The organism is Psychromicrobium xiongbiense, assembly GCF_030271165.1.
Classification (GTDB): domain Bacteria; phylum Actinomycetota; class Actinomycetes; order Actinomycetales; family Micrococcaceae; genus Renibacterium; species Renibacterium xiongbiense.
Genome location: NZ_JASSZH010000009.1, coordinates 342003 through 399673 on the forward strand (window position 1 = coordinate 342003; position 57671 = coordinate 399673).

At 64.3% G+C, this 57671-nt stretch carries 52 protein-coding genes, 1 tRNA gene and 1 riboswitch (2 of these 54 cut by a window edge); of the genes, 18 read left to right on the forward strand and 35 right to left on the reverse strand.

Going from position 1 to position 57671, the window contains the following annotated elements:
- The 9 genes from atpA to QQM37_RS04355 form a co-directional block, all read right to left on the reverse strand.
- On the reverse strand, positions 1-367 hold the 5' end (the start) of the coding sequence (gene atpA, locus QQM37_RS04315; RefSeq protein WP_285725308.1) for a F0F1 ATP synthase subunit alpha. The gene continues 1271 nt to the left of window position 1, outside the view; only the first 367 of its 1638 coding nucleotides appear in the window; it begins with the start codon at positions 365-367; its stop codon lies off the left edge, out of view.
- Positions 368-430: 63 nt separating this feature from the next.
- Complete coding sequence (locus tag QQM37_RS04320; RefSeq protein ID WP_285725309.1) at positions 431-1243, reverse strand: F0F1 ATP synthase subunit delta; 813 nt, start codon at positions 1241-1243, stop codon at positions 431-433.
- A complete protein-coding gene (locus QQM37_RS04325) occupies positions 1243-1803 on the reverse strand; it encodes a F0F1 ATP synthase subunit B (RefSeq protein WP_285725310.1) in 561 nt (186 codons plus the stop codon). The genes QQM37_RS04320 and QQM37_RS04325 overlap by 1 nt, the downstream gene beginning before the upstream one ends.
- A 44-nt stretch (positions 1804-1847) precedes the next feature.
- Positions 1848-2054 carry an ATP synthase F0 subunit C gene (locus QQM37_RS04330; protein WP_285725312.1) on the reverse strand — a complete coding sequence of 69 codons (207 nt, stop codon included), beginning with the start codon at positions 2052-2054 and terminating at the stop codon, positions 1848-1850.
- 91 nt (positions 2055-2145) lie between these two features.
- On the reverse strand, positions 2146-2949 hold the full coding sequence (gene atpB / locus QQM37_RS04335) for a F0F1 ATP synthase subunit A (protein WP_285725313.1): 804 nt from the start codon (positions 2947-2949) through the stop codon (positions 2146-2148).
- Between the two features lie 100 nt (positions 2950-3049).
- Positions 3050-3394 carry a hypothetical protein gene (locus QQM37_RS04340; RefSeq protein ID WP_285725314.1) on the reverse strand — a complete coding sequence of 115 codons (345 nt, stop codon included), beginning with the start codon at positions 3392-3394 and terminating at the stop codon, positions 3050-3052.
- On the reverse strand, positions 3387-3893 hold the full coding sequence (locus tag QQM37_RS04345; RefSeq protein ID WP_285725315.1) for a hypothetical protein: 507 nt from the start codon (positions 3891-3893) through the stop codon (positions 3387-3389). The genes QQM37_RS04340 and QQM37_RS04345 overlap by 8 nt, the downstream gene beginning before the upstream one ends.
- A gap of 166 nt (positions 3894-4059) precedes the next feature.
- Entirely contained in the window at positions 4060-5091 is a 1032-nt protein-coding gene (locus QQM37_RS04350) for an MraY family glycosyltransferase (RefSeq protein WP_285725316.1), read from the reverse strand.
- Positions 5088-6917, reverse strand: coding sequence for a polysaccharide biosynthesis protein (locus QQM37_RS04355; protein WP_285725317.1), 1830 nt, complete (start codon positions 6915-6917; stop codon positions 5088-5090). Before QQM37_RS04355 ends, QQM37_RS04350 begins: the two co-directional genes overlap by 4 nt.
- 181 nt (positions 6918-7098) lie before the next feature.
- Here QQM37_RS04355 and QQM37_RS04360 point away from each other — a divergent pair, with 181 nt between their 5' ends.
- Complete coding sequence (locus tag QQM37_RS04360; protein WP_285725318.1) at positions 7099-8067, forward strand: NAD-dependent epimerase/dehydratase family protein; 969 nt, start codon at positions 7099-7101, stop codon at positions 8065-8067.
- Here QQM37_RS04360 and QQM37_RS04365 read toward each other — a convergent pair.
- From QQM37_RS04365 to QQM37_RS04420, 12 genes are all read right to left on the reverse strand, one after another.
- A complete protein-coding gene (locus QQM37_RS04365) occupies positions 8048-9862 on the reverse strand; it encodes a glycosyltransferase (RefSeq protein WP_285725320.1) in 1815 nt (604 codons plus the stop codon). The two genes, QQM37_RS04360 and QQM37_RS04365, sit on opposite strands and share 20 nt — an antisense overlap.
- Positions 9859-10710 carry an L-threonylcarbamoyladenylate synthase gene (locus QQM37_RS04370; RefSeq protein ID WP_285725321.1) on the reverse strand — a complete coding sequence of 284 codons (852 nt, stop codon included), beginning with the start codon at positions 10708-10710 and terminating at the stop codon, positions 9859-9861. Before QQM37_RS04370 ends, QQM37_RS04365 begins: the two co-directional genes overlap by 4 nt.
- 4 nt (positions 10711-10714) lie before the next feature.
- Complete coding sequence (gene prmC, locus QQM37_RS04375; protein WP_285725322.1) at positions 10715-11617, reverse strand: peptide chain release factor N(5)-glutamine methyltransferase; 903 nt, start codon at positions 11615-11617, stop codon at positions 10715-10717.
- Positions 11618-11645: 28 nt separating this feature from the next.
- Positions 11646-12719 carry a peptide chain release factor 1 gene (gene prfA, locus QQM37_RS04380; protein WP_285725323.1) on the reverse strand — a complete coding sequence of 358 codons (1074 nt, stop codon included), beginning with the start codon at positions 12717-12719 and terminating at the stop codon, positions 11646-11648.
- 288 nt (positions 12720-13007) lie between these two features.
- Positions 13008-15143, reverse strand: coding sequence for a transcription termination factor Rho (gene rho, locus QQM37_RS04385; RefSeq protein WP_285725324.1), 2136 nt, complete (start codon positions 15141-15143; stop codon positions 13008-13010).
- Positions 15144-15461: 318 nt separating this feature from the next.
- Positions 15462-16475 carry a homoserine kinase gene (thrB, locus tag QQM37_RS04390; RefSeq protein WP_285725325.1) on the reverse strand — a complete coding sequence of 338 codons (1014 nt, stop codon included), beginning with the start codon at positions 16473-16475 and terminating at the stop codon, positions 15462-15464.
- 2 nt (positions 16476-16477) lie between these two features.
- A complete protein-coding gene (thrC, locus tag QQM37_RS04395; protein ID WP_285725327.1) occupies positions 16478-17566 on the reverse strand; it encodes a threonine synthase in 1089 nt (362 codons plus the stop codon).
- Between the two features lie 2 nt (positions 17567-17568).
- Positions 17569-18942: a homoserine dehydrogenase gene (locus QQM37_RS04400; RefSeq protein WP_420030118.1), complete on the reverse strand. Its 1374-nt coding sequence runs from the start codon at positions 18940-18942 to the stop codon at positions 17569-17571.
- Entirely contained in the window at positions 18908-20404 is a 1497-nt protein-coding gene (gene lysA, locus QQM37_RS04405; protein WP_285725329.1) for a diaminopimelate decarboxylase, read from the reverse strand. The genes QQM37_RS04400 and lysA overlap by 35 nt, the downstream gene beginning before the upstream one ends.
- A 4-nt stretch (positions 20405-20408) precedes the next feature.
- Positions 20409-22064: an arginine--tRNA ligase gene (argS, locus tag QQM37_RS04410; RefSeq protein ID WP_285725330.1), complete on the reverse strand. Its 1656-nt coding sequence runs from the start codon at positions 22062-22064 to the stop codon at positions 20409-20411.
- A 79-nt stretch (positions 22065-22143) separates the two neighbouring features.
- Positions 22144-22404 carry a hypothetical protein gene (locus QQM37_RS04415; protein WP_285725331.1) on the reverse strand — a complete coding sequence of 87 codons (261 nt, stop codon included), beginning with the start codon at positions 22402-22404 and terminating at the stop codon, positions 22144-22146.
- Between the two features lie 151 nt (positions 22405-22555).
- Positions 22556-23851: a CynX/NimT family MFS transporter gene (locus QQM37_RS04420; protein ID WP_285725332.1), complete on the reverse strand. Its 1296-nt coding sequence runs from the start codon at positions 23849-23851 to the stop codon at positions 22556-22558.
- Between the two features lie 151 nt (positions 23852-24002).
- Between QQM37_RS04420 and QQM37_RS04425 the strand changes: the two genes are divergently transcribed.
- A tRNA-Arg gene (locus QQM37_RS04425) sits at positions 24003-24075 on the forward strand.
- Between the two features lie 155 nt (positions 24076-24230).
- Here QQM37_RS04425 and QQM37_RS04430 read toward each other — a convergent pair.
- On the reverse strand, positions 24231-25544 hold the full coding sequence (locus QQM37_RS04430; RefSeq protein WP_285725333.1) for an MFS transporter: 1314 nt from the start codon (positions 25542-25544) through the stop codon (positions 24231-24233).
- Positions 25545-25674: 130 nt separating this feature from the next.
- Positions 25675-26604: an EamA family transporter gene (locus tag QQM37_RS04435; RefSeq protein ID WP_285725335.1), complete on the reverse strand. Its 930-nt coding sequence runs from the start codon at positions 26602-26604 to the stop codon at positions 25675-25677.
- Between the two features lie 87 nt (positions 26605-26691).
- Here QQM37_RS04435 and QQM37_RS04440 point away from each other — a divergent pair, with 87 nt between their 5' ends.
- Entirely contained in the window at positions 26692-27186 is a 495-nt protein-coding gene (locus QQM37_RS04440; RefSeq protein WP_285725336.1) for a MarR family winged helix-turn-helix transcriptional regulator, read from the forward strand.
- 25 nt (positions 27187-27211) lie between these two features.
- On the opposite strand, the gene QQM37_RS04445 is transcribed toward QQM37_RS04440, so the two are convergent.
- Positions 27212-27574, reverse strand: a complete 363-nt coding sequence (locus tag QQM37_RS04445) for an ArsR/SmtB family transcription factor (protein ID WP_285725337.1) — start codon at positions 27572-27574, stop codon at positions 27212-27214.
- Between the two features lie 85 nt (positions 27575-27659).
- On the opposite strand from QQM37_RS04445, the gene QQM37_RS04450 reads away from it, so the two are divergent.
- The 3 genes from QQM37_RS04450 (at position 27660) to QQM37_RS04460 (ending at position 34124) form a co-directional block, all read left to right on the forward strand.
- Positions 27660-28877 carry an MFS transporter gene (locus QQM37_RS04450; protein WP_285725338.1) on the forward strand — a complete coding sequence of 406 codons (1218 nt, stop codon included), beginning with the start codon at positions 27660-27662 and terminating at the stop codon, positions 28875-28877.
- A 68-nt stretch (positions 28878-28945) separates the two neighbouring features.
- Positions 28946-33043, forward strand: coding sequence for an ATP-dependent RNA helicase HrpA (gene hrpA, locus QQM37_RS04455; protein WP_285725339.1), 4098 nt, complete (start codon positions 28946-28948; stop codon positions 33041-33043).
- 103 nt (positions 33044-33146) lie between these two features.
- The gene (locus tag QQM37_RS04460; protein WP_285725340.1) at positions 33147-34124 is read left to right on the forward strand and encodes a beta-ketoacyl-ACP synthase III; all 978 of its coding nucleotides are present in this window, start codon (positions 33147-33149) and stop codon (positions 34122-34124) included.
- A 41-nt stretch (positions 34125-34165) separates the two neighbouring features.
- On the opposite strand, the gene QQM37_RS04465 is transcribed toward QQM37_RS04460, so the two are convergent.
- Positions 34166-34594 (reverse strand): HIT family protein, encoded by a 429-nt coding sequence (locus QQM37_RS04465; RefSeq protein WP_285725341.1) that lies wholly within the window; start codon positions 34592-34594, stop codon positions 34166-34168.
- 4 nt (positions 34595-34598) lie between these two features.
- Positions 34599-35498, reverse strand: coding sequence for a sulfurtransferase (locus QQM37_RS04470; protein WP_285725342.1), 900 nt, complete (start codon positions 35496-35498; stop codon positions 34599-34601).
- A 61-nt stretch (positions 35499-35559) separates the two neighbouring features.
- Here QQM37_RS04470 and cds1 point away from each other — a divergent pair, with 61 nt between their 5' ends.
- On the forward strand, positions 35560-36645 hold the full coding sequence (gene cds1, locus QQM37_RS04475; RefSeq protein ID WP_285725344.1) for an L-cysteine desulfhydrase Cds1: 1086 nt from the start codon (positions 35560-35562) through the stop codon (positions 36643-36645).
- A gap of 13 nt (positions 36646-36658) precedes the next feature.
- Here cds1 and QQM37_RS04480 read toward each other — a convergent pair whose 3' ends face one another.
- A complete protein-coding gene (locus QQM37_RS04480) occupies positions 36659-37327 on the reverse strand; it encodes an MBL fold metallo-hydrolase (RefSeq protein ID WP_285725345.1) in 669 nt (222 codons plus the stop codon).
- 157 nt (positions 37328-37484) lie between these two features.
- On the opposite strand from QQM37_RS04480, the gene QQM37_RS04485 reads away from it, so the two are divergent.
- Positions 37485-37928 (forward strand): Fur family transcriptional regulator, encoded by a 444-nt coding sequence (locus QQM37_RS04485; RefSeq protein ID WP_285725346.1) that lies wholly within the window; start codon positions 37485-37487, stop codon positions 37926-37928.
- Between the two features lie 20 nt (positions 37929-37948).
- Here QQM37_RS04485 and QQM37_RS04490 read toward each other — a convergent pair whose 3' ends face one another.
- The 6 genes from QQM37_RS04490 to guaB1 all read right to left on the reverse strand — a co-directional run bounded on the left by QQM37_RS04490 (position 37949) and on the right by guaB1 (position 45144).
- Complete coding sequence (locus QQM37_RS04490) at positions 37949-38809, reverse strand: metal ABC transporter permease (protein ID WP_285725347.1); 861 nt, start codon at positions 38807-38809, stop codon at positions 37949-37951.
- On the reverse strand, positions 38806-39657 hold the full coding sequence (locus QQM37_RS04495) for a metal ABC transporter ATP-binding protein (protein ID WP_285725348.1): 852 nt from the start codon (positions 39655-39657) through the stop codon (positions 38806-38808). The genes QQM37_RS04490 and QQM37_RS04495 overlap by 4 nt, the downstream gene beginning before the upstream one ends.
- Entirely contained in the window at positions 39657-40622 is a 966-nt protein-coding gene (locus QQM37_RS04500) for a metal ABC transporter solute-binding protein, Zn/Mn family (protein WP_285725349.1), read from the reverse strand. The genes QQM37_RS04495 and QQM37_RS04500 overlap by 1 nt, the downstream gene beginning before the upstream one ends.
- A 174-nt stretch (positions 40623-40796) precedes the next feature.
- Positions 40797-41918 (reverse strand): hemolysin family protein, encoded by a 1122-nt coding sequence (locus tag QQM37_RS04505; protein WP_285725351.1) that lies wholly within the window; start codon positions 41916-41918, stop codon positions 40797-40799.
- A complete protein-coding gene (locus tag QQM37_RS04510) occupies positions 41911-43254 on the reverse strand; it encodes a hemolysin family protein (protein ID WP_285725352.1) in 1344 nt (447 codons plus the stop codon). The genes QQM37_RS04505 and QQM37_RS04510 overlap by 8 nt, the downstream gene beginning before the upstream one ends.
- A gap of 342 nt (positions 43255-43596) precedes the next feature.
- Positions 43597-45144, reverse strand: a complete 1548-nt coding sequence (guaB1, locus tag QQM37_RS04515) for a GMP reductase (RefSeq protein WP_285725353.1) — start codon at positions 45142-45144, stop codon at positions 43597-43599.
- Positions 45145-45395: 251 nt separating this feature from the next.
- On the opposite strand from guaB1, the gene QQM37_RS04520 reads away from it, so the two are divergent.
- The 6 genes from QQM37_RS04520 to QQM37_RS14500 all read left to right on the forward strand — a co-directional run bounded on the left by QQM37_RS04520 (position 45396) and on the right by QQM37_RS14500 (position 52456).
- The gene (locus tag QQM37_RS04520; RefSeq protein ID WP_285725354.1) at positions 45396-49232 is read left to right on the forward strand and encodes a multifunctional oxoglutarate decarboxylase/oxoglutarate dehydrogenase thiamine pyrophosphate-binding subunit/dihydrolipoyllysine-residue succinyltransferase subunit; all 3837 of its coding nucleotides are present in this window, start codon (positions 45396-45398) and stop codon (positions 49230-49232) included.
- Between the two features lie 29 nt (positions 49233-49261).
- Positions 49262-49867 (forward strand): GDSL-type esterase/lipase family protein, encoded by a 606-nt coding sequence (locus tag QQM37_RS04525; protein WP_285725355.1) that lies wholly within the window; start codon positions 49262-49264, stop codon positions 49865-49867.
- A 156-nt stretch (positions 49868-50023) separates the two neighbouring features.
- Positions 50024-50830, forward strand: coding sequence for a DUF4097 family beta strand repeat-containing protein (locus QQM37_RS04530; RefSeq protein ID WP_285725356.1), 807 nt, complete (start codon positions 50024-50026; stop codon positions 50828-50830).
- Positions 50827-51648, forward strand: a complete 822-nt coding sequence (locus tag QQM37_RS04535; protein WP_285725357.1) for a DUF4097 family beta strand repeat-containing protein — start codon at positions 50827-50829, stop codon at positions 51646-51648. Before QQM37_RS04530 ends, QQM37_RS04535 begins: the two co-directional genes overlap by 4 nt.
- Position 51649: 1 nt before the next feature.
- Positions 51650-52255, forward strand: a complete 606-nt coding sequence (locus QQM37_RS04540; RefSeq protein ID WP_285725358.1) for a PadR family transcriptional regulator — start codon at positions 51650-51652, stop codon at positions 52253-52255.
- A gap of 126 nt (positions 52256-52381) precedes the next feature.
- Positions 52382-52456, forward strand: a complete 75-nt coding sequence (locus QQM37_RS14500; protein WP_369299106.1) for a 50S ribosomal protein bL37 — start codon at positions 52382-52384, stop codon at positions 52454-52456.
- 112 nt (positions 52457-52568) lie between these two features.
- Here the strand turns inward: QQM37_RS14500 and rsrA are convergent, their stop codons facing one another.
- Both rsrA and QQM37_RS04550 read right to left on the reverse strand, forming a co-directional pair.
- Positions 52569-52829: a mycothiol system anti-sigma-R factor gene (gene rsrA / locus QQM37_RS04545; RefSeq protein WP_285725360.1), complete on the reverse strand. Its 261-nt coding sequence runs from the start codon at positions 52827-52829 to the stop codon at positions 52569-52571.
- Positions 52826-53524 (reverse strand): sigma-70 family RNA polymerase sigma factor, encoded by a 699-nt coding sequence (locus QQM37_RS04550; RefSeq protein ID WP_285725361.1) that lies wholly within the window; start codon positions 53522-53524, stop codon positions 52826-52828. Before QQM37_RS04550 ends, rsrA begins: the two co-directional genes overlap by 4 nt.
- A gap of 195 nt (positions 53525-53719) precedes the next feature.
- On the opposite strand from QQM37_RS04550, the gene QQM37_RS04555 reads away from it, so the two are divergent.
- From QQM37_RS04555 to hisN, 4 genes are all read left to right on the forward strand, one after another.
- Positions 53720-54190, forward strand: a complete 471-nt coding sequence (locus tag QQM37_RS04555) for a DoxX family protein (protein WP_285725362.1) — start codon at positions 53720-53722, stop codon at positions 54188-54190.
- Positions 54187-55572, forward strand: a complete 1386-nt coding sequence (gene aroA / locus QQM37_RS04560; protein WP_285725363.1) for a 3-phosphoshikimate 1-carboxyvinyltransferase — start codon at positions 54187-54189, stop codon at positions 55570-55572. Before QQM37_RS04555 ends, aroA begins: the two co-directional genes overlap by 4 nt.
- Positions 55569-56633: a ribosome small subunit-dependent GTPase A gene (gene rsgA, locus QQM37_RS04565; protein ID WP_285725364.1), complete on the forward strand. Its 1065-nt coding sequence runs from the start codon at positions 55569-55571 to the stop codon at positions 56631-56633. Before aroA ends, rsgA begins: the two co-directional genes overlap by 4 nt.
- 62 nt (positions 56634-56695) lie before the next feature.
- Entirely contained in the window at positions 56696-57514 is an 819-nt protein-coding gene (gene hisN, locus QQM37_RS04570) for a histidinol-phosphatase (protein WP_285725365.1), read from the forward strand.
- Positions 57515-57618: 104 nt separating this feature from the next.
- Positions 57619-57671: riboswitch (SAM riboswitch) on the forward strand (it continues 61 nt past the right edge of the window).

The following is a 57671-nucleotide window of genomic DNA, read 5'->3' on the forward strand; positions in this document are numbered from 1 at the left end:
CCAGACCGTCGATCGGCTGGCCCAGCGGGTCAACCACGCGACCCAGGAAGCCATCACCGACCGGAACCGAGAGAATCTCGCCGGTACGGTGCACCTCCTGGCCCTCTTCGATTCCGGTGAAATCACCGAGAACGATGACGCCGATTTCACGCACGTCAAGGTTCTGGGCCAGGCCCAGGGTGCCGTCTTCGAAGCGCAGCAGCTCGCTGGCCATGACCGAGGGAAGCCCCTCGACCCGGGCAATGCCATCGCCAGCGGCGGTGACGCGGCCCACTTCGACACGCTCTGCGTTACCAGGCTCGTAGGATGCCGCGAACTCATTGAGCGCGCTGCGCACGTCCTCGGCGTTGATGGTCACATCGGCCATCTGCTGTCCCTGCTCTCCTCTATCATGATCGCCGCAGTTGCCGCGATGCTCGGTGTATAGCTATTAACCGACAAGCTGTCGGTGAAGTTCTCCCAGGCGGGTCACCAGGGACGCGTCGACCACTTCGTCGCCCACGCGTACCCGAATTCCGCCAATCAGCGAAGGATCCACGCTGGCGTTCAGATTCAGTTCCCGACCGTACAGACGATCCAGACCAGCTTTCAAGCGGGTCTGCTGTTCGGCACTGAGCGGGCGGCTCGTAGACACCGCTGCGATCCAGCGGTTCTGGCGAGCTGCGGCCAGAGCGGCAAAACGATCCACCAGTTTGGCCGGCTGCAGGCCTCTCGGGCTCGTCACGGCCTGGGAAATCAGCACGGTGGCCGCTTCTCCCGCACCGGGAACCAGCTTCAAGGCCAGGGTGCGTTTGGCCTCAGCAGTGGCCTCCGGTGAGGTCAGAGCACGCTGTACCTCATGGTTGCTGCCCACTACCTGCGAGAACTCAAAAAGCGTCCGTTCGAGCTCTTCGAGCCCCTTGCTCTGGGCTGCGTTCTCCGCCACAGCAATGGCGACGGTGGCAGCCACCCGCTCCAGGGCATCGCCCAGAGAACGAGCGTCAGACCAGCGTTCGGCCACTAGGGACGAGACGATCGACTCTGCCTCGGCGGAGACCTTGCCCTTCAGTAGCGAGGACAACAGACCAAGCTTGTCGGCAGCCGGCCGCGCCGGATCGGTCAAGGCGCGACGCAAACCTGCTGAACTGTCCAGCACCGAGAGGACCTCAAAGAGCTCCTGCGCAAGAGCCGGAGTTGCTCCGGTCAGACGCGGTTCGAGCTCAGCAAGGGCCGTGGCCAGCGAGTCGCTTGAGATGCCTGCCATTACTTGCTCGCGCCTTCGCTGGCTTCCAGATCAGCAAGGAACCGGTCAACCACACGGTTGGAACGAGCGTCGTCCTCCAGAGACTCCCCGACAATGCGTCCGGCGAGCGTGGTGGCCAGTGTGCCCACCTCGGACCGCAGGGAGGCAACGGCCGCCTGACGTTCGGCTGCAATCGCGGTGTGAGCCTGCTCGACGATCCGAGCGGATTCAGCCGCGGCCTTTTCCTTCAGGTCTGCCAAGATCTGAGCGCCCTCTGCACGAGCCTCTTCACGGATGCGGTTGGCTTCCGTGCGAGCATCGGTGAGCTGCTGCTTGTATTCATCGAGCGCAGCATTCGCCTCGGCCTGGGCCTTCTCGGCCTTGGCGATGCCACCTTCGATGGCCTCGGTGCGCTCGGCGAAGGTCTTCTCGAACATCGGAACGACGAACTTGAAGACAATGAAGAGCAGGATTGCAAACCCGAGGAGCACCAGTCCGGTATCCCACCAGTTCGGCACGATCGGATTCGGTTGCTCGCCCCCGCTGGTTTCGGAAGCGGCAAGAATCAAAGCGTTCTTCATACTTCACCTGTCCTATCTACTCGGTAAGTGGGTGTGGGCGTCCGTTAGGAAATAACGAAGGCGAACACCAAACCGAGGATCGCGAGAGCTTCGGTCAGGGCCAGGCCCAGGAAGGCGATGGGCTGCAGTACACGCTGAGCTTCGGGCTGACGGGCGACACCGTTGATGTAGGCGGCGAAGACCAGACCAACGCCGATACCACCGCCGATAGCGGAGAGGCCGTAACCAACAAGGTTCATTGAGCCGTGCATTTTGTTCCTTTCAAGATGCCAGGATGGCAGGTTGTTTGGGAGTATCCCGGGTTGGAATTCTTCAGTTGAGGGGTAAAGCTGTGGTCACACCTTAGTGCGAATCCGCGTGCAGCGCGCCTTCGATGTAGATGGCGGTCAACAGCGTGAACACGTAGGCCTGCAGGACCATGATCAGCGCCTCAAGCATGTACATCGCAGCGAAACCCGCAACCACCAGGATCGAGGTCCCCTTGACCAGTACGTTCTCCTGATCAATGAGGAAGTGCACCGAGTAGCCCGCGATGAGAACGATCAGGTGACCGGCCAGCATGGTGGCGAAAAGACGCAGAGAGTGAGTCATCGGGCGAACAATGAAGTTCGAGATGATTTCGATCGGCACCAGGAGGAACAGCAACGGCCACGGAACGCCCGAGGGCACGACGGCCAGCTTCAGGTAGCGGATGCCGTTGCGCTTGATGCCGACGGCGATCCAGAGAATGTAGACCAGCGCAGCGAGCGCATACGCCCCGCCCACATGGGAGAAGGTGGGAAGCTCGAAGAAGGGAATGGCCCCGTAGATGTTGTTGATCAGGATGAAGAAGAACAACGTGAACAACACGGGAACGAACTTGATGAAGTCCTTGCCGCCGATCACATCTTTGGCGATCGAGTTACGGACAAAGCCATACGCAGCTTCACCGGCAAACTGCAGTCGACCGGGAACCAGCTTGCCCTTCCGGGCGGCCAGCAGGAAAAACACCGCAATGATCACTACGGAGAGAACCACCAGCACTTGGTAGCGGGTGATGCCATCCCAATGGAACCAGGCACCGGGAAGACCGGCCTCTCCGATTCCTGGCGGGGTGAATCCGCCACCATCTGTGGGGCCTTCGGCCGGGAGCACAAGCGCGTTCAACGCGTTTCCTCTCTGCTGTGTCCTTCATCGGGCAATGCCTAAAATTCACGGGGACTTCTAGACAACTAACGTGTTCAAAACTTCATCTATCCCGGAAACGTCATTCCTGACCGTCTCCGGTCTGACTGGAGCCCGTACCCGAGTGCACGTCCCCCTTGACGTGCCCCTGACGGAATCTCGGTGCAAACGAAAGATACAAACCACCCAGAGCTCCGGCGAGTGCACCTATAAGCACAATCCAGTGGGTTTTGAACAAACTGTCCAGCCCCCAGCCTATCAAACTCCACACCAGGATTCCGCCAGTTATATAGCTGAAAACGGTGATGCCGGCGTTGTAACCGGCGCTCTCGCCAGGCCGGTCTGCACCCTTTGCGGCAGCAGAAAATCTCGCCTCCTGCGCCGTCACCTGAGGTCTGTCCGCACCACCGGCTGAAGCTTTAGCCATGATGACTCACCGCGGCATCTTCCTCGCCACCAAAGACCAGGCGGCGGGTCCGGGAGAACACCACAACTTCGGTTCCCTGCCAGAGAAGTACGGCGACCAGCGCGGCCACCATGAACCAGGTGCGGTCCAGCCAGACCGGCACATCAATCAACATCAGTGCGGCCCCACAGCCGATGACTTTGACTGCATAGCCGACCACAAAGACCCCCAGCGCTGTTGAAGATTCATTCCTGCCGAAGAAATGACCGACCAGCAATGAGAGTGCGAAGAAAACCAGAACGACCGCCCCGCCCAGCAGGGCGCTCAGTGCACCCCAGCCCGAGGCGAGCAGCGCGGCGATCCCGATGACGATCACCAGCGGAACAGCTGTCACCACCAGGCAGCGAAGGAGAATGCGCAACCACAGGGACTGATGTGGACCCGAGGCAACCACAGACCCAACACCTGACGCAGCATGCGACGCCAAAGCGTCGTTGCCGGTGCGGCGGAATGCAGTCATCGGGAGCCAATCTTGATCAGGCTTTGGTCTGGAAGCCAGCGAAACAGCACAGAACACAACGACTCAGGTGCTCCGAGTCGTGTTCTAAATTCTACACGAGATAGAACTGAGATTGTGCGTCTACTGTGATTTGAACCGACTATGACGCGCGATGCCGAAGAGGCTGTTACAGCACCAGCCTTCGCCGCCGCGCGAGAAACCGCTGGAAGATCGTCGGCGTCCTCAGGTAGGCCAGGACGACGAGCAGGCAGCCCAGGGCGGAGACAAAGACCATCAGTCCACCGAGACGGCCGGCAAGTAGCCCCAGTGCGCTGGTGAGCACGGACGCCACTGTCACCACCAGGCTTGCCTGGACGTGGCTCAGGCCAACGATGACGAGCCTCTGGTAGGCATGCTGGCGATGTGAGGTGTACCAGCGCTCCCCTGCGGCGATGCGACGCATCAGGGTGACAAAGGTGTCTGCCAGATAGATCAGCACCGGGGCAAAAACATATTCCACCGGTACTCCGGACAGGAAGGCCGCCACCGCAGTGATCGCGATGGTGGATCCCAGCAGGTACGAGCCGACATCCCCCATGAAGACGGGCCGACGGGAGAGATTCCAGGGCAGAAAACCGGCGAAAGCCGCCGCAAGTACCAGGCCGATCACCACCAGCCAGGCAGTCCCGGACAAGGCCCCCGCAGCAGCATAGGCCAGTCCCACCACTACGCCGTGCAGACCGGAGATGCCGTTGATGCCGTCCATGAAATTGGCGACGTTGATATAGGCCGCGACCGCAACGGCCCCGGCCGGTGCCCACCAGTAACCGGTTCCCCCGGTCAGGGCTGCCAAGGCGACGGTACCGGCCGCGCCGATGAACAGGTGGCACAAGGCCCTGGTGCGGACGCTCAGCCCGCGCAGATCTTCAATCCAACCCACGCAGGAGGCCGCCAGAACCACCACCAGAATGGTCAGCACCACACCATGCCCCGGATGGGGCAACGGCAACAGTAGCGCCAGTAACAGTCCCAGCGCCATCGCCATCAGAATCGAGATGCCCATTCCCCGCAGCGTTGGCACGCTGTGCGAGGAGCGCTCTGAGGGCATATCCATCACAGCGAGTCGGCGCAGCCAGGGCCGGACCGCCCAGGGAACGGTCAGGCTCAGGAGTAGCGCCAGCACCGGGCACAGCAGCCAGGTCCACCCCAGGGCGCTCACGAGGCGGCACCCACCGAATCGCCGTCGTCCGCGGCCGCCCCTGGCTCGTGCTCATCACCGTGCTCATCAAGACAGCGCTGCAACCAGGCAGCGAAATCCAGAAGAGAAGGGTCCAGGGTCTTGGCCTTGGTGTGAGAAATTTTCGGGTGCAGTGGGCGCTGATCGGTTTCCTCGATCCCCAGCAGCTCCTCGTGAAGCTTCTCCCCCGGTCGCAGCCCCGTGTAAACGATCTCGATGTCCTTACCGGACATGGCAATCATCTGCCGTGCGACCTCCAGAATGCGCACCGGCTCTCCCATATCCAGCAGCATCACTTCGCCGCCGGTGCCAATGGCCCCGGCCTGGATCACCAGCTGGCAGGCCTCGGGGATGGTCATGAAGAACCGGGTAACCTCCGGATGCGTCACCGTCACCGGCCCGCCGGTGCGAATCTGCTCGCTGAAAAGCGGCAACATGGACCCACGGCTGCCGATCACATTACCAAAACGCACTGAGACATAGTTCTTGCCTGTCTGCTGTGCCATCCAGGCCGTGAGCTTCTCCGCCACCCGTTTGGAGTGGCCCAGGGCTGTGGTGGGATTGGCCGCTTTGTCGGTGGAGACGTTGACGAAATGGGAGACCCCGGCGAACTCGGCGGCTCGCAGCACGTTCAGCGTCCCCACGACGTTGGTCTTCCAGGCTTCCTGGGGATACTGCTGGAGTAACGGCGCATGTTTGAGGGCTGAGGCGTGAAAAACCACTTCCGGCTTGCGATCCAGGAAGATCTCGCGCAGGGCCTCAGCATCGCGGATGTCTGCCAGCACGGTGTCCCGGCCATTGAGCAGGCCCTGGCCGGTAATGCTCAGCTGGGTGCTCTGCAGACCGGTCTCATCGCGGTCCAGCATGATCAACTCGGCAGGAGCGAAGCCGGTCAACTGGCGGCACAGCTCCGAGCCGATGGAGCCACCTGCACCCGTGACCAGTACGCGCCTGCCCGCAATATACCCGGCGATCTTCTCCACCTCGATATTCACCGGACGGCGCCCGATGAGGTCTTCCACTGCGATCTCGCGGAAGTCCTGAATACCGCTGGAAAGCATGTCTTTCAAGGGTGGGAGAACCAGCACTCGCACGTGCAGCCCCGCGACGGCCTCCGAGATCTGGCGTACTTTGGCCGCCTCCACCTGGGCAAAGGCGATCACCAGCACCTGCGCGTGCGTGCGATGCACAATCTCCGGCAGGTCCTCGCCACGGCCCAGCACCGGGATCGAGGCCAGATGCAGGTGTTTCTTGGCCGGATCATCGTCGATCAGACCAACCGGCAGGAACGGCGACTGAGGGTCCTGAAGCATCCGTGAAACCAGCGAGTTCCCCAGATACCCCGCCCCGTAGATCAGCGTCGGCTGACCCTGATCCCCTTCCTGGGGACGGCCTTCCACATAGAGTCGCTTGAGGTAGCGGATGGCTGCCAGGAAAAGGGCGGCGAAGGGGAAGGCGATGGCGGCCGTGGACCGCGCGACGCCGCCCTGGTTGACCACGGCGAAAAGGTAGACCGACGTGGTCACTCCCACGATCAAGGTGACCACCACCAGCAGTCGTGCCTCCTGGAAGCTGCCGAAGCTGTACCGTCCGCGGTACAGGGAGAAGGCATAACCGGCAACCAGCTGGGTCACGAGCGCCACCAGAATGACCAGGCCGACGGCAACCCAGCTGACTCGTGAGACGTCGAGCTCATACCGGAGCAAAACGGCCAGCAGAATTGCCACGACCCAGCTCAGGGCATCCAAGGCGTACTGGGACCAGAGCCATAATGCTGGTTTCGGCTCGGTCGATTTCGCTTCAGACAAGGTGCCCTTCTCAAGGTCTCGTTCGCTGGCACCCCGGGACAGCCCAGGACGGGGCAACGGGGCGCTGCACCGTCCTTAGCTTAGCTTGGCTCCCTGGCTTTGCCCTGGTTAAGGTGTGATGTCGGGAAGGCGCGAGGCGCTCGGACTACGATGGCAGCGGGCCATGAAACGAGGAGGATCGATGCGCGTTGCGGTAACCGGAGCCACCGGCTTTGTGGGGCAACGCACGGTGGAGGCCCTCCGGCAGTCCGGCCACCAGGTCATCGCACTGGTCCGCCAGCCCTCCTCGAAGCTGAGCGGCGAGGTCGGCGAGGGCCTCCTCCAGCGCGTCTGCGGGGACCTGAGCACGGTCAGTGACTGGGAACCACTCCTCGAGGGGGCCGAAGCGGTCATCCATGCGGCCGCCCGCGTCCACCAGATGAAAGACCAGTCCGCTGATCCCCTGCAAGCCTTCCGGCGGGCCAACACGGCTCCCACCCTGGCGCTGGCCCGCGGCGCACAACAGGCCGGGGTGTCCAGGTTCATCTTTCTGAGCTCGATCAAGGTCAACGGCGAGTCAACCTCCAGCACCGCCTTCACGGTTCGGTCCCCCGCCCAGCCGCAGGATCCCTACGGACAGTCCAAATGGGAGGCGGAGCAGGGCCTCGCGGAACTGGCGGTCGGCGCCGGCACTGGCAACGACGCCAGCGAGCGCACCACTTTCGTCTCAGTACGCTCACCCATGGTCTACGGCCCGGGAGGCAAAGGAAACGTCCAGCGATTGCTGGGTCTGATCCGCCGCGGAATACCGGTCCCCTTCGGTTCCATCCACAACCACCGCACCATGATGGCCGTCGACAACCTGGCCGATCTGCTGGTGTATCTGTGTGAACACGGCAGCGCGCCGGCGGCCACGGTGCTGGCCGGCGATGCCGAAAGCCCCTCCACTGCGGAGCTCTACCGGGCGCTGGCCACCGCACAGGGCCGTTCCGCCAGGATACTGCCCTGCCCGGTGGCGCTGCTCGGGCTGGCTGGAAAAGTGACCGGGCGCAGCGCCGACATCGCGCGTCTGACCGAATCTCTTCAGGTGCAGACCGGATCGACCGATCCGAATTTTCAGTGGCAGCCGCCGCTGACCTTCCAGCAGGGAATCAGTCGGATTTCCGGGTGAACGCGCTGCGGTAACCCGCCTTGCGCACGGCGGTCGGGATCAGCCGGTAGCCGCAACGCACCGCGACATTGCGGATCCAGACCAGGGGGGAAATGTAGCCCGAGCGCAGCAGGCGCCCCTGCAACCGGAATTCGGCCTTGAGCAGATCCAGCCCGCCACGGCGTTCATAGGCGCCGGCGTTCACCCGATAACGCACCAGCGGTTGCGGCAGATTAGTGGCCCGGAACCGGCCATGCAACAGACGCATCCAGAGCCAGAAATCCTCGATCCGCAGCAGATCGCCATACCCACCAACTGCCTGAACCGCTGATTTCCGGTACACCACTGAGGGGTGGTGGAAGGGGCTCCGGAAGCCCATATTGGCGCTCAGCGCGCCCTCATTGGTAGGAATGGGCCGGTATGCCAGGGGCTTCGAATCATCCTCGCCGATCTCCTCGATCGCCGAGCCGACCAGGTCATAACCGGCTTCAAGATACGGGATCTGGCGCTCAAAGCGCTCCGGAAGTGAAATGTCGTCCGCATCCATCCGGGCCACGATGTCATAGTGGCAGGCCTCCAGCCCGGCATCCAGCGCGCCCGCCAGGCCCCGCGATTCGGGAAGCCGCACCACGGTGATCTCAGGATCGCCGGATTCCGCCGAGTGGGTGGCTTCGCGGAGAACACTCTCGATGGCGCCCGGCACCGCACCGTCCACCACGATGACGATCTGGGCGGGTTGACGCGTCTGCTCCCGCCCGACCGAGGCCAGGGCGCGGCGGAACAGCTCGGCGTCATCGCCCGCATACACCGGAAGGAGCACCGAGAAGTCGAGGGATTCCGGATGTTCCGGGGCCCCGCCCAGTTTCCAGGCCGGCAGTTCGTGAACCCCCGCCAGTGCGGCATCGGCCTCCCGCGGTACGGTGAACAAAGCTTCCCGCAACCCTCGCAGGCCTGCCTTAAGCACCGCGGACCGGTGTGATGAGCGTCCGATCATCAGCGCCCAGCGACGCAACGAGGCCGCAAAGTAGAGAACCTTCTCCCCCGCAGTCAGCGCCTGAGACCGGCTGAAGAGCCAGAGTTTATTGCGGACTTCAAACCGGAACCGCTCCCCCACGTCCAGCAGATTCGCGTCATACACCTTGGTGTGGTGGCTGACCGCCGATCGGTCGCTGGCCAGCCCCAGGCCTCGACGGGCCAGCCGTGCGGTGTATTCGAAATCGTCATTCCAGAGGAAGTAGTCGACCACCGGAAGTCCCTCGCGACGGGCGGCCTGGGCGGAGACGAAAAGAGAGACGAAAGATGCCGAACGGACCGGACGTGCGCCCAGGTCACGGGCCTGGCGGGTCCGCTGCACAGTGGTCTTCAAGGTGCGCGGGGTGTTCATCGGATGGTCGCGGCCGTCGGTCCACAGCACCCGGCTGGCAATGAACGCCGGACGGTGCGGCGCCGGGTAGCTCTCCCAGAGCGTCACGGCCTCGGCGAGCGTATCCTCGTGGGGCTCGGTGTCGTCATCCATCAGCCACACCAGATCAGGATCGTGATGCGCCAGAGCATGGGCCAGACCCACCGTGAACCCGCCGGCACCACCGGTGTTCTGTTCCAGAGCTACCAGCTCATAGCCCACGCCGTCAGGGATCTGCCCGGTCAGCTCGCGCAAATAATCAACGGCCCCATCGGTGGATCCGTTGTCCACCACGACCAGAGCCTGCGGGAGAACCTGTGCGTTGAGCAGGCTGTTGACGGCGCGGCGTAGCAACTCCAGGCGGTTGTAGCTGACCAGGACCGCCACGACGCGGGTTTCCGCGCCGGCACTCATGCCTGCGGTTTCCCTGCCGCAGGTGCCTCGGATGCAGTCTCCGCCGCTGGGCTTGCATCTTCTGTAGTTTCAGATTCTGTAGTTTCAGAGGTCTCAGCTTCGGTGGGCGCACGCTCAGAAACCTCCGTCTCAGCGCCTTCCGGCTCGGCGACCTCCGCGGGAGGTTCCTCCCCCAGGCCCAGCACGCTGGGCACCGCTTCACGCAGACGCGCCAGAGAAATGGCACCCGCACGGACCACCCGTAGCGGCGACACGGTGGCGTCGACAATGGTGGACGGCAGGCTCTGCACATCTCCCCCTGCATCTTCCTGACTTCTGGGCCTTTCGCCCTCGCCCAGATACACCTCGACCACGTCACCAAGCTGTTCCTTGGTGCCCTGCACGGTGGCGGGCGTCGGCTGTCCGGTCCGGTTCGCCGAGGACACGGCAAGTGGCCCGGTCAGGGTCAGCAGATCAAGCGCCAGTGCGTCATCGGGCATCCGCAGGGCTACTGTCCCCTTGGCATCGCCCAGATCCCAGTCGAGGCTCGGCTGGGCATGGAAAATCAGGGTCAGACCGCCGGGCCAGAAGGTATCCGCCAGTTTGCGCGCGTCATCGCTGATCTCGGTGGCCAGACCGTCCAGCGTCTGCAGGCGCTGGATGAGGACGGGCGGCGGCATCGATCGGCCCCGACCCTTCGCCGCCAGCAACGTCGCGACTGCCACAGGCGAGAACGCATCAGCGGCGATCCCGTACACGGTGTCGGTGGGCATAACGATGACTTGCTTGCTGTCGATTGCTTTTTTGGCGTGGGCCAGACCTTCACGGCGCTGGGACTCCACGGTGCAGTCGTAAACGATGGAACTCACCGGGCTATTCTTCCACGTTTCCCGGACGGCCCACGGCTGCGTCCTCAGTCAAGGCTTCATCCGGCCGTCGAGCGGTCAGCGCCCGATCCCGCCCGGTGAGGTCCTGATGGCTTGCCGCTGCCTCAAAACCCTGCTGCTGCGCCAGGCGCCGCAGGGCAGCTGCCTGAACCTCCGCGTGCTCCACCACCACCGAACCGCCAGGCACCAGCAGGCGACGCGCGGTCGCCAGAGCCGCCATCGGCAATTCCAGGCCGTCCTCGCCACCGCCGTAGAGCGCCATCTGCGGATCATGCTCAGCGACTTCTGGCTCCTGCGGCACCGCACCCGCCGGAATGTACGGCGGGTTGCTCACCACCAGATCGACCCGACCCTCCAGCTCCGGGAAAGCCTCACGCAGATCGCCGAGTCGCAAGGTGACCCGGTTGCCAAAAGGCGCGAGATTGCGGCTGGCCCAGGCGTAAGCCAACTCCGAGAGCTCGATGGCGTAGACCCGGGCATCCGGACGCTCATCGGCGATGGCGGCAGCCAGCGCACCGGAGCCTGTGCCAAGATCCACCACGACGGGGGCACCGATGCCCTGCAGCAGATCCAGAGCCAGCTGAGCCACGCTCTCCGTCTCCGGTCGCGGTACAAAAACACCCGGGCCCACAGCGAGTTCCAGACGACGGAAGGGTGCCTTACCGGTCAGATGCTGCACAGGAACCCTGCGGGCGCGCTCCCCAATGAGGTCATTCAGCCCCTCCGGTGCCGGTGCGCCGCGCAGGGCGGCCGCACGCAGCTCGCCCAGACCCAGGCCCAGTAGATGGGCGGCCAGAAGTTCGGCATCGACGCGCGGACTGGGCACGCCAGCCTCAGCCAGTTGTGCAGCGGCCTGACGCAGTGCGGAGGACAGCGAATCCTGATCCATGCTCAAGTCACCACTGACAGGAACGGGATCATTCGCCCAGGGCATCAAGTCGGGATTGCTCATCCACATCAATCGCCGACTGGATCACCGGGCCCAGTTCACCGTTCATCACCGTGTCCAGGTTGTAAGCCTTATATCCGGTGCGGTGGTCCGCAATGCGGTTTTCCGGGAAGTTATAGGTGCGGATCCGCTCCGAACGATCCATAGTGCGGATCTGCGACTTCCGTGCGGCGGAATTCTCTGCATCGATCTGCTCCTGCTGGTGCGCCAGGATCCGCGCCCGGAGCACCCGCATACCGGCTTCACGGTTCTGCAGCTGGGACTTCTCATTCTGCATGGCCACCACGATGCCCGTGGGCAGGTGGGTGATGCGCACAGCCGAGTCGGTCGTGTTCACCGACTGGCCACCAGGACCGGAAGAGCGATACACGTCGATTTTGAGGTCGTTCTGGTTGATCTCGACTTCCTCTGGCTCATCCACCTCAGGGAAGACCAGCACACCGGCCGCCGAGGTGTGAATGCGCCCCTGCGATTCGGTCACCGGAACGCGCTGCACGCGGTGTACGCCACCTTCGAATTTGAGAGAGGCGAAAACACCCTCTGCGGGGTCGTTCGACCGCCCCTTGATGGCGAGCTGGATGTCCTTGTAGCCGCCAAGATCCGATTCGGTGGACGAGATGACCTCGGTCTTCCAGCCACGGGATTCCGCATACCGGGTATACATGCGCACCAGGTCGGCAGCAAAAAGCGCCGACTCGTCCCCGCCTTCGCCAGCTTTGACCTCCAGGATCACATCCCGCGCATCGTCCGGATCACGCGGAATCAGCAGCCGCCGCAGTTTCTCCTCCGCAATGGCCAGCGCCGCTTCAAGTTCCGGCACCTCCTCAGCGAACTCCGGATCCTCCGCCGCCATCTCCCGTGCAGCCGACAGATCATCGCTGAGTTGCTGCACCCGGTGATGACCCTCCACAATGCCGCTGAGTTCGGCATAACGCCGCCCCAGCTTCCGGGCGAGCGACTGATCAGCATGCACGGCAGGATCGCTGAGCCTGAGCTGTAACTCAGCGTGCTCGTTCAGCAACCCCTGAATGGATTCGAACATCTCGACACTTCTTTCGACTCAAACGACCAACAACTGCACCCAACACCCCGTGGACGGTGCCTCCAGAGAGACGCTACGCCGGATGGACGGCTGTGCCCGCGCTTCGCGACGCCCACCACGCCGCAGCCATCCATCCGGCCTCCGCGTCAAGGCCACGTTCCCGCAGTCGCGCCGCAGTGATGATGGGGGTCAGGGCGTGGTCGGGCGCAGCGAAGCTGGGCCGGACCCCCATCATCACGAAGGCACCCCATCCGGCGAAGCGTCAACCCGGAGGGTCAACCAGCGGGGCTACTTGTCGTCGTCGGACTTTGAGCCGAGCGTGGTCTTCTGCACCTGCATGAGGAATTCCACGTTGCTCTGGGTTTCGCGGAGCTTGGAGGTGAGCAGTTCCAGCGACTGCTGCTGCTCCAGGCCGGAGAGCACACGGCGCAGACGCCACATGATGCGCACTTCCTCCGGCGAGAGCAGGTTCTCCTCACGACGCGTGCTCGAGGCGTTGACATCCACTGCGGGGAAGATGCGCTTATCGGCCAGGTTGCGCGAAAGACGCAGCTCCATGTTGCCGGTGCCCTTGAACTCCTCGAAGATGACCTCATCGGCCTTGGACCCGGTTTCCACCAGAGCCGTGGCCAGAATGGTCAGCGAGCCACCGTTTTCGATGTTGCGAGCAGCACCGAAGAAACGCTTGGGCGGGTACAGGGCTGCGGCATCCACACCACCGGAGAGGATACGACCGGAGGACGGCGCCGAGTTGTTGTAGGCACGGCCCAGACGGGTCATCGAGTCCAGGAGCACGACGACGTCCATGCCCATTTCGACGAGGCGCTTGGCCCGTTCGATCGAGAGTTCCGCCACCTGGGTGTGATCATCGGCGGGACGGTCGAAGGTCGAGGCAATGACCTCGCCGCGCACCGTGCGCTGCATATCGGTGACTTCTTCGGGGCGTTCGTCCACCAGGACCATCATGAGGTGAACCTCAGGGTTGTTGGTGGTGATCGCCTCAGCGATGGACTGCAGGATCAGCGTCTTACCGGCCTTGGGTGGGGAGACAATCAGGCCACGCTGGCCCTTACCGATCGGAGCAATCAGGTCGATGACGCGCGGGCCGATCTTCTTCGGCTCGGTCTCCAGGCGCAGCCGCTCGGAGGGGTAAAGCGGAACGAGCTTGTTGAACTCCACGCGATCCTTGAGATCCTCAGGGTTCTTGCCGTTGACGCTCGTGATGCGCACCAGCGCATTGAACTTCTGCCGCTGGCTGCTGTTGCGGTTATCCTCACCCTCGCGAGGGGCGCGGATCGCGCCCACCACGGCATCGCCCTTGCGCAGGTTGTACTTCTTAACCTGGGAGAGCGAAACGTACACATCGTTCGGACCGGCCAGGTAGCCGCTGGTGCGAACGAAAGCGTAGTTGTCCAGAATATCCAGGATGCCCGCGACAGGCAGCAGCACGTCGCTGTCGGTCAGCTCGACGTCGTCCACCTCGGGAGCCTGACCACGACGGCGGTCATTGCGCCGTTCATTGCGGTCACGGAAGCGGTCGTTACGGTCATTACGGTTGCTGCGATCGTTGTCCTGACGCTGACGGCCGTTGTTACGGTCGTTGGAGCGATCGTTCAAGCGCTCTGCGTTACGGTCGTTGCCGCCGGTGCGCTCGCCACCGCGCTGAGAATTGTTGTTCTCCTGATCGCCATCGCGGTCGTTGCGATTGCGATTACGGTTACGACGCTCATTACGCGAGCTGCGGCCGTCGCCATCGCCGGGCTGGCCGTCCCGCTGGCGGTCACGACGGTTGTCATTGCGATTCCCGGCCGACTCGTCGCGAGTCTCCGTGCCCTCAGCCGGTGTGGCTGCCGGTGCGCCAGAGGGCTCTTCGGTGGCCTCAGAAGCTGCTTCAGTGGTGCCGTTGCTCTCTGCGCGACGGTTGCGTCCGCGCTGACGGCGGTTGCCCTGCTGCCCTGCACCGGAATCGCTGGAATCAGCGGAATTCTCGGCGGCCTCGGAGGAAGAAGCGGCCGGCGCGGCAGCTTGGTTCGTGTTCTGGTCCTGGGCGGCCTGCTCCGTGGCACCAGCGCTCACAACACCGCTGGACGCCGCACGACGGCTACGACCGCGACGCGGGGCTGCTGCGCCATCGCTGGCGGCCTCGACCGGCGCTGCCTCGACAACGGGCGCGGCCTCGGCCTTACGGGCCGGTGCTGCGCTGCGATCAGCGACGGAGGAACCGCGCTGATGGGCGGAAATCACGGTGACGAGATCTCCCTTGCGCATCCGCGAACCGCCGGTGATTCCCAGCTGGCCTGCGAGCGCTTGCAGCTGAGCGAGTTTGAGGCCCGCCAGCGGCGACGATGAAGATTGAGTGCCGGCCGCAGATGCGGCAGATACGGCGTTGTCCACACCCGTTGCCGGGCTAGTGGTTTCTGTCACGAAGGATCCTTCCCCCTCGACGTCGACCCCGAACACTGCGGGATCGTGATGGTTATGGCCGTTCAGCTCCACCAGAGGGTGGGCCATACAGGCTCAGTGAGTACCGTTCCGCCCGCTGCATTCAGCTGGTGTGCACAGCGAGACTGGTCTGCTTCGATCAAGGTAGACCTTCCAGGTTCCACACAATGAAATATTGCTGGAGGGGATTGCCTGCACCTCGATGATGGCAGGGAACGCATCGGCGGATGATCCGCTGGATTGAAAAACCAACAGCCTATTGAAGGGAATTTCGCTGAAAAAGCAGCAAAACTCGTGCTGCTAGAACTGTCGATGCGCTACTACTTTAGCACCCTCGGTGGCAATTCCCACTTCGCTGACCTGCCAGGTCGCCCCAGGCGTGTCGGAGGAATCCGTCGCTGTAGCGAATTCTTCCGCGGAGCGAGCTACCTGCAAGGCCTCATCGCGCTGCGCTTCGCTACCGGTAAGCGCTAGCACCGTAGGACCGGCGCCCGAGATGACGGCGGGAATGCCGTGCTGACGCCAGAGCCGGAGCAGCCGTCCACTCGCGGGCATGGCCTCGAAGCGGTACTGCTGGTGCAGGAAGTCCTCGGTGCCCACAAAAAGCAACTCCGGGGCACGGCTTATCGCATGGATCAGTACCGCAGCGCGGGCGGTGTTGGCCGCAGCGCTCTGATGCGAGACCGAGGACGGCAGCATGGCCCGGGCGGTCTCAGTGGACAGCTCGACGGTGGGCACCGCGACGACCGGGCGGATGCGCGGATCGACCTCGATAGAAGTGGTGTAGGAGCGGCTGCCCTGCACCCAGGAGGCGGTCATGCCCCCGAAAACAGCCGGCGCGACGTTGTCCGGGTGGCCTTCGACCTCGCATCCCAGTTGGAAGACATCTTCCAGCGAGGGACGGTCGCTCTCTGGAAGCAGCATGGCTGCGGCCAGCAGGGCTGCCACGGCCGCGGCAGCCGAGGAGCCGAGGCCCCGCCCATGCGGAATGACGTTGTCCGCGGTGATCTTCAGCCCGGAGTACTGGAAGCCGAAGCGGTTCAGCAACAGTGCGATGCATCGCACGCTCAGATGGCTCTCATTTTTCGGCAGGTTCGCTGAGCCCTCGCCCCGCAGATCAAACTGCAGGCCAGGTGCCTCACTCGTCTCCACCGTCAGGGTGTCATAGAGTGCCACCGCGAGTCCCAGCGAATCGAAGCCCGGACCGAGGTTTGCACTGGTGGCAGGCACCTGAACGGTCACCGACTGCCCGGCGCTGACCGTGCGCAGCGGCACCGTCGCACCGGGTCCGGACGCAGGCGGAACGTAATTCAAGATCAGCCTTCCAGGCCCAGGGCACGCGCCACACTGACGACGTCGAATTCCACCTTCTCCGGCTGCACAGCAGTTCCGTCGAGGTTCTTCAAAGCCCATTCCGGGTCCTTGAGACCGTGCCCGGTCACCGTGATCACGATAGTCTGGCCCGGAGCCAGCTCCCCCGCACGGTGCTTCTTGAGGACGCCTGCCGCGCCCGCAGCAGAAGCGGGCTCGACGAAGACGCCCTCCTTGGCGGAGAGCCAGCGGTGCGCTTCGAGGATCTGCTCATCGGTGACCGCTTCGATCACACCACCGGACTCGTCCCTGGCGGCCACGGCCTGCTCCCAGGAGGCCGGGTTGCCGATCCGGATGGCGGTGGCGATGGTCTCCGGCTCGGTGACCGGATGTCCCTCGACGATCGGCGCGGAACCGGCAGCCTGGAACCCCCACATGGTGGGCAACTTCTGCGATACAGCAGGCTGATCGCCCCAGGGTGCCACATACTCCCTGTAGCCCTTCCAGTACGCCGTGATGTTGCCGGCATTACCGACCGGCAGCGCATGGATGTCCGGAGCATCGCCCAGGGCGTCCACCACCTCGAAGGCGCCGGTCTTCTGACCTTCGATGCGCGCCGGATTGACCGAGTTGACCAGGAATACCGGATAGGACTCAGCCAACTTGCGGGCCACTTCCAGGCAGTTGTCAAAGTTCCCGTCCACCTGCAGCAACGTCGCACCGTGTGCCACGGCCTGGCTCAACTTGCCCATCGCGATCTTGCCCGCGGGCACCAGCACCGCGCACGTCAGGCCTGCCGCTTTGGCATAGGCCGCGGCGGAGGCAGAGGTGTTTCCGGTGGAAGCGCACACCACGGCCTTGGCACCGGCCTCCACCGCGGCGGTCATCGCCATGGTCATACCGCGGTCCTTGAAGCTGCCGGTCGGATTCATGCCTTCGACCTTGAGGTAGACAGTGCAGCCGGTCTCCTCGGAGAGAGCACGCGCCGGGACGAGCGGGGTACCGCCTTCGCCCAGGGTGATCACCCGGGTCGCCTCGGTCACCGGAAGACGGTCAGCATATTCGCGGATAACCCCGCGCCACTGGTGGGCCATATCTAGATTCCTTCTACTCGCAGAACGGAGGTGACTGCTTTGACGACGGGAAGAGCACGAACTTCGGCCACGGTGGCGGCCAGCGCTGACTCGCTGGCGCGGTGGGTGACGATCCGCAGTTCTGCGGAGGGCTGAGTGTCGGAGGCCGGATCGCTGACCGGACGCAGCGTCTGGCGCAACGTCTCGATCGAGGCACCGTGATGGGCGAAGATTCCGGCGATCTGGGCGAGCACACCCGCCTCATCACTGACTTCCAGGCCAACGCTGTAGCTGGTGCGGACGGTCTTGATATCCGCGGCTGGAAGGTGGCCGGATGCAGTTTCGGTGCGCCCGGGGCCACCGAGCACTATGCGCCGGGCCGCGGAGACGACATCGCCCATCACAGCCGAGGCAGTGGGCCGGCCACCCGCACCCTGCCCGTAGAACATCAGCTCTCCGGCGTTTTCCGCCTCCACGAACACCGCGTTGAAGGCACCATGGACGGCGGCGAGCGGGTGGCTGCGCGGCAGGAGCGTCGGGTGAACGCGCACGTTGATGCGCTCACCCTCCTCGTCCTGCAGACGCTCGGCAATCGCCAGAAGCTTGATCACCAGACCGGATTCCCGGGCCGCTTCAATGTCTGCCGAGGTGATCTCCGCTATGCCTTCACAGTGCACCTGGTCCAGGGCAACGTCGGTGTGGAAGGACAGCGAGGCCAGAATAGCCGCTTTCGCTGCGGCATCGTGCCCCTGGACGTCCGCCGTCGGGTCCGCTTCCGCATAGCCGAGGCGCTGTGCCTCAGCCAGAGCGGCGGCAAAGTCCGCCCCGGTGGTGTCCATCTGGTCCAGGATGTAATTGGTGGTGCCATTGACGATGCCGAGCACCCGGGTGATGGTGTCCCCCGCGAGGCTGTCCCGGATGGGCCGCAGGATCGGGATGGCACCCGCCACGGCCGCCTCGTAGGAGAGCTGCACCGCGTTCTCACTGGCCAGCTGGTAGAGCTCAGGCCCATGCACTGCCAGCAGCGCCTTGTTGCCCGTCACCACACTGGCCCCCTGCGTGATCGCCTCACGGATCAGCGTCCGGGCCGGCTCAATGCCGCCCATCAGTTCGATCACCAGATCCGCCCGGGCAATCAGCCCGGAGGCGTCGGTGGTGAAGAGCTCTGCGGGCAATTCCACGGTGCGTGGAGCATCGACAGTGCGGACGGCGATGCCGATCAGTTCCAGATCGGTTCCGCTGCGCCGGGTCAGCATGGCGGCATCATCGAGCAGAATGCGGGCAACTTCAGCCCCCACATTGCCGCAGCCGAGCAGGGCAATCTTCAGGGAATTTTTTGCGATGTTGGCGGTACTCACTGGCTCAGGCTCCTGGGTCACGGGACAGCAGATCGTCATCGGTTTCGCCGCGGACAATAATGCGGGCGGCACCGTCTTTCACGGCGACCACGGGCGGGCGTGGAACGTAGTTGTAGTTGCTCGCCAGAGACCAGCAGTAGGCGCCGGTGGCCGGGACCGCGAGCAGATCACCGGCAGTGACGTCATCGGGCAGGTAGGCGTCACGGACCACGATGTCGCCCGATTCGCAGTGCTTGCCGACCACCCTGCTCAGCACCGGGGCTGCATGGCTGGCACGGTTGGCCAGGGTCACCGAGTAGTCCGCCTCGTACAGCACCTGGCGAGGGTTGTCGCTCATGCCGCCATCGACCGAGACATACCGCCGCGGCGCGGTGGCACCGTGGCCCTGTTCCAGGTCAACCTGGATCGTCTTGATGGTGCCGACTTCGTACAGCGTGAAGGTGCTCGGACCGACGATGGCGCGGCCCGGCTCGATCGAAATACGCGGCGGGACCAGGCCCAGGCTGGCGCATTCGCTGGCGACAACCTCGGCCATGGCCTGGGCGATTTCCGCGGTGGGTCGCGGCGTGTCAGCTTCGGTATAGGCGATGCCGTAGCCACCACCGAGATCCACCTCGGCCAGCTCGATCCCATGGACGTCACGCATCTGCGCACTGAAGGCGAGCAGCCGGCGCGCGGCCAGGGCGAAGCCTTCGGCGTCGAAAATATTGGACCCGATATGGCAGTGGATGCCAAGCAGCTCCAGATGTTCTGCGGCGTGCGCAGCGAGAACCGCCTGTTCGGCCGGGCTCGGTTCTGCGACGTTCTGGCCAGCAGGATTCCGGTCAGAGTTATTGCCCCCGGCCATCAGCGAGAGCCCGAACTTCTGGTCCTCATGCGCCGTCGCAATGAACTCGTGCGTGTGCGCATGGACCCCGGGGGTCAGCCGGAGCATGACCTTGGCACGCACTCCCTGCTCTGCGGCCAGCGTGTTGATCAGCTCGATCTCGGGCAGTGAATCCGCCACAATCCGGCCAACGCCCATCTGCAGAGCACGCCGGATCTCCGCCGCGGACTTGTTGTTTCCGTGCAGGCCGAGCAGTTCGCCGGGAACGCCTGCCCGCTGGGCCACGAGCAGTTCGCCACCGGAACAGGTATCGAGCCGGAGCCCCTCGCTGAGCACCCAGCGTGCCACCTCGGTGCAGAGGAAGGACTTCCCGGCATAGTAGACGTCCACTCCCCCACAGACCGGGGCGAAGGCCTCATTGAAGCGATCACGGAACTCCACGGCCCGGGCGCGGAAGTCCGCCTCGGACACTACGAAGAGCGGGGTGCCGAATTCCTCGGCCAGATGATGCACGCTCACGCCGTCCACGGCCAGCTCGCCGGCCGGGTGCCGGACGACATCGCGCGCCCATTCCTGACCACGCAGCGCGTTCACATCGGAGGGAAGGCTGAGCCACTCCGGAGCCAGGGGCGAGGCGCTGACCCCTGGGGCGGGTGCCACAGTGGAATCCGTCATGGTGCTACATCCTTTCCGGGGCGCTGACACCGAGCAACGCCAGGCCATTGGCCAGCACCTGCCCGGTGGCGTCGTTGAGCCAGAGTCGAGTCCGGTTCAGATCCGTGACCTCCTCGCCGGACAGCGGGGTGACCCGGCAAGCGTCGTACCAGCGGTGGTACGCACCGGCGATGACCTCCAGATGTCGGGCCACCCGGTGAGGTTCCCGGAAGCCCGCAGCCTCCGCCACCACGGACGGGAAAGCGCCCAGTTGCGCCAACAACTCCGATTCGGTGGCGTGGGTCAGCAGGGCTGCGTTGAAGCCCTCCTCGGTGCGCTCCACCCCGGCAGCTGCGGCGTTCCGGTCGACCGCACGGGTCCGCGCATGAGCGTACTGGACATAGAAGACCGGGTTGTCATTAGTGGCCTTGCGGAGCTGCTCCGGGTCCAGAGCCAGCGGCGAGTTGGAGGGCGAGCGGCCCAGCGAATACCGCAGAGCATCCGCGCCGAGCCAGTTGAGAAGATCCCGCAACTCCACAATGTTCCCGGCGCGCTTGGAGAGCCGGGCACCATTGATCGAGACCATCTGGCCGATCAGGACCTCGATATTGTGCTCCGGATCGTCCCCGGCGCAGGCCGCGATGGCCTTGAGTCGGCCGATGTACCCATGATGGTCTGCCCCGAGCAGGTAGATCTTTTCCTCGAAACCACGGTCCTTCTTGGACAGGTAGTACGCAGCATCGGCAGCGAAGTACGTGGGCTCCCCATTGGCGCGGATCAGCACCCGGTCCTTGTCATCGCCGAAGTCGGTGGTGCGCAACCAGACCGCGCCCTCCTGATCGAAGACATGGCCCTGGGCGCGCAACCGCTCCACGGCCTGATCCACGGCACCACCGGCATGCAGCTTCTGCTCGGAGAAGAACACCTCAAAATGCACGCCGAAATCGTTGAGCGTTTCCTTGATGTCCTTCATCTGCAGTTCATAGGCTGCCGCCCGCACCACGGGCAGAGCCGCTTCATCGGTGAGCTCGCGTACCGAAGGATGCTCGCGAACCACCTGCTGGGCCAGCTCGTCGATGTACGCTCCGGGATAGCCGCCTTCCGGGGTCGATTCACCCTTGATCGCGGCGAGCACGGAGCCGCCGAAGTTGTTCATCTGTGAGCCGGCATCGTTGATGTAGTACTCGCTGGTCACCTGTGCGCCACTCGCGCGGAGCACTCGGGCCAGCGCGTCGCCGACGGCGGCCCAGCGGGTATGCGCCAGATGCAGCGGACCGGTGGGATTGGCCGAGACGAACTCCAGGTTGATCTGCTGACCGTCCAGGCTGTGATTGGTGCCGAAGACTGCACCCTGGTGAACAATGGTGCGGGCCAGCTCTCCGGCCGCGGCGGCATCGAGCGTCAGGTTGAGGAAGCCGGGACCGGCCACGCTCACCGAGGCGACCCCGTCCAGCGCTTCGAAGCGGGCCAGCAGCTTCTGCGCCACCTCGCGGGGATTCAGCCCCGCAGGCTTGGCCAGCTGCAGCGCAATGGTGGTGGCCCAGTCACCGTGGTCCCTGTTCTTCGGTCGCTCCACACGCACCTCAGCGGGCAGCGATTCAGCGGGAACAGCAAGTTCACCGGAGTCGACGGCAGCTCTGAGGGCAGCGGTCAGTGCGAGGGAAAGTTCGTCAGGAGTCACCGTTCAAGCATAGTTGGCACGTTGGATGCGCCCCAATATGTCCACCAGACGGGCGGAAACGGGCGTTGACGTACGGCAATCAGGGTGCCGGAGGCAAGCGCAGAGTGGGATTCTGCGCGGGGTTCACGGGCACATTATGGCTCGGTTCGGAGAGCGCCATTCCCAGCACCCCCACGGCCGCACCAGCCATCGCCAGTACGAGAGCCCCACCCACCAGCCAGCCCCAGAGCGTGCGCCTGGACACTTCCGCCCGATGCCACCACCGTGTACCGGTGGTGGCCCGGGGCGAAAGACCTGGCGCGGAGGGCCTCGTTGCCTGACGCACGTCCAACGATGCCACTGCCGTCACCCTTCTTCCGCAGGAAGCGCAATCACAACCCCCAAGGTCGGCGCTCTGAAGAAACCCTAGGCCGCGAGTCTGAAAATTCCCGGGGAGTTGCCGGGCGATTTCCTGCAAGAAAGTTTCCGGCAGAACCGGCCATGGTGCCGTTCTAAGCCGATGCTCGCGTGGCGCCTGGGACCCGCCGCCCTTGCTGATCCTCCAGATAGACCGGTCGGCAGGCGAAGACCGCTCCGACCAGCAGCAGGCCCAGTGTCACGAAAAGGAAGATGAACCCGCTCAGCCAGGAGTGCGTCGCCTGGTGAAGCACCCCGAAGAGGACAGGCCCGAGGCAGGCAACCAAATACCCGACGCCCTGGCTGAATCCGGAAAGAACACCCGCACCCAGGTGGGACCGAGTGCGCATATTGATCATCAACAGGGCCAGCGGGAAGGTTCCCGGCCCGGTTCCGGCCAGTGCCGCCCAGAGCCAGGGCGCAGCCCCGGGGGCCAGCAACAGGCCCAGGTAGCCGCCAACAAAGCACACCAGCAGCACGATGACGATGGGCAGTGGGTTGCGTAACCGACTGGCCAGGATCGGAATCACCAGGCTCAGGGGAAGGCCCATCGCCGCATACAACGCCAGCATGCTCCCGGCCTCAGCCCGGCTCAGCCCGGCCTCCGTCAGAATCTGTGGAAGCCAGGCGAAGAGCGAATAGGTGTTCAGGGAGGTGCAGCCGAACATCACGGTGAGCCCCAGTGCCATCGGTGAACGCCAGACGCTGATCCTGGGCATGGCCCCGGGGCGTGCACTGGAACCCCGGGAAGCAGCAACGGCCTGCTGCGCACCGGGAGCCGGAGCTTCCTTCGGAGATTTTCTGGCCAGGTTGATCAGCCACGGAACGATTGCCACCATACTCACGGCGGCCCAGCTCACCAGGGAGGTTCGCCATCCGAAGGCATCCGCCACCGGCACGGCCAGTTGCGCCGGCAGCGCAGTACCCAGACTCAGAACGGTGACGTACAGAGCGGTCACCAGACCCACCCGATCCGGGAAGTACTGCTTCACCAACGGCGGCAACAGGACGTTCCCAGCACCCATCCCAGCGAGAGCGATGACGGTGAAGACCAGAAACAAGGGGGTGTTCGGAGCGAAAATTCTGGCGATCTGACCCACCACGGTCACGATCAGTGCCACGACGGTCAGTCGTTCAAGGCTGGCCCAGCGGAGCACGAAGGGCGTGAGAAATCCGAAGACACCGAAGGTCAGCGTCGGCAGCATGCCCAGGATGCCGATCATCAGGGAGTCGATGGGCAGGTCCTGAGCAATTTCGGAGAGCACCGGTGAGACGACTGTCACGGCCGCCCGCAGGGTCAGCGCGACCATCAGAATCCCGACCAGCGCCAGAATGCGCCCCGTCAGCGGTTTCGTCACTGTAGGCCCGGAAGCCACTGCCTCTTTCACCATGCTGTACTCACAGATCGACCCTATCGGTGAATTCCACCATGGAAGGTCGCTTCGGCTGTCGGTTTGCTCACGCACGCAACTGTAGCGGCTTGTCTGGAGGTCTGATTTGCGGGGGCAGGCCCCGTGACTGCTAAACTCGTCAGGTCCCGTTGCCCTCGTAGCTCAGGGGATAGAGCGTCTGCCTCCGGAGCAGAAGGTCGTAGGTTCGAATCCTATCGAGGGCACGTTGTGTGTTGGACAGAACGATGGCCCGGATTCAGGAAACTGAATCCGGGCCATTGTCGTTTGTTGCGCCTTCGCAACGCCTCCCCGGCCCGGACCGCCGTCATCGACCGTCCATTTGGGCACAGTCACCGCGACGAAGACTGTGCCTCAGTGCTCAGTGGGCGCGGTTTGCTGGTTCGCGTGGTGGGCGCAAGTTGCCTGGCGACAAATCCTTCGTGGCCTCTGTGGAGAAGTCAACTCCCTTGGCCTGCTGTCCCACCAGTGTCAGCACGATGACGGCGATGGCGGCGATACCCACGGTCAGGGTCAATGCCATGGGGTAGCCGATCTGTGGTGCCAGGGCTTGCTGAATGGGCAGATTGAAGGCGGCGATGACGTTACCCAGTTGGTAGGTCACGCCAGGATAGAAGCCACGGATGGCGTTAGGTGACATCTCATTCAGGTGTGCGGGAATAGCTCCCCACGCCCCCTGGGTGGTCAACTGAATCAGAGCCGATCCGAGGCACAGAAAGCCCGCGCTGGTGGAGAAAGCGAAGATCGGAATCAGCGGCAGTGTCAGTGCTGCACCCCAGATGACGGTGGCCTTGCGTCCCAGACGATCCGACAGCGCGCCAAAGATCACGCACCCCACCATGGCACCCAGGTTGTACACCACTGCGATCCAGCTCGCCGTGCTGGCATCCAGACCCGCGCCTCCGTGGTCCTTGGCCTGCAGGAAGGTCGGGTAGATGTCCTGGGTGCCGTGACTCATCCAGTTGAACGCGGCCATCAGAAGCACCAGGTACACGAAGCGACGGAGGACCTTCCTGTCAAAAAAGATCCGTTTGATGCTGGTATTCGCCTTACGCATCTTCTCCTGCGTGTTTTCCCAGACCTCGGACTCCTTGATCCGGGACCGGATCAGGAGCGCGATGAGCGCCGGAATAATGCTCAGCGCAAACATCCACCGCCAGTTGAGTCCCAGCACGGAATGCACCAGCAGGAACGCCAACGACGCCAGCAGATACCCTGCCGAATAACCGCCCTGCAGCAGCCCTGAGAAGACACCACGGCGCTGGCGGGGAACCTTCTCCATGCTCAGAGCCGCACCCAGCCCCCATTCACCGCCCATCCCGATGCCGTAAAGCAGCCGGAGAATGAACAGCACGGTGAAGTTAGGGGCAAAGGCGCAGACGAACCCGATCACGGAGTAGAAAACCACATCCACCATCAGGGGGATACGTCGGCCCACCCGGTCCGCCCACAGGCCGAACAGATAGGCCCCAACCGGCCGCATCAACAGCGTCACGGTGGTCAGATAGGCGATCTGCGCCAGGGAAATCTGAAACTCCTTGGCGATCTCTGAATACACCAGTACCAGGATGAAGTAGTCAAAAGCGTCCATCATCCAGCCCAGATAGGAGGCAACGAACGCATTGCGCTGATCTGGAGTGAGTTTCAACGACGGTGCGGGGAGCGTCTGGGACATCATCGGCCTGTCTACGAGCACGGGTGAGATATGGGAATGCGCTTTCCAAGCGACATCCTACTGAGAGCTGTGCACCCTCGCAACGCCTCCCGGCCCGGACCGCCGTCATCGACCGTCCTTTTGCGCACAGTCACCGCGACGAAGACTGTGCCTCAGTGCTCAGTGGGCACGGTTCGCTGGTTCGCGTGGTGGGCGCAAGTTGCCCGGCGACGATCGCAGTCAGCGCCAGGGCAAACCCGAGCAGCTGAAGCCAGCCCAGGCTCTGCCCCAGCACCAGCCAACCCAGCACCGCTGCCATCAACGGCGAGATCAGGCCAAGCACCGCCACAGAGACCACCGGAAGCTTTCCAATGCTGTTGAACCACACGATGTAACTGAAAAGACCACCCACCAGTCCCAGCCACAGGAATCCTGTCAGCGCCACTGTGTCAATCCGTGCGGGAACCCCCTCCAGCAGCAACGTCACCGGAAGCAGGAAAAGACCACCGGCGGTCAGTTGCCAGCCAGCAAAAGCAGTCGCGGAGACTCCCTCGGGCCGACCCCATTTCTTGGTCAAGGTGACGCCCAGAGCCATGGACACCGCGCCGAGCAGTCCCGCCAACAGCCCCACGGCATCGAGCGTTGCGGTAGAACGCAGCACCACCAGGGCGACGCCCACCACTCCCACCATCCCCCAGGCAAAGCGCCAGGGTGAGAACCGCTGCTGCAGGATCAGAATGGCCAGAACTGCCACAATGAGCGGCTGAACGGCGCCCAGCGTCGCCGCCACTCCACCAGGCAGGTGATAGGCGCTGAGGAACAGCAGAGGGAAGAACGCCCCAATGTTCAGCACCCCCAGCACCACCGACTTCCACCACCATGAGCCATGCGGCACAACGCGAGTCAGGGCCAGCGCTATCAGACCGACAGGCAGGGCACGCACCAGCGAGGCGAACAACGGCGTCCCGGGCGGCAGCATCTGAGTTGTGACCACGTAGGTGGTTCCCCAGATGGCCGGAACCAGTGCTGTCAGCATCGTGAGGCGTAGCCGTCCCAATTCGTTCACTTCCTGATCACTCATCACAGATTGTTTAAAATTAAACATTTTAATATTAAATAGTTTGCCACTAGAATCCTTCCTGTCAAACAGCTCAGCCAGGAGGAGTCCATGGAAGACAGCGTCGACCTGATCATCAGCCAGTGGGCCAAGGCCCGCCCCGATCTGGATGTGAGCGCCATGGGAATCCTGGGCAGGCTCTCCCGACTCACCCGACATCTGGAACGCGAACAGCAGCACCTGTTCTCGAAGCATCAACTCCAGCCAGGCGAGTTCGACATTCTGGCCACGCTGTTGCGAGCCGACACAGAACATCGCGGGCTGACCGTCGGTCAGCTGACCGCGAGCGTCATGGTGACCGGCGGGGCGGTGACCAACCGACTCGACCGACTCGCCGGCAAAGGCCTGATCACCCGCACCACGGATCCGCACAATCGACGCACCATCAGGATTTCGCTCACTGCCGCAGGGCGCGAGGTCATCGATGCCGCACTGCTGGATCACGTGTTCAACGAAGAGCGACTTCTGGTCACACTGACGTACTCAGAACGCCAGATCCTGGAAGGCCTCCTGCGGACAATGCTGAGCGAGCACGAGTCCCGCTGACCCTCAGACAGAGCACCACACGCGACTAGACCGCCGAGAGCTCAGCATCCGCAGCGCCCGCAAGGGAACCGATCAACCCGGGATATTTTTGGTCGAGCGCTTCACGATTGAGGATTTGCGAGACCACATGACCATCCACCACGCGGGTGATGACGCCGGCCTCGCGCAGCACCTTGAAATGGTGTGTCGCAGTGGAGCGTGAAATCCCCTCATACAGGCCAAGGCACTGGATCTTGTCCCCCGCCAGGAACAGACGCCGCACCATCTCCAGCCGCACAGGATCCGAGACAGCCGCAAGCACAGCAGCAAGTGGGGCGACCGGGAACTCCGACGGCCCCTCCACTGGAGTCACCGATCCATCGGCCGCTTTCTCGAGATGGCGGGTCATGCCACCATTCTAGAGTGTTTGATGATCATCAAACACCATGTTACCGTCGAGATGTTCGATAGTCATCAAACATCTAAGGAAAGTCATGGCATTGCTCACCCGGCCTGCAGCTCCCACGACCTCCACCGCGCAGACTGCCGCCTACTGGCTTCTGGTGGTTCTGCTGGGCCTGGTCCTGGCAGTTTCGGGCGTCCCGTCGCCGCTGTATGGCATCTACTCCGCCCAATGGGGGCTCTCTCCTTTGATGCTGACCCTCGTCTTCGCCGCTTACGCCGGCGCCGCCCTACTGAGCCTGCTGGTGGTTGGTCCACTGACCGATGCCCTGGGTCGCAAACCAGTCCTGCTGACGGCAGCGGTCATGATCCTGGTGGGTCTGGCCATCTTCTTCACAGCACAGAATGTCGCGGCCCTGCTGATCGCCCGAATACTGCACGGGGCCGCCATCGGAGCGGTGGTGGTTGCGGCGAGCGCGGCCCTGCTGGACCTCAGGCCGCACGATGCCGCCCGCTCGGGTCGGCTCACCGGGATCACCTTCAGTGTCGGTATGGCGGTGGGCATTATGGGGGCCGCTCTGCTGGCGGAGTACCTGCCTGCTCCTCTGCTGACGCCGTTCGCCGTCGTCGGCCTGCTGACGGCCCTCATGGCCGTGGGGCTGCTGCTGATGCAGGAGACCCACCATCAGCGCGAGCAGAGTCCGCTGCGCTTCGCCAGGCCCTCGGTGCCCCGCGAGCTGAGTCCGGATTTCGGGTTTTCCGTGCTCGGCGCAGCTGGCTCCTGGATGGCCCTTGGCCTGTATTTGTCTTTATTCCCCTCTGTCGCCGCACTGGAAACTGGCATCCATTCCCTGGTCTTCACCGCGGGCGTGGTGGCCGCGATGACCGGCGCCTCTGCACTCGCTCAGGGACTCGTGTCCCGGGTACCGGCTCGCGTTCTGGCCATGATCGGCGATGTTGCTCTGACAGTCACCTCTCTGGTGAGCATTCCGGCGGTGCTGAGCGGGAACCCGACGGCCATTATGGCCAGTTCCATCGCGCTCGGCGTCGCTTTCGGCCTCACCTTCAGCGGCTCACTGCGGCACCTGAGTTCGGTGGTTCCGGCACAAGCCCGCGGCGGAGTGATGGCAGCGTTCTATCTGTGCTGCTACCTGGCGATGGGCATTCCGGTGGTACTGGCCGGCTGGGCCGCGTCCGTTTTTCCACTCCCGGGTGTCTTCAGTGGTTTTGCGCTCATCGTGGCTGTGGCATGCGTGCTCGCCGCGGTGCTGGGGCTCCGGTCGCATCGCGCCCTGAGCATGGCAGGCTGAGCCGGATATCATGGCAGGCTGAGCCGGATATCCAGCCCGGCACCAACTGGCCATACACTGGAACGGCTATGAGCCTGACCATCACCTATCCCCCTGAGCTGCCGGTCTCTGCCCGGCGAGATGACCTGATGGCGGCGATCTCCGCACACCAGGTGGTGATCATTGCGGGCGAGACCGGCTCCGGCAAAACCACGCAGATCCCCAAAATGTGCCTGGAGCTGGGCCTGGCGGAACCGGGTGCCGATGGCAAACCCCGGATGATCGGTCACACCCAGCCTCGCCGTCTGGCCGCCCGTACCGTCGCTGAGCGCATCGCCGCGGAACTGGACGTCCCGCTCGGTGAGGAGATCGGCTTTCAGGTCCGCTTCACCGGCGAGGTCTCCCGGCGGACCAGGGTGAAGGTCATGACGGACGGCATCCTGCTTGCTGAGATTCAGCGGGACCCGCTACTGAAACGCTATGGGGCGCTGATCATCGATGAGGCTCATGAGCGCAGCCTGAATATCGATTTTCTGCTGGGTTACCTGAAGCGAATCCTGCCGCAGCGGCCGGATCTGAAGGTCATCATCACCTCAGCGACCATCGACCCGGAACGTTTTGCCCGGCATTTCGCCTCAACAGACGGCACTCCAGCCCCCATTGAAGAAGTCTCCGGACGCACCTATCCGGTGGAGATCCGCTACCGCCCGCTCAGCGCTGAGGACCGCACGGACCATGACGATGACGACGACCCAGTCGCCCAGGATGCCGGCAGCTCCAGCGAGGACCGCGATCCGCTCGACGCTGTCTGCGATGCAGTCGAGGAACTCTCCCATGAGACACCTGGCGACATTCTGATCTTCTTCTCGGGGGAACGGGAAATCCGCGATGCTGCCGAGGCACTGCGCGGCCGGTTCCAGGACAACGCCCAGGCCCCCGCAGTGCTGCGCAACCTGCAGGTCCTCCCTCTGTTTGCCCGGCTGTCCCTGGCCGAGCAGCACGCCGTCTTCACGCCCGGCAACTCCTCGGCGCGCCGCGTCGTACTGGCCACCAATGTGGCCGAAACCTCGCTCACCGTTCCCGGCATCAAGTACGTCATCGATACCGGCACCGCCAGAATTTCCCGGTATTCGCACCGCACTAAGGTCCAGCGTCTGCCGATCGAACGGATCTCCCAGGCCAGCGCCAATCAGCGGGCAGGCCGATGTGGTCGTGTCTCCGACGGCATCTGCATCCGGCTGTACTCGGAGCAGGATTTCGAAGCGCGCCGCGAGTTCACCGACCCGGAGATCCTGCGGACCAATCTGGCAGCGGTGATCTTGCAGATGGTCGCCATCGGGGTCGCTCAGGGGCCTGCAGATGTGGCCGGGTTCCCCTTCGTGGAACCGCCGGATGAGAAGGCCGTTGCCGATGGCGTGGCGCTGCTGCGCGAGCTGGGTGCACTCACGTCTCCTCGGGTGACAGCGGCCCCACCAGCCGACGCCACCCAGGCATCCGGTGCGGTCCAGCCAGCCCGCACCGGCCCGGGCCGCTCGCGCACCACCACGCTGACCGACATCGGGCGTTCGCTGGCCGTGCTGCCGGTCGACCCCCGCCTGGGCCGGATGATCGTCGAAGCCGGGCGCCGGGGGTGTGCCCGTGAGGTCATGGTGCTGGCTGCAGCGCTGACCATTCAGGACCCCCGGGAGCGCCCCTCGGCCGATGCGCCGGCTGGCCGACGCCAGCTCGCGGAGGAAAAACACCAGCGATTCATCGATGAGACCTCCGACTTTCTGGGGTATCTGAATCTCTGGCGCTATCTGCAGGAAAAACAACAGGAGCTCTCCAGCTCCGCCTTCCGGCGCCTCTGCAAAGCGGAGTTCATCAACTATTTGCGGGTCCGTGAATGGCAGGATCTCTTTGCGCAGTTGCGCCAGCTTGCCAAGTCCGTGCACCTGACGCTGGAACCCGGCGAGGTGGATCCAGTGGGCCGATCGGTGGCCATTCACCAGTCCCTGCTGGCCGGATTGCTGAGCCAGATTGGCCTCTACGACGAGCGTAAACGCGAGTATGTGGGCGCACGGGGTGCCCGGTTCGCCATTTTCCCGGGATCAGCGCTGTTCAGCCGAAGCTCCACGGGCAAGAATTCGGCCCGGAAGACCCCGGACGCCGTGATGAGTGCGGAACTTGTGGAGACCTCCCGCCTCTGGGCCCGGGTGAACGCCGCCATCGACCCGTTGTGGGCGGAAGAAGTGGCCGGGGATCTGGTCAAGCGCAGCTACTCAGAACCGCACTGGTCCAAGCGCACTGGTTCCGTGATGGCCTATGAGAAGGTCACGCTCTTCGGGGTGCCGATCGTGGTGCAGCGCCGGGTGAATTATGGCCGGATCGACCCGGTGCTTGCGCGCGAACTGTTCATCCGGCATGCCTTGGTGGAGGGCGACTGGCGTACGCACCACAAGTTCTTCCATCGCAACCAGGCCATGCTGGCCGAGGTGGAGGAGCTGGAGACCCGGATGCGCCGCCGCGATCTGCGAGTGGACGACGAGGCTCTTTTCGAGTTCTACGATGCCCGGATCGGCGCGGAAGTGGTCTCCGAGCGGCATTTCGACCTCTGGTGGAAACGCGCCCGGCATGACAACCCGACGCTGCTGGACTTCGACCCCGGCGTCATCATGGCCGAGCCTGCCGAGGAACTCGACGAATCCCAGTACCCGCGCACCATCCGACAGGGCGACTTCGAGCTGCCGCTGAGCTACGAATTCGCCCCGGCGATCATGGGCACCGCCAACGGCTCTCAGGATTCCGATGGCGTGACGGTCACCGTGCCGGTGCTGTTCCTCAATCAGCTGCAGGAGGAGCCCTTCCGCTGGCAGATCCCCGGCCTGCGTGCCGAGCTGGTCACCGCGCTGATCAAATCGCTACCCAAGGCGGTCCGGAAGAACTTCGTCCCCGCGCCCGATGTCGGCAGACAGGCGGCCGCGGCCCTCGCCGAAGACTTCGACCCAGCGGTGGATGAGTTGGAGCCCTCGCTGGAACTGGTGCTGCGGCGTCTGCGCGGCCATATTGTGCCGCCGGATTCCTGGAACTGGGAGAACGTCCCGGCTCATCTGCGGATGAGCTTCTCGGTGGTGGATGCCCAGGGCAAAATCCTGGACGAGGGCAAGGATCTGAAAGCACTCCAGGAGAGCCTGGCCGGGGCCACGCGGCAGGCGATCGCACAGTCTCTCGGCGCGACGCCGAAGACCGTGGGGGCGGCATCGAACGCTTCGGGAGTGCCCGCCCGTGGCGGAAAGCCGGCTGCCGCCATGCCAGCGCTGGCGGAACTCAGCGGGCTCCGCGAGTGGAGCGTAGGCAGCGTGGACCGATCGGTGAGCCGACTGGTGCAGGGGCACACGGTCACCGGTCACCCGGCGCTGGTCGATGAGGGCAGCACCGTGGGATTCCGGGTGTTCCCGAGCGCCGAAGAGGCCGCGATCGCGCATCGGGGCGGCGTGATCCGTCTCCTTTCGCTGCGCCTGCCACCCTCGGACCGGTACGTTCTGGAACACCTGAGCAATGCCGAGAAGCTGACCTTCAGTCAGAACCCGCACGGCAGCACGGCCGAGCTGATCGCTGACTGCACACTGGCGGCCATCGACAAGTTGGTACCCACCGAGCTGCCCTGGACCGAGGCCGAGTATGAGGCCCTGTTTGAGGCCTGCCGGGCAGATCTGATCGACACGGTGTTTGCGGTGGTCGCGGTGGTGGAGCGCATTCTGGCCAGCGCCCGGCGGATTGAACGCACGCTCGGGACGAGCAGTTCGCTGGCGCTGATCTCCACGCTGAGCGACCTGCGTACCCAGCTGGCGGATCTGGTCTATCCCGGCTTCGTGGCCCGCACCGGATATGCCCAGCTGAGCCAGCTCCCCCGCTATCTGGCGGCGATGGAACGCCGGCTGGAGAAGCTCGCCGGTGCCGCCGCCATCGCCCGGGATACCCAGAACATGGTGGTGGTTCAGACCCTGGGCCGCGACTACCACGATGCCGTGTCCGCGGTGAGTGCCGGACGGAGCGTTCCGCCGGGCCTGTCCCGGGTGCGCTGGATGCTGGAGGAGCTGCGGGTCTCGCTGTTCGCCGTGGAGCTGGGCACCGCCTACACGGTCTCGGAGAAGCGCATTCGTCGGGCGATCAGCGATTCTCTGTCGCCAACCCCGTCCCCGCGTTGAATAAGTACATTCACCGTACCGGCAGCTGATCTAGGCTTAACTCACGGCTTAACCGTGACACCCGTACTTTCACCACTAGTGTGTCCTCGACGAAAGTGATTCCATGACGCTGCTCAAACTCCCCGTTGGCGCCCCTGGCAGCGAGATTGCAGGCCTGGGACATTTCCAGCCCGAGCGGGTGATGGACAACCACGAGCTGGAGAAGCTCATGGAAACCTCGGACGAGTGGATTCGCCGCCGCACCGGCATCGTCACGCGACACATCGCCAGCGAGGACGAAACAGTGGCACTGATGGCGACCGAAGCAGCCCGGATGGCACTGGCGGATGCCGGCGTTGACGCTGGTTCCGTCGATCTGGTGGTCGTGGCCACCACCACCGCGATCGAACGCACACCCAATACCGCCGGGCGGGTGTCGGAGGCCCTGGGGCTCGCCGGGCCCGCCGTCGTCGACCTCAACACCGCCTGCTCAGGCTTCGAGTACGCCGTTGGCCTGGCGGATCAGTCCATCCGTACCGGATCGGCGACGACTGCGCTGGTGATCGGTTCCGAGAAGCTCAGCTCGGTCACCGACTGGACCGACCGCACCACTGCGGTTCTGACGGCCGATGGCGCCGGCGCGCTGGTGCTGAAAGCCTCCGATGAGCCCCGGGTTGGTCCGGTGTTGTGGGGTTCCGCCGTCGGCATGGCCGACGCGGTACGGATCTCCCCGCCCAGCGGGAAATTCACCCAGCAGGGCGCCGATGTGCTGCGCTGGGCGACCCGCGAGGCACCCGGGCTGGCACTGGCCACCATTGAACGCGCCGGCCTGACGCCGGCTGATATTGAGGTTCTGGCCTGCCACCAGGCGAATCTGCGCATTATCGAACCACTGGCCAACGCACTGGGCATGGCGGAGAAGATCGTCATCACCGATGTGAGCGAATCCGGCAACACCTCAGCGGCTTCCGTGCCGTTGGGGCTGAGCAAGTGGTGGCATGGCGGCCGCATTCCCACTGACGTCCCGGCGCTGCTCTTCGGCTTCGGCGGCGGTTTCACCTACGCCGGAACCGTCGCCATGACGCCTCGCGCCCGCGGCTGAAGCACCGAGGTTCAGGCGCTCCTGGCCTCATGCCTCATGCCTCATGCCTCGGGGACGAACTCTCCGTGGCCTGAGGAGATGAGGGCTTCCCGCAGCCGCTGGGCATTCGCGTCCAGCCGCGCCGGGTCCGGGTTGTTATCCACGGTGGCGAAGTCGAATTCGGTCAGTGAATTGCTCGGCCAGACGTGCACGTGCAGGTGCTCCACCTCGTAACCGGCAATGATCAGGCCCGCGCGCCGGGCGTCGAAGGCTGTGAGCTGAGCCTGCCCGATCACCTGGGCCACCGCCATGATCTTCTGCAGTAGTGCCGGTGGCGCATCGGTCCATCGGTCCACTTCCTCGCGGGGTACCACCAGGGTGTGCCCGTCGGCCAGCGGGCCGATGGTCAGGAACGCCACGACGTCCTCGTCCTTCCAGACGAAACGTCCCGGGATCTCTCCGGCAATGATTTTACTGAACAAGGTCGCCATGAAATCAGCCTACGGGATGAGCCGCTGTCGATTCAGCCCCGACATCGAATGCCCCGGTTCCCGTCGCCACGGGCAGTTCGGGGTGATTCGACCAGGCGGACCAGGAGCCCGGGAACAAGGCAGCCTCGATGCCAGCCAGCGACAGGGCCAACACCTCGTGGGCTGCCGTCACCCCCGATCCGCAGTACGCAGCCACCTCCGAATCAGGACCGATCCCCAGTCCGGAGAACCGCGCGCGGAGCAGCTCGGGTGAGAGGAACCGCGAATCGGCAGCCAGATTCTCCGTGGTGGGCGCACTGGAGGCTCCGGGAATATGACCAGCGCGTGGGTCGATGGGCTCGGTGTCCCCCGCATATCGCTCCGCGGCGCGGGCATCGAGGAGAACTCCATGGGTGGACCAGTCCGCAGCCTGCTCCAGACTGATCACCGGCATCTGGTCCCAGCCGAGCGTCACCGTACCGGGAACAGGGTCCACCGGCCCGCTCTCCAGCGGCCCATCTGCCGCTTTCCAGGCAGCGAGTCCGCCATCGAGCACCGATACCGACCCGAAACCACCGTGCCGGAGCAACCACCACAGGCGCGCCGCGGCGAGGTTGCCGGCGGCGTCGTACACCACCACCGTGTCGCCCTCATTCACACCCCAGCTGCGCACCGAAGCCTGAAAGTCATCCGCGGAAGGCAGCGGGTGCCGGCCGTCCCTGGGCTCCCCGTGCCGGGCAAGTTCGGTCTCCAGATCGATGTAGACGGCACCGGGAAGGTGCCCGCCCAGGTAGTGCTGCCGCCCGTGCGGATCCCCCAGCTTCCAGCGGACGTCCAGGAACACGATGCGTTCGCCCTCCGCCAGCCGCGCCAGCACTGCTGATACCTGACTTGTTGCCCCTTTTACGGGTCGCGTTTCGCTCATAGGCCCATGCTAAGCCGAGCAGCGGCCGCGCACGCAGCCACGGCACCGGTAGGCTCAGGGAGTGGATTTCAGTGCATGCACCCCCGAACGACGCTGGGCCGACGAAGCATTGCGTCGCATTGAGGCGGAGAACAATCGCTCGGCGGACACCCATCTGTACGCCGTCCCGCTACCGGAGGACTGGGGCATCCAGCTCTACCTCAAGGACGAGTCCACGCACCGCTCCGGCAGCCTCAAACACCGGCTGGCCCGCTCGCTCTTCCTGTTCGGCCTGGTCAACGGCTGGATCCGGCAGGGCACCACCATCGTCGAGGCTTCCTCGGGCAGTACGGCTGTCTCAGAGGCCTACTTTGCCCGCCTGCTGGGACTGCCTTTTATCGCGGTCGTACCGCGCAGCACCAGCGCCGAGAAGATCGATCTGATTGAGGCGTACGGCGGCCGCTGCCATTATGTGGACAATCCCGCTGAGGTGTACCAGGTCTCCGCTGATCTGGCCGAACAGACCGGTGGCCACTATATGGATCAGTTCACCTATGCCGAACGGGCCACCGATTGGCGCGGCAACAACAATATTGCCGAGTCGATCTTTGACCAGCTCGCGCTGGAAGAGCATCCGGTCCCCGAGTGGATCGTAGTCGGTGCCGGGACCGGAGGCACCAGCGCCACGATTGGCCGCTACCTGCGCTACCACTCGCATCCGACCCGGCTGGCCGTCGTCGACCCGGAGCATTCAGCCTTCTACTCCGCCTGGCAGACCGGAGATCTCAACGCGACCGGGCAGCCATCCCGGATCGAAGGAATCGGACGGCCCAGGGTCGAGCCGAGCTTTGTGCCCGGCGTCATCGACGCCATGATCCAGGTGCCCGATGCCGCCTCCATCGCGGCGATGCAGCATCTGTACCGGCTCACCGGACTGCAGGCCGGGCCGTCCACCGGCACCAGTCTCTGGGGTGTCTGGCAGCTGGTGGCGCGCATGATGGAGAACGGCGAGCGCGGAAGCGTGGTCACCCTGCTGTGCGATTCGGCAGACCGCTACCGGCAGAGCTACTACAACCCGGAGTGGCTACAGGCCCGGGGCCTGGACCCTCAGGCAGCCACGGCCCAGCTGGACGACTTTTTCGCGACCGGCCGCTGGAACCACGCCTGAGCAGCCGCGGCGCTCAGATCTCCACCGTCTCGCGCAGGGCGAGCGTCTGGAAATCGGTGCCGAATTCGGCACCGAACCGGCTCACATGCCCTGCTGCAAACTGCCTGCCGGCCTCATTGAGCAGCGCATCATGAATCGGGTAGGCCTTGGCCGCGCGGACGGAGCAGACAAAGTCGACCACCTCACCGGTCTTTGACCAGGGCGCGTGCAGCGGCACCAGCAGGACCTGCAGCTCCAGCCCAGCGGGCACGATGAGCGAGTCCCCCGGATGGTAGACCGCGCCATCGACGATGTATCCCAGGTTCGCAACCACCGGAATCCTGGGATGGATGAGCGCGTGCTGTCCGCCCACCACGCGAAGGTGGAAACCTGCCGCTTCAAAGGTGGTGCCAGTCTCTGCGGTGTGCACCCGGTCAACGGCCTGGCTGCCAGCCTGTTGAACCAGCTCCCGCAACGAGGCTGCCACCGATTCGGGGGCATAGACCTGAAGCTCAGGCTGCTCTGTGAGCGCCTGCGCCAGGACGGGAAGATCCACGTGATCGGCATGCTCGTGGGTCACCAACACCACATCGGTGGAGCGGAGCGCCTCCGCGGCCTCGGACAGGCTTCCGGGATCGATCACCAGGGCGGCTCCGTCTTTTTCTAGCCGTACTAAAGAATGACTGAACTTGGTGAGCTTCATGGTTTCAGCCTACGCCCGCCGCCCCGGGCACCAGTAGAGGCACCGGCTGGACTCCAGCTGCGAACGGACTGAGGGAGCCTGAGGGAATAGGAGTGCGGCTGGTAGCCTTAAAACCCCGGTAACACACACGGAACCGTCAGCTGAGCAAGGGGCCATCATGAGCGTCACCACCGCATCGGGCGGCAAGGAACAGCGCATCACCAAGCAACGTCTGGCGGTCAGCGCCGCACTGGACGAGCTGGATGACTTTGTCAGCACCCAGGAACTGCACCGAATCCTGCATGAAAAGGGTGCCACTGTGTCCCTGGCGACCTCCTACCGCATCCTCCAGTCGCTCGCCGATGAGGGTGCCGTCGATGTGCTGCGCACCCCCGAGGGGGAAGCGGTCTATCGGCGATGTGTGGCGGAAGTCCATCATCATCATCTGCTCTGCCGTCGCTGCGGCAAAGCAGTGGAAATCGAAGCACCCACCGTGGAGCGCTGGGCGGCTGCGGTGGCTCAGGAGCACGGCTACACCCAGGTCAACCACACGCTCGAGATCATGGGACTCTGCCCGGAGTGCTCCGCTGCCGCCTCAGCCAGCTCCGAAGGGTCGGTGTAGCCTCCACAGGGCTCAGTGGCTCAGGCCAGCACCCTGGAGTTGCGGCGTCGTCGTCCGCCCAGCAGACGGCAGAGCAGGTAGATCACAAAGGACAGCGTGGTCACATACGGGCTGATCGGGATCCGGCCACCGAGCGCCAGCAGAATGCCGCCCACAGTGGCCGTGACGGCGAAGAGCACGCTCAGCAACACCACCAGTCGCGGTGAGGTAGCCACCTGCATGGCGGCGGCGGCGGGGGTGATCAGCAGGGCAAGCACCAGCAAAGCACCGACGATCTGAATCGACAGGGCCACCGACACGCCGAGCACGATCATGAACGCCACGGACAAGGCGCGCACGGGAACTCCCCTGGCCTGCGCAATCTCGACGTCGACGCTGGCAAAGGTCAGCGGACGCCAGATCGCCACCAGCGCCGCAATCACGACCAACGCAGCCGTGACCAGCGCGGTGAGCTGGGTCGAATCAACCGAGACGATCTGGCCGGTCAGCAGACCGAATTTATTCGCGGCACGCCCCTGATAGAGCGAAAGAAACAGAATTCCCAGACCCAGTCCGAAGGGCATCAGCACGCCGGTGATCGAATTCCGGTCACGGGCACGCACGCCCATCAGCCCCAATACCAGCGCAGCCAGCAAGGAACCGACCAGGGACCCGGTGATCACATCCGTTCCGATCAACAGGGCGAAGGCTGCCCCGGCAAAGGACAGCTCAGCGATGCCGTGCACCGCGAAGGCCAGATCCCGCATCATGACGAAGGTACCGACCAGGCCGCCGACGACGCCCAGTACGGCACCGGCGATGATCGAATCCCGGAACAGGGGCAGAAGCTCACCGTAGTTGGAGAAATTGAAGGCCGCCTCCAGGAAGGAATCCCAGCTCATTCGGCAACCTCCAGGGTCATATCCTCATGCAGGTGCTCATGCGGGTGCTCCGGCGTCTCGGCGTGGCCGACGACGATGATCCGACCGCGACTGCGGAAGACCTCCACCGGCGTGGCATACAGTTCGCTGAGCACCTCCGAGGTCATCACCTCATCCACCGTCCCCACCCGGAACTTGCCGCCCGCAAGATAGAGCACACGGTCCACCTGATCGATGATCGGGTTGATCTCATGGGTGACGAACACCACGGCGGTCCCGGCCTGATGCGCCTGCGCACCGACCAGGGCACTCACCTCGCGCTGATGTTTGAGGTCCAGGGACAGCAAAGGCTCATCGCAGAGCAGAATCCGGGGATCCGTGCCCAGGGCCTGGGCAATCCGCAGCCGCTGTTGTTCTCCGCCGGAGAGCTGGCCCACGGGAGCATTCGCATACAGCGAGGCACCCACCCGCGCCAGCAGGCCATCGACCGTGGCACGGTACGCCCGGCTTCGAGGCGTTCCCGGCCAGCGGATCCCCCAGCGGTCACCATCGAGCCCCAGACCAACCAGATCACGTGCCCGCAGTGGCGTGGTGGGTGCGAAGCCTTTCTGCTGGGGAACGTAGCCGATGGCACGGTTGACCACGCCCCGGTTCCCATGGCCCTGCTCCTGGCCGGCGATGCTGACGGTCCCGGTGCTGAGCGGCTGCATACCCAGCAGAACCTTGAGGAAGCTCGTCTTGCCGCTACCATTTGGCCCCAGCACAGCGAAGAACTCCCCCGCTTCGATGCTCAGGTTCAGGCCGCTCCATAACGTACGGTCGCCAAAGCTCAGCCCGGCGTCCCGTAATTCCAGTACCGTTTGCGGCATCAGGCCAGTGCCCTCCCGAGGTTCTCCACGTTCTGCGTCATCCACTGCAGATAAGTCTGACCCTCCGGCAGCGTCTCCGTGAAATTGACTACGGGGACACCCGCAGCATCGGCCGCTTTCTTCAGCGCCAGCGTCTGCGGTCCCTCGGTCTGCGGGTTGTAGGCGAGCAGCCTGACACCCTTGGAACTGATCAGTTCACTGGTTTCCTTGAGCACCGTCGCGGGCACATCGGTCCCCTGCTCAATGGCGTGACTGTACTCCTCGGGTGTCTTGTTCACCAGGCCAACGGCAGAGAGCAGATAGAGCGGAACCGGTTCGGTGATCGCGACCGGCTGCCCCTGATCTTTTGCCTTCAGGGTGCTGACCTGCCCGCTCAGGGCGTCCAGGGATTTCTTGAAATCGGCGGCACGGCTGGTGAAATCCTGGGCATGCGCCGCATCCTTGGCACCCAGCCTGGCAGCAATCTGATCCGCCAGTGCGCTCACCGTGGGGAAGGAATACCAGACGTGCTCATTGAACTCGGTGTCGCCATCCTTCTTCAGCCCAGAGAGCTTCACTACATCGATCACCGTTGAAGGGTCAGCACTTTCAGAGAGCTTGCTGAAGAAGTCGTCGTAGCCGCCGCCGTTCTCGATCAGCAAGCCAGCTTTACTCACCGCCAGTTTGTCCTGGGCCGTGGCTTCATAGGAGTGCGGGTCCTGGCTGGAGCTGGCGATCAGGGACGTCACCTTCACCTGGGGGCCACCGATGGTCGCAGCAATGTTGCCGTAGACGTTTGTGGAGGCAACAACGTCGATCACGCCGGTCTGCGATCCAGCGGACGAGGACGACGCAGCCGGGGCCGCAGTGCCACAGGCAGACAGCACGACGACGGCGGCCAGCCCGGAGGCGATCAGCGCGGGAAGGCGCAGGCGTCTGGTGGGAGAAATGCGCTCCGCGTTCGGGCGTGCGGTGGTGCTCCGCATGGGGGAACCTCAGTTTCTAGCAGGAATCTGCGTTGGTTGACCTGACAGGTGGTGCCCGGGCCTTTCGCCGCCCGGACCACGGTCCCGGTATGGCGCGCCTGAGCACCACCCCAGCCTAACGCTAATTGTAATCATTCTCAACAAGCCTTGAATCTGTACGCCCGATACTGCCGTTCAGTCCCTCTGCCGCTCGCGAATCTCCCCCACCAGCTCCTCCAGAATGTCCTCCAGAAACAGGATGCCCCTGGTGGACCCGTCCTCGCCGATCACCCGGGCCAGATGTGCACGCCGCCGCTGCATGGTGCGCAGAGCATCCTCGATCTCCTCGGCCTCCGGAACCTCGATCAGGCTGCGCACGCGCGCCGAATCCAGGGGCCAGTCGTACTCCTGCTCCGGAACGCTGAGCACATCCTTGAGGTGGACGTAGCCGACCAGCCCGTCATCGGCCTCCTCCTGCATCCCGGAACCGGCCAGCTTCGCCGAACCCGATTCCGTCTCGGACCCCGACTCAGCCTCGGAACCCGTCCGGCGCAGCACAAACCGGGAGAAACCGGTCCGCCGCACGGCGGCCTCCACCCCGGAGGGTGACACCGTGGCCGGCAAGGTCTGCACCTCCACCAGAGGCACCATGGTCTGACCAGCCGTGCGCGCAGAGAATTCGAGCGCCCCGCTGAGCAGGCCGACGCCATCGTCCACCAGACCGTGGCGGGTCGATTCCGCCACAATCGACTGCACTTCCTCCAGGGTGAAGGTCGAGGAGACCTCATCCTTGGGCTCGATGCCGAGCAATCGCAGGATGTGGTTGGCAGACCAGTTCAGGGCCACGATGATGGGCCGCACAACGCGGGAAAGCCAGACCAGCGGTGGTGCGAGCAGCAAGGCCGCCCGGTCCGCTACTGACACCGAGATGTTCTTCGGCACCATCTCACCAAAGGTCACATGCAGGAAGGTGACCAGCAGCAGCACCAGCACGAAGACCACCGGCGTGCCCACCGAGTCCGGCACACCGAGCGTCACCAACGGATCAAGCACCAGATGCTTGATGGACGGCTCTGCCACATTGAGGATCAACAACGACGACACCGTGATGCCCAGCTGGGCACAGGCCAGCATCAAGGAGACATGCTCCATGGCATAGAGCACGATCCTGGCTCGCTTGGACCGGGTTGAGCCCTTCTCCACGTACGGCTCGATCTGACTCCGACGCGCACTCATCACGGCGAACTCGGCCGCCACGAAGAACGCGTTACTGAGCAGAAGCAGCACCAACCACAGGATGCCCCACCAGTCACTCATGGCCGGCCTCCCCCGCTGATTCCGCGGATGGTTCCTCAGCCGATTCCTCGGGCCGGAAAACGATCCGGTCCACGCGACGGCCATCCATCCGCTCCACCGTCAGGGTGCCGCCCTCGATATAGACGGTGTCGCCGGGCAGTGGAATGCGTCCCAGCTCGGCCATCATGAAGCCGCCCACCGTTTCATAACTGGCCTCATCCGGGACTGTGAGTCCGGGTACCTGGCTGGCCAGTTCATCGGGACGCAGCAGACCGGGGAAATGCCACTGGCCGTCGGCACTGTGTACCACTCCCGGGCGGGCCGAGTCATGCTCATCGGAGACCTCGCCGACGATTTCCTCCACCAGATCCTCCAGTGTCACCACACCTGCGGTTCCGCCATATTCATCCAGCACCACTGCCAGTTGGAGGTTCCCGGCCCGCAGCTCGGTGAGCAGGGAGTCGAGATGAATCGTCTCCGGGACGCGCAGCACGTCCTCCTTGATGGTTCCGGCCTGCAGGCCGGCCCGTCGATCGGCGGGAACGGCCACCGCACGCTTGACGTGCACCACGGCCACGATGTCATCCACCGAGTCCTCATACAGCGGAAACCGGGAGTAGCCGGTACGCCGCGCCGCGTCGATGACGTCGTCCAGAGGCGCATCGATATCGAGCATTTCCACCCGGATGCGCGGGGTCATCACATCCGCCGCAGTACGGCCGGAGAAGCTTAGCGATCGCTCCACAAAGTTGGCGGTGCCGGCATCGAGCGTCCCCAGCTCCGCCGAGCGACGCACCAGGGATGCCAGTTCCGCAGGGCTGCGTGCCCCTGAGATCTCTTCTTTGGCCTCCAGCCCCCACAGATGAAGGACGCGGTTGGCAAAGCCATTGAGCAGCAGAATCGCCGGTCGGAAAATCGCGGTGAACACCAGCTGTGGCCGGGCGACGAATTTGCCGACCGCGAAGGAGATGGAGATCGCCATGTTCTTGGGTACCAGTTCGCCCAGCACCATGGACAGGACGGTGGCCACCAGCATCGCCAGAATCCAGGACACCACCGAGGCAGTCCCGCTCTCCAACCCAAGGGCGGAGAGCGGCGCGGCCAGCAGGACGCCCAGTGAAGGCTCCATCACAAAGCCGGTCAACAGCGTGGTGAGCGTAATGCCCAGCTGGCAGCTGGAGAGCTGAGTGGACAGCGACTTGAGGCAGTGCAACAGCGGCTCGGCCGCCCGGTCACCTTGGTCAACGGCAGCCTGAACGCTCGCCTGGTCCAGCGCCACGAGGGAAAATTCGACGGCTACAAAAAAGCCCGTCCCGGCGATCAATACGAGTCCGAGCAGGAGAAGAAGCCATTCCATTCAGCATCCCCTCCCGGAGTGCCAGGAGGTATGTCCTGGCACCGTGACCGTCCGCAGCGCGCAACGCGCTGCGGATCGTGGAGGTTGGTCCTCTGCGGTCTGCTCGGGCTCAGGCATCAGTTCATCGGAGCGCAGGTCAGCCTCCGGCAGAGCGGACGATGCCGCAGAAGTCGCCAGCAGAGAGACCGCCGGGCTGAACAGCACCGGGCGGCCCGGCTGGGGAGATGAAGATACGGAATGGGAGCGGGCAATAACGTGGACGCCGGCACTGGTCACCTGAGGATGAACCTGCCGGCGTCTAGGGTGATAATCCATAGTCCACCTATTTTAGCGGAACCGGAGCTACCACCCCTGCGGTACCGGGCGGCCCTCTTCATATCCGGCTGCAGACTGAATTCCCACCACGGCACGTTCTGCGAATTCGGCCAGCGTGGAGGCACCAGCATAGGTCATGGCACTGCGAACTCCTGCGGTGATGCCATCCAGCAGATCCTCCACCCCCGGGCGCTGCGGATCAAGGTACATCGTCGAGGTGGAGATGCCCTCTTCGAAAAGCGCCTTCCGCGCCCGGTCAAAGGCACCGTCGGAGCCAGTGCGGTGCTGCACGGCCCGCGCACTGGCCATGCCGAAACTTTCCTTGTAGCGCCGCCCCTGCGCGTCGGTGAGCAGATCTCCCGGGCTCTCGTAGGTGCCCGCAAACCAGGATCCGATCATCACCTGACTGGCACCCGCCGCGAGTGCCAGGGCGACATCGCGCGGATAGCGCACGCCGCCATCGGCCCACACAGAGGCGCCCACCTCACGGGCCGCCTCTGAGCACTCCAGGACGGCGGAAAACTGGGGACGGCCGACGGCCGTCATCATCCGGGTGGTACACATCGCCCCGGGGCCGACGCCGACTTTGATGATGTCCGCTCCGGCTTCCACCAGATCCCGCACGCCCTGGGCCGTGACCACGTTGCCAGCCACCAGTGGCACCTCGGCACCGAGCGCGCGGACCGCAGCGAGCGCTTCTCGCATTCCACGCTGGTGCCCATGCGCCGTGTCCACCACCAGAACGTCGACTCCGCAGTCCAGCAGTTCGCGCGCCCGACCCTGAACATCACCGTTGATCCCCAGCGCGGCTGCCACCCGAAGAGCCCCCTGGATATCGCGGGTGGGGCGGTACAGCGTCGACCGCAGGGCGCCCTGAGTGGTCAGAACGCCCACCACTTTGCCATCGCGGAGCACCGGGCCATAGCCGCCGGGAGTCTGATGCAGTACGTGGAAGGCCGCGCGCAGCAGCTCTTCCAGCTCGCCGGCACCACTTGTCCGGGCCGACCCCGCGGCACGGTCCGCCTCGTCGGCGCGGTCAAAAGGTGCCGCGTCGAAGGTCGCTCCGGCATAGCGTGAGCCGCGCGGGGTTCCCGAGGCTTCCAGCAGGGAGGCCAGTGAACTGAAGCGATCCACCCCTTCACACTGCGCGGCGGTCAGCACACCCAACAACTCCCCCGCATCCGACGCCACGGTGACCGAGCCCTGTGCCCGCTTGGAGACCAGATGCAAAGCATCGAGCGCGGTATGATCCGGCCCCAGCACCACCGGCGTCTCAAACACCGGATGGCTGCCTTTGATGCGCGCCACCACTTCCCGGATCACGGCCACCGGAACATCCTGGGGCAGTACCGCCAGCCCACCGCGGCGCGCCATGGTCTCTGCCATTCTCCGTCCGGTCACTGCGGTCATATTGGAGGCGACCAGTGGAAGGGTCGAGCCGGTGCCGTCCATGGTGCTCAGATCCACCCCCAGCCGGGAACCGATCTCGGAACGGCCGGGAACCAGGAACACATCAGCATAGGTCAGGTCGGTCGAGGTTGGTCGTACAGGACCGGTAGCTTCCAGAAAGCGCATGAGCCCAGCTTAGATGGCTCCTGCTCCTACGGCCGTGAGTAACATCACAGACGTCTCAGCACGGCCGGGACCCCGCGCAATCGCCTTGAATACGCCAGGAAAGTCCGGCAGGGCCACCGACTCACACCCGGTGAATCGGTGTGAAAATTGGCTTGTCGACAGCGAGCATCACTAGACTGTGGGCGGGTCACCGTGTCACACGACAGCGACCCGACTCGCGGACCTGATCTCATGGAAGAGGCGTATTTCTGGTGCCAGACGAATCCACCCACCGACTGACCGAAGAGTTCGGCGGCAACGAATGGCTCGTGGACGAGCTCTATGAGCAGTACCGGCAGAATCCGGGCTCCGTAGACGCGAAGTGGCTGCCACTCTTCGCCTCCCTCGATGCCGATCGTGCAGGCGGTGCCGCTCCCGCAGCGGCAGGGGCCCCCACACAGGATGCCGGGGGAAAGCACGCAGCCGGTGCCGACGATCCCCGTCCAGTCACCAGGCCGCTTCCCGTGGTCCCGGCAGCAACTGCTGCTGCGCCCGCCGCTGCAGCACCCGCAATCCCTGTGGCCCAGGCAGCCGCCGCGCCGGCGGCTCAGGCACCTGCAGCTCAGGCGCCGGCAGTTCCGGTGACCGCTGGCAAGCCCGTGGTTAAGCCCGCAGCCTCGCCTACCGCGCCCATTCCGGCCCAGCTGCCGCCCACCGCGAAGTCAACGGCCGCCACCGAAGAAGACGCCGTGGAGCCGCTGCGCGGCCCCGCCAAGGCGATCGCCAGCAATATGGTGACCAGCCTGGAAGTTCCCACAGCCACCAGCGTGCGCGCCATCCCGGCGAAGCTTCTGATCGACAACCGCGTGGTGATCAATTCGAATCTGGCGCGCGCAAGAGGCGGCAAGGTCTCCTTCACTCATCTGATCGGTTACGCCGTGATCCGCGCCCTGCGCGATTTCCCCTCGATGAACGTTATCTACGAAGAGCGCGACGGCAAGCCCGTGGCCGTGCACCCGGCGCACGTGAATTTCGGCATCGCCATCGACATGCCCAAGCCCGATGGCTCCCGTCTGCTGGTGGTTCCCAACATCAAGAAGGCGGAGACGCTCTCCTTCTCGGATTTCTGGCACACCTATGAGGACCTGATCAAGCGCGCCCGCGCCGGCAAGCTCACCGCTGATGACTACGCGGGAACCACTGTCTCGCTGACCAACCCGGGCGGCATCGGCACCGTGCACTCGGTCCCCCGCCTCTCCAAGGGCCAGGCCTGCATCATCGGAGTCGGCGCACTGGAATACCCGGCCGAGTTCCAGGGTGCCAGCGAGAAGATCATCGCCCTGAACGCGATCAGCAAGATCATCACCCTCACCTCCACCTACGACCACCGGGTCATCCAGGGTGCAGGTTCCGGCGAATTCCTCAAGCGGATCCATCAGCTGCTCCTGGGAGCGGACAACTTCTACGATGAGATCTTTGAAGCTCTCCGGATTCCCTACGAACCGGTGCGCTGGAGCCCCGACGTCCAGGTCGATCCGATGGATCAGATCAACAAGGTCGCCCGCATCCAGCAGCTCATCCACGCCTACCGGGTGCGTGGGCATCTCATGGCGGACACCAACCCGCTCGAATACGTCCAGCGCAAGCACCCCGATCTGGATGTCCTCAACCACGGGCTGACGCTCTGGGACCTGGACCGCGAATGGCCTACCGGTGGCTTCGGTGGTAAGCCGAGCCTGAAGTTCCGCGACATCCTGGGTGTGCTGCGCGATGCCTACTGCCGCACCACGGGTGTCGAATACATGCACCTGCAGGAGCCGGAACAGCGTCAGTGGTTCCAGGATGAGCTGGAACACCCCTACTCCAAGCCCAGCGCCGAAGAGCAGATGCGGATTCTGGGCAAGCTCAACGAGGCGGAGGCCTTCGAGACCTTCCTGCAGACCAAATTCGTCGGCCAGAAGCGATTCTCGCTTGAGGGCGGCGAGTCGTTGATCCCGATGCTGGACTCAATCCTTTCCGATGCCGCCGATGACGGCCTGGACGAGGTCGCCATCGGTATGGCGCACCGTGGTCGCCTCAACGTGCTGACCAACATCGCGGGCAAGACCTTCGCCCAGGTGTTCCGCGAGTTCGAAGGCAATGAGGACCCCCGGAAGAGCCAGGGTTCTGGCGATGTGAAGTATCACCTCGGCACTGAGGGCACCTTCACCTCGATCAGCGGCAACCAGACCAAGGTCTACCTCGCCGCCAACCCCTCGCACCTCGAAGCGGCCGATCCGGTCCTCGAGGGCATCGTCCGCGCCAAGCAGGACGTTCTGGATCAGCGCGAGGAATTCCCCGTGCTGCCAATCCTGATCCACGGTGACGCGGCCTTCGCCGGCCAGGGTGTGGTGGCAGAAACACTGAACCTCTCCCAGCTGCGCGGCTACCGCACGGGCGGCACCATCCACGTGGTGATCAACAACCAGGTGGGCTTCACGACGCCTCCGGCATCCTCACGTTCCTCCGTGTACTCCACGGACGTCGCCAAGATGATCCAGGCACCGGTCTTCCACGTTAACGGCGATGATCCCGAGGCCGTCGTCCGGGTGGCCCAGCTGGCCTACAAGTACCGCCAGCGCTTCCGTGGCGACATCGTGATCGACATGGTCTGCTACCGTCGCCGCGGTCACAATGAGGGTGACGATCCCTCGATGACCCAGCCGTTGATGTACAACCTGATCGAGGCCAAGCGCTCGGTGCGTCGCCTCTACATGGAAGCCCTGATCGGCCGTGGTGACATCACCCAGGACGATGCCGCCTCCATGATCGAGGACTTCCGCTCACGACTCGAGCGGGCTTTCGCCGAGACGCATGCAGCCCAGACCTCACCGATCCCGATCATCACGGCTGACGATAACGCTGTGGCGGATCTGGAGCGGCCGGTGGCTCAGCGCGGGCATGACGAAACGCACCTGGCCCCGGCGGTCAGCGCCCAGACCATCGCCCATATCGGGCAGGTCCAGGCGACGCCGCCGGAAGGCTTCACCGTGCACCCGAAGGTCCAGCCGCTGCTGGCCAAGCGCGAGGTCATGTCCCGTGAGGGCAACATCGACTGGGGCTTCGGCGAGCTGCTGGCCCTCGGTTCCCTGGCGATGGAGGGGCTGCCGATTCGTTTCACCGGCCAGGACACCCAGCGCGGCACCTTCACCCAGCGCCAGGCCGTGCTGCATGATCGCATCACGGGCGCCGAGTGGGAGCCTTACAAGAGCCTCACCGAGAACCAGGGCCCGTTCATGGTCTACAACTCGCTGCTGAGCGAGTATGCAGCCCTGGGCTTCGAGTACGGCTACTCCGTGGAACGCACCGATGCGATGGTGCTCTGGGAAGCCCAGTACGGTGACTTCGCCAACGGTGCGCAGTCAATGATCGACGTCTTTATCTCCTCTGCGGAGCAGAAGTGGGATCAGCGCTCCTCGGTCGTCATGCTGCTGCCGCACGGCTATGAGGGCCAGGGGCCGGAACATACCTCAGCCCGCATTGAGCGGTACCTGCAGATGTGCGCCGAGGACAATATGATCCTCGCTCAGCCCAGCACTCCGGCATCGCACTTCCATCTCCTGCGTCGGCAGGCCTACCAGCGTCCCCGCAAGCCGCTGATCATCTTCACCCCCAAGCAGTTGCTGCGACTGAAGGCTGCGACGTCCTCGTTGGAGGACTTCACCACCGGAACGTTCCGCCCGGTGATCGGCGACGATCTGCTGGCGAATCCGGCAGAGGTCACCCGGGTGGTGCTGGTTTCGGGTCGGATGTACTACGACCTGCTGGCCGAGCGCGAGAAAACCGGCGATTCCACGACCGCACTGGTCCGGGTGGAGCAGCTCTACCCCTTCCCGATCGAGGAGATTGCCGCGGAGCTCGCCAAGTACCCGAACGCAGAGGTTGTCTGGGCGCAGGACGAGCCGGAGAACCAGGGCCCGTGGCCCATTATGGGCCTGCAGTTGCCTGGCGCGCTCAACCGGGTGATCCGGGTCATTTCACGTCCGGCATCGGCCTCCACTGCTACCGGCTCTTCCAAGCGCCACGCGGTGGAACAGAAGAAGCTCATCGCCGCCGTCTTCGCTCGTTGAGCGAGCGGCGCCAACGGAGAAAGGCAGTTATGGACGGACGCACCATCCGACTGGTAGTGCTGGGCGATGAACTGGTCGCCGGCGTCGGTGATCCGCGCGCCCTGGGCTGGGTGGGCAGAGTTCTGGCCCGCACTCCCCAGGAAGGTCTGGAGTTGGCGTCGTACACGCTGGCCAGTCCGGCGGAAGGCACGGAAGAACTCTCTGCCCGCTGGTTCGGCGAATCGGCCCGACGGTTTGGTGATGGCCTGGAGAATCGACTGGTGATCGGGCTCTCCGGCCGGGATCTGGAACTGGGCGTCTCCACGGCGCGCAGTCGGCTCAACCTGGCGAATATTCTCGACGCTGCCGCACAGCACGACATTCCAGCGCTGGTCGTCGGGCCGCCACCGGGGCTCGATGCCTCACTGCACTCGAGGTTGGCCGAGCTCAATGCCGCTTTCGCGGACGCGACCTCGCGTCGTCGCAACGTTTACGTGGACACTTTCACACCGCTGCTACACCACGAGCAGTGGCACGGCGATCTGGCCGCCAACCACGGCAAGCCGGGTCAGTCCGCCTACGGCCTGCTCGCCTGGCTGGTCCTGCACCGGGGCTGGTTCCCCTGGCTTGGCCTCTCTGAGTCTGCCGGTTCTTAGCAGTTTCTTCAGAACGTGCCCCGCTGCCTCGGCCGCGGGGCACTTGTGTGCCGAGTGTTGATGACGACCATCAGACGCGATATATCTTGACTCTCCTCCTTCTTGAGATATATCGTGATTTCACCAACGCGATATATCTCAAGAAGGAGGACTCCCGTGAGTCACTGGACCATTGATTCAGCCCGAACGCTCGATCTCGATGACGTCTCAGAGTTGCGCGTCAGCGTGGTCGGCGGCCGACTGGATGTCATCACCTCCCCCGAACCTGTCACCCGCCTGGAAGTCACTGATATCGACAGCATCCCGCTCGAGATCAGTCTGGAATCTGGCGTTCTCGTGGTGCGACACGGCACCGATAACTGGGGCAGCTGGCTCAAGCGCATCGGCACCAGGAATCAGCGCATCACTCTCAGCATCGCCGTTCCGCCGGACACCACCGTTCATGCCGCCACCGTCAACGGTGATGCGCTGATCTCCGGCATGCGCGCCAGCACCGATCTGCATACCGTCTCCGGCTCCGTGATGTCCGATGCCACTGCCGGGACGATGAGCGTCAACACCGTCAGCGGTGAGGTCGTGGTCCGCAATCATCAGGGCCCGCTCACCGCAAAAAGCGTCTCCGGGGAGGTCACGGCCTCCGGCGATCTGCACACCATCTCCGCCAAAACCGTCAGTGGAGACCTGGCCTTCGATCTGAATGGTCATCCCGCCGAAGCACAGATCACCGGAGTCTCCGGAGACATGACGCTCCGTCTGCCCGCAGAGGTTGGCGTCGATCTCCAGGCCAAAACCGTCTCCGGTAAGGTCATTCTCGACGATCTGCGATTCTCGGGATCCGCCCAGACCATCGAAGCCGGCTCCGGGCCCCAGGAGGGCAGATTTCGTCTCAAGGCCAGCACGGTCTCAGGCGATCTCTCGATCGTCCACCAGCGCGAAAGCTACGTCCAGGGAGGCATCCGATGAACGCCAGGAGCTGGGAACTCAGCGAACCGCAGACCCTCGATCTGGAGGGGATATCCTCGCTGTCCCTGCGCACTATTGGCGGCCGCTTTGACGTGATCGCCCATGAGGACCCCCAGGAGCAAGTGCTGCGGCTGACCCTCACCGATCTGGAGGGCGATCCGCTCACCGTGGTTCAGGAGGGCACTCAGTGCGAGATCCGCCAGGGCAACCACGATGTCGCCCGGTGGTTCACCGGTCAGGGCGTCATGGACGGCACCAACCGGGTGGTCCTGACCCTTCTGGTCCCGCAGGGAACCCGGACCGAAGCCGGGACTGTCTCCGCGGACGGCCTGGTGACCGGGATACATGCTCCCGTCAGAATCTCCTCAGTCACCGGATCGATCATCTCCGATTCCACCCGTGGCCAGCTCGGAGTCAATACCGCCTCCGGTGAGGCCATCGTCCGCAATCATCAGGGTCCGCTGAGCCTGAACTCGGTTTCCGGAGAGATGACGGCATCGGGCGCGTTCACTGAGGTACGGGTCAACACCGCAACCGGGGACATCAGTCTGGACTGCGTTGGCGCCATCGAGCGGGTTCAGAGCACCTCCGCCTCGGGCAATCTGCTGCTCCGGCTGCCCGCTGAGCAGGGAGTGGATCTGAGCGTGACCACGGTGAGTGGCGCAATCAGCGTCAATGCGGAGAGTTTCAGAGTTCTGGGATTCACCCGCCGCAGCTTCAGCCCGACCGCGAATCTGCAGGATTCGCCACCACCGGCCAGGGTGCAGGCCACCTCCGTCTCCGGCAGCGTCAGCATCATCAACCGAACAGGGGCCTGAGATGCCGCCTGTCTTTGCCCACGGCGCCCTGCGCCTGTACCTGCTCGCTCTTCTGGAGGATGGCCCCAAGCACGGCTATGACGTCATCCGTGCCCTGTCAGACCGATTTGGCGGCACCTACTCCCCCAGTGCTGGCACGGTGTACCCCCGGCTGGCCAAGCTGGAGGAGGAAGGGCTGGTCGCCACCAGCTCGGATGGACGCCGCACCATCTACCGGCTCACGCCCGCCGGGCTCGAGGAGCTCAATGCCCGGCGCGGTGAGATCGATGCGCTGGAGTCGGATATTTCCGCCTCCGTGCGTCGGTTGGCGGACGAACTGCGCCAGGACATCCGGTCCAATATGAAGGGCCTGCGTGCCGACCTGGCCGCCACTGCCGAGGCAGCCAGGAGCGCCGCGCGCCGCAGCCCGGCCAGTGCGCCATCGAGCGCCAACCAGCGCCTGCTCAAGGATGCCGAGATGATGCTGCAGAGCTTCCGGGATGACCTGCGCGTGGAACTGCGCCAGCAAGCCCGCCAGGAATACCTCAGTGAGGTCACGCTGGAGACCATCCGCACCGTGCTTGATCAGGCGAAGATCGCCGTCCTGAACACCCTGCGCAAGCCCTGAGCTCTCGCGATGCGCGGTCCGGTTAGGCTGGGTGGCAAAGGTGTGAAAGACTTGACTGCGAAACTTTCCGGCTCAGCTGAGACCGGATCACCTCGAATCGAGCAGAATCAAAGAACGGAGGCCGACATGTCCAAGCGTGCACGCAAGCGTCGCGACCGGAAGCGTGGCGGCGCGAACCACGGTAAGCGTCCCAACACCTGAGTCAGCGTTAAGCCTGATTCAGTGATGGATCACAGAAGAACCCCCGGAATCATTGATTCCGGGGGTTCTTCATCGTTCAGGTCAATGCCGCAGGCGCGGTCAGGCTACGAGCTCAGGCCCCGACGGTCTTCATGGCGTGAATGCGGTCCAGAATGGAGGATTTGAGCGCCTCCGGAGCCACTTCGGCGCAGGAACGCTTGATGACGGAACGGATCAGACATTCCAGGTCGTACTCCCCGGCGCAATCAGGGCAGGAGGCCAGGTGATCGCGAATCGCAGTGAGGTCCTCGCTGGACAAGGCACCATCAAGGTATTCGTAAATGCGCTCGACGCGTGCGTCTTGGCAATCGCCCAGGCTCTGACAATCGCTCATAGCTGTTTCTCCTGTACTGCAGCGCCCGTAGTGGCGCTGAATCCACGCTCGGCGGCATAATCCGCCAGGAGCTCACGCAGCATCTTGCGTCCCCGGTGCAACCGGGACATGACGGTACCGATGGGCGTGTTCATGATTTCTGAAATTTCTTTGTAGGCAAAGCCCTCGACGTCGGCAAAGTAGACCGCCAGCCGGAATTCCTCCGGAATCGACTGCAACGCCCGCTTGACATCGGAGTCAGGCAGATGGTCAAGTGCCTCCGCCTCGGCGCTACGCAGGCCACTCGAGGTGTGCGATTCCGCACGGGCCAACTGCCAGTCCTCAATCTGGTCGGAGCCGGACTGCAGCGGCTCACGCTGCCGCTTCCGGTACAGATTGATGTAGGTATTGGTCAGAATCCGGTACAGCCAGGCCTTGAGGTTGGTGCCAGGCTTGTACTGGTGGAACGCGGAGAACGCCTTGGTGTAGGCCTCCTGAACCAGATCCTCGGCGTCGCTGGGATTGCGTGCCATCCGCATGGCCGCTGAATACAGCTGATCCACGTACTGCATGGCGTCACGCTCGAATCGAGCCCTGCGCTCCTCCAGCGTCTCATTTGCTGGATCAAGCGTAGGGTCCTCAAGGCTCGCCGGAGTCGCGGCTTCCGCCTCAGCTTCCTGCGTCGCAACAGGGCTCTGTGTGTCTGGGGTTTTCATTGGGATCAAGCTTAGTCGCAGACCATCACGATCAGAGACTGAAAGCTGCTCCTCTGCGATGGGCCGAAGCAATGTTGCTGCTGCCATGTCTGCTGCTCCTTCCCGCTGCCTGTTGATGGACAACGGGTGCCAAGGGGAGAATATTCCGTAAAAGTGCCAGACTGGTCTTGTCTTGTCCTGTCGAAGGAGGCCATCATGTCCCTGATCCGTGCCATTGCCCGTCCGCTGCTGGCGTCAAGCTTCATCCTCTCTGGAGTCGAGCGCATCCGCACTGCCGATGAAACGGCTGAAAATTTGGGATTCGTGTTGCGCCCGGTGGCGAATTCATTGCCTGCCGTGGATGAGAAGACTGTGGCACGCGTGCTGGGCGGTGTTCAGGTGGGTGCCGGCATCCTGCTCGGACTGGGCAAATGCACCCGTTTCTCCGGTCTGCTGCTGGCATTGACCTCCGGGGTGAATGCCGCCGCCGAGTACGGGGCTGCGGACAGCAGCACACCTCAGGCGCGCGGCTGGCAGCGGGCTCAGCTGTTGAAGAATGTCTCACTGTTCGGTGCGGTCCTGCTGGCTGCCGTGGATTCCTCCGGCCGTAAAAAACTCAAGCCCAAGGCCGCCCTGGAGGCACTTCCCGAGGCCGTGCTACACAAAGGGTCCAAGGCTGCCGCATGAGTTTTGCTGATCCCTGGCCCGCGCCGCACGCCAGCGGCCCGGTTAATGCGACGCTAACCGTTCCTGCCTCCAAATCGCTGACCAACCGTTACCTGATTCTGGCTGCTCTTGCCGAGGGACCCAGCCTGTTGCGCAGCCCGCTGCATTCGCGGGACTCGGCGCTGATGATTGCTGCCCTGCGCGCCCTGGGTGCCGTGGTGGAGGAGCTCCCGGGCGAGGGCGATTTCGGGCCGGATCTGCGGATCACCCCCCTCCCCGTGGGACGCCACCTGGCGGATCCGGTCGCCATCGACTGTGGACTGGCCGGTACCGTGATGCGTTTCGTCCCCCCGCTGGCGGCCCTGATCGACGGTCAGGTGACCTTCGATGGCGACCCCCATGCGAGGAGTCGTCCGATGAGCCCGGTGATCGCCGGGCTGGCGGCGCTGGGCGTCCCGGTGGCAGCAGCCGACGGCGCCGGGGGTCGGCCGGGTTCCCTGCCCTTCACCGTGACCGGAACGGGTGCCCTGGATGGCGGCTATGTTCAGGTCGATGCCGCAGGTTCCTCCCAGTTCGTCTCCGCGCTGCTGCTGGTGGGCGCCCGCTTCCGGCTCGGCATCCATCTGGAACACGTTGGCAAGCCGGTACCGAGCCCCGACCACATCGCCATGACGATCGCCGTCCTGCGCGAGCTGGGGGTGCTGGTCGATGATTCGGTGCCTAACCACTGGATCGTCTCCCCCGGCCCTATCCGCGCCTTCGATGTGCGCATTGAGCAGGATCTTTCCAATGCCGGCCCCTTTCTGGCGGCTGCGCTGGTCACCGGTGGGCAGGTGCGTATCCCCCACTGGCCCCAGGGCACCAGTCAGGTCGGTGATCTCTGGCGCACCATACTGCCCGCGATGGGCGCAGAAATGACGCTCGACGGCGACTCTCTGGTGGTGCGCGGCGGGGAGCGGATTCTGGGCGGTGAGTTCGCCGATACTTCGGAACTCGCCCCCACCGTTGCCGCGCTCTGTGCGCTGGCCCAGGGGCCCAGTCGGCTCAGCGGCATCGCGCATCTACGCGGTCATGAAACGGATCGGCTCGCTGCGCTGGTCACCGAGATCAACGCGCTGGGAGGCTCGGTCCGGGAGACCGCAGATGGTCTCGTGATCGAACCCGCCCCGTTACACGGTGGCACGTTCCATACCTATGCCGACCATCGAATGGCCACGGCAGGGGCGATTCTGGGTCTCGCCGTTCCCGGGATCCTGGTGGAGAACATCGCGACCACCGGCAAGACCATGCCGGAGTTTCCCTTGCTCTGGCAGGCCATGCTCGCAGGGAGCGGGCCGGAGACCGCGCAGGACGTCGCCGCAGCCCCCCTGACCGCCAGCCATCTGGAGCAGAGCGCCTCGTGAACCGGGAATGGGATGAATCCGATGTGCGGATCCGGCCGAACAAGAAGGGCAGCCGTCCCCGCACCAAGGATCGCCCCAGCTATGACGATGCCGGGCTCGGTCGGATCATCACCGTCGACCGTGGCCGGTATACCGGGGTGGTTGACGAAGGAACTGCCCAGGAGCGGACGGTCGTCGCCGCGCGGGCGCGCGAACTGCGCCGCCAGCAGGTCGTGGTGGGCGATGTGGTCAGCCTGGTTGGCGATCTCAGTGGCGGCCCGGACTCGCTGGCCCGACTGGTGCGCATCGAGCCCCGCAGCTCGGTGCTGCGGCGCTCTGCCGATGACAACGATCCGATCGAGCGGGTGGTCGTGGCCAACGCTGATGTCCTGGTCATCGTGGTGGCTGCGGCAAATCCGGAACCGCGCACCGGATTCATCGACCGGACGCTGGTGGCAGCCTACGATGCCGGCCTCGAACCGGTGCTGCTGATCACCAAAACCGATCTGCTCACCCCGACCGCCCTGATCGAAGCGTATGGAGATCTCGCGCTGGATCTGGTGCTTAGCCACACCGCCACACCGGATCCTGGCGAACTCGAGGCTGGTGATACCGAGGAACCAGCCCCTGCCCCGGAGGCCGTGGAACAGTTGCGAGCGCTGCTGCAGGGTAAGGTCGGCGTTCTCCTCGGCCCCTCGGGTGTCGGGAAGTCGACCATGGTGAACGCGCTCACCGGGGCCACCCGGGCCACCGGCGGGGTGAATGCCGTCACCGGGCGTGGCCGCCATACGTCATCGTCCGCTCTGGCCCTGAAACTTGCCGACGGTGTGCCCGGCAGCTGGATCATCGATACCCCGGGCATCCGGTCCTTCGGCCTGGCCCATGTGGATCCCAACCGGATCCTCAGCGCCTTCGACGATCTGGCCCCGGTGGCGCTGGACTGTCCGCGCGGGTGCTCTCATGAGGCCGATGCGCCCGAGTGCGCGCTCGACCCCTGGGCAGAGGATGTCGAGGCCCATCCGGGTGCCGCCGCACGTCTGGCCTCGTTCCGGCGTCTTCTGGTGCAGAAACGCAGTGATTGAACCGCTGGCGATTCGCCCGCAAGCGCGCCAGGGATGGACTCCCTGACTGATAGCGTGAACCTATGACTCCGGAGCCACGCAGCTACAACGACGATCTTCGCCTTGCCCACGTGATTGCGGACAGCATCGACGCACACACCATGGAGCGCTTCAAGGCGCTGGATCTGCGGGTTGAGACGAAGCCCGATCTCACTCCGGTGACCGATGCCGATCAGAGCGCGGAGGAGAGCATCCGTGCGCAGCTGGCCCGGGCCAGGCCCCGGGACGCCTTCCTCGGTGAGGAATCCGGCAGCACAGGCCACGGGCCCCGACGCTGGATCGTCGATCCCATCGATGGCACCAAGAACTTTGTCCGGGGCGTTCCGGTCTGGGCCACGCTCATCTGCCTGGTGGACGAGGGTGTTCCGGTGGTCGGCCTGGTCAGTGCTCCTGCACTGGGCAAGCGCTGGTGGGCTGCTCTGGGCAGCGGCGCGTTCACCGGGAAGTCTCTCGCTGCGGCAACCCGGATTTCCGTGTCCAATGTCTCCCAGCTCAGCGACGCGTCGCTGTCTTACTCCTCGCTCGCTGGCTGGCGGGAGCACGGCAACCTGGGCAATTTCCTGACCCTGATGGACGCCAGCTGGCGCACCCGGGCCTACGGGGATTTCTGGTCCTACTGCCTGGTGGCGGAAGGTGCAGTGGACATCGCCTGTGAGCCGGAGCTGAATCTGCATGATATGGCGGCCCTGGTGCCGATCGTTACCGAGGCCGGCGGCCGGTTCACCTCGCTGGACGGCGTCGACGGTCCGTTCGGCGGCAATGCTCTGGCCACGAACGGCATCCTGCATTCTGAAGCACTGGCTGTGCTCAACCCGGACCTCGACCCCCTCCTCCCCCACTAGGTCGCAGTAGCGCTGAAAGTCGCCCCCTGTTTTTGAGCAACTATTGCGACACAGTTGGGCGGGCGGTTGCACTCGTTCGCCCGCCCGCACTACGCTGACACAAAGGTCACGAGTGCCAGCGCTAAACCCCGGTTTGCTGGCCGGCAACCCTCCCGCC

Bases quoted from the DNA above. Each gene is read 5' to 3' on its own strand.
- QQM37_RS04400 (WP_420030118.1), bottom strand. From the start codon at position 18,942: ATGACGATCTGCTGTCCCGTGACCCAGGAGCCTGAGCCAGTGAGTACC.
- hisN (WP_285725365.1), top strand. From the start codon at position 56,696: ATGACTCCGGAGCCACGCAGCTACAACGACGATCTTCGCCTTGCCCAC.
- QQM37_RS04510 (WP_285725352.1), bottom strand. From the start codon at position 43,254: ATGGAATGGCTTCTTCTCCTGCTCGGACTCGTATTGATCGCCGGGACG.
- lysA (WP_285725329.1), bottom strand. From the start codon at position 20,404: ATGACGGATTCCACTGTGGCACCCGCCCCAGGGGTCAGCGCCTCGCCC.
- QQM37_RS04555 (WP_285725362.1), top strand. From the start codon at position 53,720: ATGTCCCTGATCCGTGCCATTGCCCGTCCGCTGCTGGCGTCAAGCTTC.
- QQM37_RS04360 (WP_285725318.1), top strand. From the start codon at position 7,099: ATGCGCGTTGCGGTAACCGGAGCCACCGGCTTTGTGGGGCAACGCACG.
- QQM37_RS04435 (WP_285725335.1), bottom strand. From the start codon at position 26,604: ATGAGTGATCAGGAAGTGAACGAATTGGGACGGCTACGCCTCACGATG.
- QQM37_RS04430 (WP_285725333.1), bottom strand. From the start codon at position 25,544: ATGTCCCAGACGCTCCCCGCACCGTCGTTGAAACTCACTCCAGATCAG.
- guaB1 (WP_285725353.1), bottom strand. From the start codon at position 45,144: ATGCGCTTTCTGGAAGCTACCGGTCCTGTACGACCAACCTCGACCGAC.
- prmC (WP_285725322.1), bottom strand. From the start codon at position 11,617: ATGGATCAGGATTCGCTGTCCTCCGCACTGCGTCAGGCCGCTGCACAA.
- QQM37_RS04550 (WP_285725361.1), bottom strand. From the start codon at position 53,524: ATGAAAACCCCAGACACACAGAGCCCTGTTGCGACGCAGGAAGCTGAG.
- QQM37_RS04470 (WP_285725342.1), bottom strand. From the start codon at position 35,498: ATGAGCGAAACGCGACCCGTAAAAGGGGCAACAAGTCAGGTATCAGCA.
- aroA (WP_285725363.1), top strand. From the start codon at position 54,187: ATGAGTTTTGCTGATCCCTGGCCCGCGCCGCACGCCAGCGGCCCGGTT.
- QQM37_RS04450 (WP_285725338.1), top strand. From the start codon at position 27,660: ATGGCATTGCTCACCCGGCCTGCAGCTCCCACGACCTCCACCGCGCAG.
- QQM37_RS04535 (WP_285725357.1), top strand. From the start codon at position 50,827: ATGAACGCCAGGAGCTGGGAACTCAGCGAACCGCAGACCCTCGATCTG.
- QQM37_RS04480 (WP_285725345.1), bottom strand. From the start codon at position 37,327: ATGAAGCTCACCAAGTTCAGTCATTCTTTAGTACGGCTAGAAAAAGAC.
- thrC (WP_285725327.1), bottom strand. From the start codon at position 17,566: ATGGCCCACCAGTGGCGCGGGGTTATCCGCGAATATGCTGACCGTCTT.
- QQM37_RS04320 (WP_285725309.1), bottom strand. From the start codon at position 1,243: ATGGCAGGCATCTCAAGCGACTCGCTGGCCACGGCCCTTGCTGAGCTC.
- hrpA (WP_285725339.1), top strand. From the start codon at position 28,946: ATGAGCCTGACCATCACCTATCCCCCTGAGCTGCCGGTCTCTGCCCGG.
- QQM37_RS04485 (WP_285725346.1), top strand. From the start codon at position 37,485: ATGAGCGTCACCACCGCATCGGGCGGCAAGGAACAGCGCATCACCAAG.
- QQM37_RS04420 (WP_285725332.1), bottom strand. From the start codon at position 23,851: ATGGTGAAAGAGGCAGTGGCTTCCGGGCCTACAGTGACGAAACCGCTG.
- QQM37_RS04460 (WP_285725340.1), top strand. From the start codon at position 33,147: ATGACGCTGCTCAAACTCCCCGTTGGCGCCCCTGGCAGCGAGATTGCA.
- QQM37_RS04500 (WP_285725349.1), bottom strand. From the start codon at position 40,622: ATGCGGAGCACCACCGCACGCCCGAACGCGGAGCGCATTTCTCCCACC.
- QQM37_RS04365 (WP_285725320.1), bottom strand. From the start codon at position 9,862: ATGAGTGCCGGCGCGGAAACCCGCGTCGTGGCGGTCCTGGTCAGCTAC.
- QQM37_RS04490 (WP_285725347.1), bottom strand. From the start codon at position 38,809: ATGAGCTGGGATTCCTTCCTGGAGGCGGCCTTCAATTTCTCCAACTAC.
- QQM37_RS04465 (WP_285725341.1), bottom strand. From the start codon at position 34,594: ATGGCGACCTTGTTCAGTAAAATCATTGCCGGAGAGATCCCGGGACGT.
- QQM37_RS04525 (WP_285725355.1), top strand. From the start codon at position 49,262: ATGGACGGACGCACCATCCGACTGGTAGTGCTGGGCGATGAACTGGTC.
- QQM37_RS04345 (WP_285725315.1), bottom strand. From the start codon at position 3,893: ATGACTGCATTCCGCCGCACCGGCAACGACGCTTTGGCGTCGCATGCT.
- QQM37_RS04505 (WP_285725351.1), bottom strand. From the start codon at position 41,918: ATGAGTGACTGGTGGGGCATCCTGTGGTTGGTGCTGCTTCTGCTCAGT.
- rsrA (WP_285725360.1), bottom strand. From the start codon at position 52,829: ATGAGCGATTGTCAGAGCCTGGGCGATTGCCAAGACGCACGCGTCGAG.
- QQM37_RS04330 (WP_285725312.1), bottom strand. From the start codon at position 2,054: ATGCACGGCTCAATGAACCTTGTTGGTTACGGCCTCTCCGCTATCGGC.
- QQM37_RS04540 (WP_285725358.1), top strand. From the start codon at position 51,650: ATGCCGCCTGTCTTTGCCCACGGCGCCCTGCGCCTGTACCTGCTCGCT.
- QQM37_RS04445 (WP_285725337.1), bottom strand. From the start codon at position 27,574: ATGACCCGCCATCTCGAGAAAGCGGCCGATGGATCGGTGACTCCAGTG.
- QQM37_RS04495 (WP_285725348.1), bottom strand. From the start codon at position 39,657: ATGCCGCAAACGGTACTGGAATTACGGGACGCCGGGCTGAGCTTTGGC.
- QQM37_RS04440 (WP_285725336.1), top strand. From the start codon at position 26,692: ATGGAAGACAGCGTCGACCTGATCATCAGCCAGTGGGCCAAGGCCCGC.
- QQM37_RS04325 (WP_285725310.1), bottom strand. From the start codon at position 1,803: ATGAAGAACGCTTTGATTCTTGCCGCTTCCGAAACCAGCGGGGGCGAG.
- QQM37_RS04340 (WP_285725314.1), bottom strand. From the start codon at position 3,394: ATGGCTAAAGCTTCAGCCGGTGGTGCGGACAGACCTCAGGTGACGGCG.
- prfA (WP_285725323.1), bottom strand. From the start codon at position 12,719: ATGTTCGAATCCATTCAGGGGTTGCTGAACGAGCACGCTGAGTTACAG.